The organism is Microcoleus vaginatus FACHB-2002 (genome assembly GCF_040004035.1).
In the GTDB taxonomy this organism is placed as follows: domain Bacteria; phylum Cyanobacteriota; class Cyanobacteriia; order Cyanobacteriales; family Microcoleaceae; genus Microcoleus; species Microcoleus vaginatus_C.
Map to the genome: position 1 here is coordinate 56864 of NZ_JAMPLN010000014.1, position 55637 is coordinate 112500.

Below are 55637 nucleotides of genomic sequence, written 5' to 3' on the forward strand. Positions count from 1 at the left end.
GTCATCTTCACCGGATAAGCCCACATCTTGGACGCGAACAATATCAATATCTGGTTTGCGACGCATCAAACCTCTAACAATTGTATTGTCAAAGTTTTCATCCGCTAGGAATTTCATGCCGATCGCTCTTGTTTGCGGGCCATTAATCTGTCGCGCAATCCCTGCGGGTCAAACTTTGCTTCATTCGTCTTGCGAATCTCTTGTGCCTGTTGCTGTCGAAGCTGCAAATATGTTTCGACTTCCTGCTGGTGATTGAGGTAAAAACCTATGGTGGCATACACATCAGCCAACCGGAGTGACGGATAACGATAAACTATTTCCTCTGCTGTACTTCCCTGCTTAAAGACTGCAATGACGGTATCTAAAGTCACGCGAGTTTTACCCACTCGCACCACACCGTCAGCATTAGTTTCTAGGGGTGCAGGTTCAGCTACAACTACTAATGTCATGGCAACCTCAACGTTCGCTGTCTTGATTGTATCGGAAGGTCGATCAAACTTGACGGGCGATCGCACGATTCCCAAACATCAGGTTTATGAAATGCGATCGCCCTACTCGTCAGTAGCCTCAATTCTTCTGCAACCATTTTGTCAGCACGCGCATCCACTGGCCCGTATTCGGTGCACGCTGCAAGTCGCTCCAGTCTGCCATTTGGGCAAAACCTAGTCGCACCAGCCAATTTACTACGGCGGTTATGCCTTGGCGGGAGCCAACAACCATGATACGCACGGGTTCCCGGTTTTCTCGATCGTCCGTGGGAGTTGGGTCTTGTTGGATTTGGAGGTCGTTGGGCGGTTCGATTGGAAAGTCTTTAGCCATTGGGAAGTCCTCATCTTCAAAATCTACCAATAACTACATATGTGTAGTTACCTCTATCATACTGCAATAACTACATATGTGTAGTCATTTACGGTTGGGGCATCCCTTGGCATCATGGGGTGCATGGGAAAAGCTGGTCAAGTTCTGAGAGATGTGCTGAACACCTATGGCATTAGCCAAAACAAATTGGCGATCGCAATGGGTGTGCGAAGTTCTGTTGTCTATCGTTGGTTTAATGAGTTGATAGATCCAACTGGAGACACGCTTGTGAAGATGGTTGTGGCGTTAAAGTTGCTCGATATAGATGCAGCGCGGGAGTTTGTGCAGCGCTATTTGGGTGAGATTTTGGAGGATGAGGGTGAGGGTGAGGTCGATCGATCTACAAACACAGAATAGAGTTAATGATAAAATTATGGCAGAGTGGCAATGACACCGAATTCAAAGCGATGACAGCAGCACTTCCCATTTCTCTCACTCTCGAAGCTTTCCTCAAACTACCAGAAACTCAACCTGCGAGTGAATTTATTAACGGACGCATTCACCAAAAGAGTATGCCTCAAGGCAAACATTCTCGTTTGCAACTCAAGTTTTGCAACGCTGTTAATCTAGTTGCGGAAGCAGAACGAATTGCTCTTGCTTTTCCCGAATTGCGCTGTACTTTTGGCGGGCGTTCTATTGTACCTGATGCTACAGTATTTGCTTGGGATAGAATCACTTTTGAAGCGGATGGCGAAGTTCCGAATTCCTTTGAAATTCATCCCGACTGGACAGTAGAAATTTTATCCCCAGACCAGAAAGCAACTAAGGTGATTAGTAATATTTTACACTGTTTGAAATACGGGACTCAGCTCGGATGGTTAATCGATCCAGAGGAACGGTTTATTTTAGCATTTATTCCCGGACGAGAACCAGTTGAGTTAACGGGACAAGATCGGTTGCCCGTGCCAAGTTTTTTAACATTAGATTTGACAGTAGAGCAGGTTTTTGGGTGGCTGAAAGCAGGTGGATAACTTGGCTCTAATTTCGAGCAGATCGCAAATTCCGCACATCCTCAATAGTGAGTCCGGTTGTTTGACTGATAGTTGCATCATTCAGGCGATCGAGCAATTGCCGCGCGATCGCAACTAAGATGCGATCGCGCGGCGGTATGATATTCCTAATGTTGAAACTATTTGGTAGTTGCGGGCGATCGCACTTGGGTTTTCTGGTTAGGGCGATCGATCTTAAGCCTAATACTTAGAACTTAAAGTATTATATCAGCAGCGATTTCCTGACGTACTATCTCAGCTAGACTATCCCACTGAGCGTCTGTTGTAGCTTCAAATTGAGCCTGCCACGCCCGTTCATCACTGATATCCTCTTCCGCCATTAGAATGCGGATTAACTCTCGTTTCTCGATCGCAGACAGTTGTCTAATGGTAGGGAGTAATTCTGTTAGTGTCATCGCTTGTTTTCCTACGATGCGTCTATGTTAACGGTAGCAGGTCAACGCAGTAATTGCAACTTCCAGGGGATTTGGACAAAAAATGCCAAAAAATTCCTATAATAAAGACTCTTAAAAACTTAACACTAAAGGCTGAGGTTAACGTCGTGACAATAACTTCACAAGAAACGGATGTAGAGATTCAACAATTCCCTATTGTTCTGGGACAGGGAGGGGAAATTACTATTCCCCAGTTATTACAAGATGCTCTCAAAGTCGATCGGGGAGATATGCTGGTGCTACTGCAAATAGGCAATCTGATTGTGCTTGCTCCCAAACAACCTCAAGTTTCCCAACTAATCGATCGGATTGCAACGATTATGGAAAATGAAAATGTGGGTTTGACTGATTTATTGTCGGGTTTAGAGGCCGAGAGTGAGGCGATTTGGCGGGAGAAAAAGTCTTGATGAGCGACGAATAAGAAAGGAGAGCGTGCTTTTGAGTAATTCACTCTAGCCTACCGAATCTCCTTGCTTCCTCTTGCTTCCTTTTTTCTTCTTCGGCTTTCTTAATTGGTTCAAGTCTTAACCTCAAAGACTCCATATGATTGAGCCAAGAACCTACGCGAAAGCAATCGATAATATAACGATTCTGTCCCCAAACATATATTACGGAGAAAACTCGGGTGTGAAGAGGTACTAGGTTAATTTCGGTTGAACTTAATTCCCGCCCATCATCGTACAATTTATACTTGTAAGAAATTTGAACAATATCATCCTGGTAATTATACGTAGTTAAATCTAATTCATCTGTCTCCTTTTCATGTTTTTCCCCAAAATGGACAGTAAAAGGAATACAGATACTATAAACTTCCCTCGCCAGGGATTTTTGCCATTCAACTTTTTCATCAAATGTGTCAATTTTTTGCCAATCATAGTCATTTATTGACATTTGATATTTCTCCATTAGATATGTATTTTTAGTATAAAAATATTTAGAACTAAAGATCGCTGTCAAGCTTATATTTGCAACAAAAAGTAGCCATCTATTTCATCAAGAGATCAGGCAGTTTTTGCCCTATATCCTGGATCACATAATCAGAAAAACTCGAAGCAAAATGCCTACCTCCACTCTTCATTTGGTAGCCAGATTGCCGTGATTGGTTATCATACCAATAATGAACATGGTTGTCATCTGGATCAGACTCACTGGTAGGTGCTACCAGGAAACCTATTACAAGACCTGATGATGTATCAACGTTAAATTTAACTTGATACCCAGGCAATTCAGAGTAGGTATTCCAAGTTCTTGGCCAAACTCGATCTTTTCCCATAAAACACCTCGTGATTTTTTGTTCATACTAGACCGATCGCACTAACCCTGTAAAGGAAAAAAAGTTGGAAAAAGTTGGAACTTCCTAAAAATCCGACGCGAAGCCAAAAAAAGTGGGAAAAAGTGGGAAAAAGTTTGGTATAGTAACCATACCTATCTCACCATCCCACCTATGGATAGTCCTCAGATATTGCAATTTGTCGATGAAGCTGTCTATACCAACACAGGTAAACGTCTAAATAACTTGCAGCGGAGGATTATCGCAGGCATACTGAAGCGTCAAAGATATGCTGATGTTGCAGAAAGTTATGGTTATAGTTTCCAGCACGTTAAAAAGGCTAGTCACGAACTTTTACAAATGTTATCTGAAGTGTTTGGCGAATCTGTTAAAAAAAGTAATCTTGAATCCGTTATAGAAAGACAGATAAATCAGAATATAACTCTTGGTAAAAATAATAATTTTCAAAATAACAGAATTAGCTACGTCAATAATTGTCCTACTCCGTCTACTCCTACCCCAGATAAAAGTCAGCCGGAAACTGGCGACTTGCAGGAGGAAACCCAAATAAAAACTAAGATTGAAACAATTGATAAATTACGGCAGTTTGGCTTGAGCGACGAGCAAATTGCAGAAGCGCTAGATATACCTTTAGAGCTGGTTAAGCAGGTGGACTTCGAGGAGTAAATCTGTGCTATCTCCGAATTTTACTGGATCGGGCGATTCCCTACGGGATAGCTTCGCTTCACGCTCTTAGTTGTTTTGTTATAATCATCGAATGTTGCCTTGTTGAAGTAAAATAAAATATCCCCAGATATTTTCAGCTATGAACACAAAACTAATTGAATCCTTAGTACAAATCATCCAGACACTCTCAGAAAAGGAGCAATTGCTAATAAAAGTCAAACAATTTAATAACATCCCCTATCCTTCTACTGTGGAAATAATCCAGTTAGCCCAAAGCGGAGGAGCATTTCCATTCCTGCACGACGAACCTGATATTTACACCCTTGAAGATGGAGAGCCAATTTAGTGAAGCTAAAAAAGGAGATATTGTTTTATCCCACATTCCGCAGGTCTTTAAACAGAATTGATGGTTATAAATTTGAAAAATTTAAGCCTGAAGTGATTGCTGACCAATAACTTCAGGCTTTTTGAGTTAAAATGAACTCATCGCGGGTCAAAGAGGAAAAAACCATGAATGAGCCCAAAGAACCCAAAAAAGTCCTAAATTTAGACCTTCTAGGAATAGTAGCAGGCATAATAGACAAGAGGGAATTAGTAGAAGAAGTCAACTTTCATAGTAAGAATAACAACCCAAGAAATTCTCAGCCCAGGACAAGTCATGAAAGCAATGATTTTAAATGGACTAGGATTTTTAAGCGCCATTATACATATTCGAGCAATTTTTTGTAAAAAAATCAAGATCACATCTAATAGGAATCTAATAGGAAAGGGAATACTACCTGAACATCTAGACGACTATAGATTCGGAAGAGCACTCGACCAATATTATCAAGTAGGAACCCCAAAACTCTTCACAAAAATCGCCATCAAAGCCACAAGCGATCGCCCTTAAGAACGATCGCCCGCCATCCCATCCGCGTCCATCCGCGTCCATCCGCCTACATCTGCGGTCAAAAAAAGAACCATCGCCTCAAAAAAATAAGGTGGGCCGCAGCCCACCCTACTCAAATTATTTCGCAGTCACCAACTGTGCCGGCAGCCGCTTAAACGCCAACCTTTCATTCTCGATATCCACAAAAATGGTATCGCCGTCAGCAAAATCTCCCCGCAAAATACCCTTCGCTATTTGCGTTTCCAACTCGCGTTGAATTCCCCGCTTCAATGGCCGCGCACCGTAAACCGGATCGTAACCAATTTCTGCTAAGAAATCGATCGCCGATTCCGACAATTTCAGAGACATTTTGCGATCCGCTAACCGTTTTTCCAAGCGCTTAACTTGCAACAGCACAATCTGCCGCAGTTCTGCCTTACTCAAACCGTGGAAGATAATCATCTCATCAATCCGGTTCAGGAATTCCGGGCGGAAAGTTCCCCGCATCGCTTCCATCACCCGACTCCGCATTTGTTCGTTATCTCCCGCCACATCTAAGATGTATTGAGAGCCGACATTCGATGTCATAATAATCACAGAATTCTTAAAGTCTACCGTGTGACCTTGAGCATCCGTGACGCGGCCGTCATCCAGAATTTGCAGCATGATGTTGAATACATCCGGGTGCGCTTTCTCAATTTCATCGAATAGAATCACGGAGTAAGGACGGCGGCGCACAGCCTCAGTTAATTGTCCGCCTTCATCGTAGCCAACATATCCCGGAGGCGCACCAATTAACCGCGAAACCGCGTGTTTCTCCATGTATTCCGACATATCTATTCGCACGATCGCTTCTTCCGTGTCGAACAGATAAGCCGCTAATGCTTTGGCTAATTCAGTTTTACCAACACCCGTGGGGCCGAGGAAGATAAAACTGGCAACCGGACGATTGGGATCGGCTAAACCGGCGCGCGATCGCTGAATTGCATCTGCAACCGCAGTCACCGCTTCATCCTGTCCAATTACCCGCTTGTGCAGTTCATCTTCCAAGTGCAGAAGTTTCTGCATTTCCGATTCAACCAACTTGCTGATCGGAATTCCCGTCCACTTGGAAATAATCTCCGCAATGTCACCTTCTGTAACTTCTTCCCGCAGCAGAGTTTGACCTGTGGTTTGAGTTGCTGTCAGTTGAGTTTCCGCTTCTTGCAGTTGTTTTTGCAACTGAGTTAACGTGCCGTATTTCAACTCAGCAGCGCGGTTTAGGTCATATTTTAACTCAGCTTGCTGAATTTCAATATTGACCTTATCAATCTGTTCTTTAATCTTTTGAATGCTGCCGATGACACCTTTTTCCGATTGCCATTGAGCATTCAAACCGTTTTGCTGTTCCTTGAGGTTGGCTAAGTCTTTTTCCAGTCTTTCCAAACGTTCTATCGAAGCAGAGTTACTTTCTTTTTGCAGCGACAGTCTTTCCATTTCTAGCTGCAAAATCCTGCGGTCGATTTCGTCTAGTTCTTCCGGCTTGGAGGTAATCTCCATTTTGAGTTTAGCCGCTGCTTCGTCCACTAAGTCAATGGCTTTGTCTGGAAGGAAGCGATCGCTAATATATCGAGTAGACAAAGTAGCCGCCGCCACTAGGGCGCTGTCAGAAATTTTAACGCCGTGGTGAACTTCGTACCGTTCTTTCAAGCCCCGCAAAATCGAGACAGTATCTTCAACTGTCGGTTGGTCAACATAAACTTGTTGAAAACGGCGTTCTAGTGCCGCATCTTTTTCGAGGTACTTGCGGTATTCGTCGAGAGTTGTAGCGCCGATACAGCGCAATTCTCCCCTCGCTAACATGGGTTTAAGTAAGTTACCGGCATCCATCGAGCCTTGAGTTGCACCCGCACCGACAACGGTATGAATTTCATCGATAAATAAGATGACTTTGCCGTTGCTGTCGGTAACTTCTTTGAGCACCGCTTTCAAGCGTTCTTCAAATTCTCCCCGGAATTTTGCACCTGCAATTAACGCGCCCATATCTAGGCTAATTAATTGTCTGTCTTTGAGAGATTGTGGCACATCTCCGGTGATAATTCGCTGGGCGAGTCCTTCGGCGATCGCAGTTTTGCCGACTCCCGGTTCCCCAATCAATACCGGATTATTTTTGGTGCGACGGCTCAAAATTTGTATCGTGCGGCGGATTTCGTCATCCCGTCCGATTACCGGATCGAGTTTGCCTTGACGCGCGGCTTCAGTCAAATCTCGGCCGTATTTTTCCAGCGCTTCGTATTTGCCTTCTGGATTTTGATCGGTCACTTTGTTCTTCCCCCGGACTTGGGTAATGATATCTTTGAGCTTGGCTTCATCTAGTTTAAATTCTTGTAGTAGATTTTTGCCAAAACGATCGTCCTTAACGTAACCTAGTATCAAATGCTCGATCGAAATAAATTCATCGCCGTAGTCTTTGCGATAAGTTTCGGCGCGATCGAGCAAAGTGTCGAGAGAACGACCGAGATAAACGTTGCCGCCGCTTCCAGTAATTTTCGGCTGACGACTGATAAACTCATCAGTGCGATCGCGCAATTTTGCTACAGAAACTCCCGCTTTGTTAAATAAGCTGCTAGCGAGCCCAGATTCTTGTTCCAGCAAAGCTTTCATCAAGTGTTCGCTTTCTAGCTGCTGCTGCTGACCTGCTTTGACGATTTCGGGGGTGCGCGCGAGGGCTTCCCAGGCTTTTTCTGTAAATTGGTTTGGATTATTCGGTTGCATAAATTTTAATTCCCTGAATAGAAAATGATGACTGCTGTAGAGGCAATTGCTCGATCGCCCGTACAATTGTCATTGTAGGGAGTTGCGGAGGGCGATCGGATCGGTGTTCCCCTATCTGTAGATAGGTATTTCCGTCCTTTGTCGCAGTCTCTGGCAGCCAAAAGCAAACTGTCGCCCCTAAAAGTTGCACTCTTGGATAAAAGCAACTCTCACATTAAAAATGCTTTCTAGTGCCACTTAAAAAAACTGCACATTCTTAAACAGTCTCGTGCGGAAAATTGAGAAACACTCATGTAAATAGGAGAGAGGACTTGATAAGCGTCACAGTCCTATAGCTAAACCCAAAGCGTTATTGTTTTACGCATCAATAACAGCAGCTATAACTCTCACACCTAGAAAATATAGCTATGAAAATTTTACCTTTAATTTCGTTAGGTATTATAGCAAGTGCCGCGATCGCACTAGCCCCTGAAGCTTTGGCAAGTACCTGGCGTGCCGCACACCGGATGTCTGGTTTTTCCGCCGACAGCAATTACTACTTGTATCTAGAAAGTTCCAGAGATACAGGAGCGGGAATTCCCAAAGCAAAATTGCAAATTGTCCAAGTTGCTGCAAATTCCTGCATCAAAAATGGGTGTATCCAAACTAAATATGGCGAGCCAGACTCCAATAAAAGCACTAAAATGGCAGAAGATGACTTGCTTAAAAAAAGTTGGAATAACAGGCAAACTTTGAAGTTAACTCCTCCTCAAGCTGGAACTAAACTGAACATTATTTCTCGTACTCCCGGAGCCAATGGAAGCGAGACAGTCGCCGTCAAAGTCAATACCGCAAAGCCTTTACAAATTCGCCTGGAACAGCGGCAAAAAACTACTCCTCCTGGCAAAGAAAGCGCGGCAATGCGTCTTGTAATTAATCATAACGGTCGGCAGCGTGTCCTCGGATCGCTGAACAATTTTCAAGATTGGGTGTTCTCTTATTCAATCCGAGAAGTTCGTTTGTCTCCGAACGGGCGCAATGTCGTTGTCCTGGTGGACAAGACAGAACGCACTTTTGAAGGAGTCTTGAAAACTACTGTTGTACAAGGCTTTGTTCTGTAGGCTTGCTATATTCCCAGGTTTTGACCTGGGAATTATCAAAACTTACGCAGAACCCCTATATGTAAGATGTGCAGCGTTCACCTACAAATAGAGTCTGTGCGTCAGTCCGGGTTGTTAATTATTCTTTATTTTGATAATTGATATATCAATACATTTTAAAATTTCCCTCTTCCTTCCTCGGTGTTTCTTTTTCCTTGAACATCTGCCTCCTGACTATTGAGGAATGCTCAATAATTAATCCGTGTATCCGTGTCAAAATCCATATTTTGCCTCACTTCATCCCTGCATTATCACCCGTTCCGGGAGACTGACAATAAAAGTTGAACCTTTACCGTCTTCGCTTTCGACGCTAATTTCGCCGCCGAGAATTTGACACAAACGCTGGCTAATTGTCAATCCCAAACCAGTGCCTCCGTACTTGCGAGTAGTCGAAGCATCAGCTTGGGTAAAAGGTTTAAATATCTGCTCTAATTGCTCGTTTGTCATGCCGATGCCGGTGTCGCTGACTCTAAACATTAAAACTTGAGAAGTATAGTTTGAACCCGATTGAAAATCATTATTTTTATTTGGTTTCACCGGTCTTGATTTTTCAATTTTCATTCTTTCGACGCCGATAGTAATGACGCCTTTTTCGGTAAACTTGGCAGCATTGCTGAGCAAATTGAGGAGAATTTGTCGCACTTTCGGTTGGTCGGCGTACATTGTGCCGAGTTCGCCTTTTGTTTTCAGTGCTAAAGCATTGCCTTTTTTTTCTACTAGCGGTTGAGCCGTAGTCATCACTTCTTCAATCATGGTTGCCACGTCGAAGTTTTCCAAATAAAGGGTGACGTGACCTGCTTCTATTTTGGAAATGTCGAGGATGTCGCTAATCATATCCAGCAGGTGTTTGCCTGCGGTTTGAATTTTTTCTAAGTCCGGGAGAAAGTCTTCTGAACCCGAATCTTGAGCATCTTCTTGCAGCATTTCGCTGTAGTTGATGATGGCATTGAGGGGGGTGCGGAGTTCGTGGCTCATGTTGGCGAGAAATGCACTTTTGGAGCGGTTGGCAGCTTCGGCTGCTACTTTTGCTTCGTGCAAGTCTTCTGTATATTCTGCTACGCGCTGAATGAGTTCGTTGAGCGAAACTGCCAGCATTCCCACTTCGTCGGAAGTAGTGACGGGTACTTGCAAATCAAAGTTTGATTCTTCGGTAACTCGCTGGGCGATGAGGGTGGTGGCTTCTAAGGGGCGGGCGATCGCCCGGCTGGTGTATGCTGCAAGTACGGCTGCCAGACCAGCGGATACTGCTAGAGAGCCAACCAGAATCAGAGTTCCAAGTTTTTCGGCTTCCTCGTAGGTTCTAAATGCCTCATCTGCTTTATCGCGAAAGTTGCCGGCCAGTTGGGCTGAATCTTCGGAAAACTGTTTGAGTTTAAAAGCAGTTTCGCCTGCCACAAAATTGTTCAAGTTCTGCCCCAAAGCCTGCTGCTGCTTCGGATTCAAAGCAGATAATTTCGCAGCAGCCAACAATTTTTGTACTTGTTGAAAGTATGATTCTACGGTTTTGCCGTTGACTTGAGCGAACTGTTGAAGCTGTTGGTAGTCTTTGGCAATCTCGGGATTCTTTGTCTGCGACGGGGTTTGCAGTTGTTCGAGGATGCCGCTCATCTGAGCAACGCGAGTCAGGAATTCCGAGCGTTGGCGATCGAAAATTTGCGGTTTGGCCGTCAGACTCGCGAGCTCTTGCTGCTGAATTCTGACTTCCTGCACCGTGTTGTTGAGGTTTGTCAGGATTTCCGCTTTATCTCGGTCGATCGCTAGTTTTTCTCTAACTTGCTGTTTATGATAGGATTCTACTCCCCGTCCCGCCACAGCACCCAAAACGGCAATACTAATGACCAAGGCGTATCCGCAGCCGATTTTCTGCCTGATACCCAAGCGGCCCAACAGACTTTTCAACCCTATTTGAGGACGGTTCTGCAGTTGATTTTTCAAAGCTAAGGTTAAAGACATGGGCAATGTACTCGTCACCTTTGAGAGGCACCATCTATATTCTAATTGATGCCTGCCGGAGGGTAAATAAAGTTCTGGCTTCAAGCCAGCTTTCGGCAGTTATTGGGCCTTTGCAGGGTTCCACAGCTCGATCGGCTTGACAGTTTGGAGCAGTTATGCGTCAGAAATTATAGCAGAAGGAATAAGGCTCTTCGGCTGCCTTCGGCTAGCTTCCCTTCGGCGATACGAGGGGGCAAGTCGCTCAGAGTAAAAAAAAGCCAGAAGGAAGAACCAGTCAAAGGCATGGTTTCAGTAATTAAGAACGTCCTCACCGTTTTGGTGGTTGCGATATAAGTCGCGAGTTATAAGTTGCAAGTTATGAGTTAGATTTCTGATTGAAAACTCTACTCTACTCGCAACCCACAACTCTATCGCTGTTCTCCTACTGGCAAAGTCGAAATTGTGCTATCTCCGCAGGAATTCTTGAAGCATTAGGTACGCTAGCAGAGGCAGGGACGAAGATTCCCAGGCCGTAACTGCAACCCTCTGCCGTCGTGCATTCCCCAGGCTTAGCAGTGATTTGATATTGACCTTGGGATGGGGGAGTAAAAGAGATTGACGCCAGTTCGCCTGTTTTTTGACTCGCAGCGATTTCCTTACCGCTTTCATCCTTGAGAGATAAGTTTAAATCCTGACAATTTCCGTCGCAAGTGCCAACAAAAACATACTCCACATTAGGATGCAGCGTTGCTCTAAAAGGAGATGAAACTTGCTTGCGAACTTGGCCCAGCAACGGCACAAATACTAATTTTTGACCGTTGCCTTTCCGCTGGTCAACTTCTGTTTTCAAGCGACAAATAACCGTTTTTTGGTTTTCGGTCAGTTCTTGAGCAATCGCATTTCCTACAATTGCAGTACCGAGGATCAGCGCAAGGCCGGAAATAACCAGATGTTTGAAATTCATTGATGTCCCTTAAAGTTAATTTTGGGTGAGTGCAATAGACCGCTTTTGTCAGCAGTCTATTAGTTTATCTGGAGCCTATCACATTTGTTGACTTTTCCGAAAAAACAGCTCGGAGAAAAGTGCGATCGAACTCATGTCTGGTTTTAGATGAATCTGGCGTCAGCTATCGCCGAAACTCCACAGATTGCACACCGTAGGAGCAGAACCTCGTCCTGATTGTATTCTACTAAATTAGGACGATCGGCATCGGTATCTAGAAACCCGCTTGCTGGGCCGATGCGGAGCAGCTAAACCTAAGATTTATAGTATAGACGGGGTTTAACAAAACCGGAGTGAGTCCAAGACTGTAAATGTCTGATACAGGTTCCCAGATTCCACCCCAACAACATAATCTGGTCCCTGTCAATATACAAATCGGTTGAAACTTGTGGCTATACGAGACTAACAAAACTCCGAAGGCAAGAGTTAGCTCGTACTCCTACCATTTTCCTTATTTTTACCCGATCGCGAAGTCGAAGTTCCTTCTTCCCATCATTTATCACTGTTCCGAAATTTCCACGCGGGAACAAACTTAGAATCTCCCCAAACGCCGCGGCGATTTTTCTTAGCTTCGGCTTCCGCTTGTTCCAGAATACTTGCACTCGGACAGTTTTTCAAATAAGGACGGTAAACCATTGCTAATCCTTCGCGGATCAAAACTTCTTGGGCAAATGTACCATTTGGCAACCGAACTTCGCTAACTTTGCGGCCATAGCGGTCAGTATCGGTGACGGTCAAAACAACGCGACCGCCCCCTTGTTTGACTAGCTGCTGCATTCTTTGGTGCGCTAGATTTCCCCACTTAAATTGATTTTTTTTGGCTGCTGCTTTGCTATTTTTCTCAGCATTGGTGTGCGCGACTTCCGGTGCATCTACACAGGCAAAACGCACTTTTATATCTTTCCCGGCGGCATCGCTAGCGACAAGGGTGTCGCCGTCGCTGACTCGCTTGACAGCATAGTTGTTGGGCGCTAACTTTTGGGGACACCCGAATAGTAGCAATAGCAGAGCAACAGCACTTAAGGTTTTTATTTTTGGGAAAATGGCGATTTTTGTTTTGCTCATATTTCTCTGTTTTATTTTGTTTCCATCCAATTTTGCCCAGCGTGGATGTCAACTATCAGCGGTACGCTAAGTGGCAGAGCATTTTCCATCGCAGTTCTAATTTTCGGCTGCAATTCTTCCCATTCATCGGGAGGTACTTCAAAGATTAATTCGTCGTGAACTTGCAGCAGCAGCCGCGCCTGATAGTTTTGCAAAATTTTGTGTACTTCAATCATGGCAAGTTTAATGATATCAGCACTAGAGCCTTGAATGGGAGCGTTGGCTGCGGCCCGCAAAGATTGGGCGTCATCTCTGCTGACAGATTTAAGTCTATCGGAGTGAATGTCTTGGGGATTGCGGCCTTTTAAGTCTAGGAGGCTTTCGCTCTCGAATTTTAAATAGCGGCGGCGACCTAGAATTGTGGTAACGTATCCGAGGGCGATCGCCTCTTTTTTTACTTTCTCCAAATATTCAAAAACTTTACTGTAACGCTGGTTAAATCGTTCAATAAACTTTTTACCGTCTGCGGAAGTTTTGCCCATCGAACGACCAAACTTGATCGCCCCCATACCGTAAATTACCCCAAAATTAATCGTTTTGCCAAACCGTCTTTCGTCCGGCGTTACTTCCTCTTTTTCAAACAGCAGTTGAGCCGTCACGGTATGCACATCTCGGTTATTTTGGTAAGCTTCTATTAACACAGGTTCTTGACTCAAATGAGCTAAAATTCGCAGTTCAATTTGAGAATAGTCAGCCGACACCATCAGCCAACCTTCCTCCGGTAAAAAAGCCTTGCGAATTTGCCGCGAAAACTCGGTACGAATGGGAATATTTTGTAAGTTTGGATTAGAAGAAGAAAGCCTTCCCGTACCCGTTGCAGTTTGGTTGAAATCTGTATGCACTCGCCCGGTATCCGCACGCACTAACTGCGGCAAAGCATCGACATAAGTTGATTTCAACTTGGATAATGTTCGGTGTTCTAATAAATCGTCTACAATCGGGTGGTCTCCTTGCAATTTATCCAATACAGCGGCGTCTGTAGAGTATCCTGTCTTAGTTTTGCGAGACTTTTTCTGAAACTCATCCGGGATTTTTTCTAACAATATTTCGCTGAGTTGTTTCGGGGAACCTAAATTAAACTTTCTCCCCGCTGCTTGATAAGTTTTTTCTTCTATTTCCTTTAAGCTCTTTTCTAGCTGTTGCGATAGTTCTTGCAGATATGCTGAATCAATGCGAATTCCGCAATATTCCATTTCTGCTAAAACGGGTTCTAGGGGCTGTTCTACTTCCAGCAGCAACCGATGCAGAGACTTTCCGGGAAAGTTAGCTTCATCAGCTTCATCCAATTTTGCTCTAAGTTTACCTACTAACTGAAATGTAGTGTAAACATCCATGCCGCAGTAGTCGGCTACTTTTACAATACTGATGTCAGCAATTGTTTTGTTTTTCGGCACTAATTCATTGTATGTTTTGGCAACAATGCCTAAGTATTCCCTTGACAGTTCGCTGAGACTGTGATTTTTTTCGGGATTGAGTACGTAACTGGCTAGCATGGTGTCGAAAACGACTCCTGCTAGTTTAATTCCTTGACACCGCAGGATCGATCGATCAAACTTAGCATTTTGCAGCGCCTTGGGATAATTCTCGCTTTCCAAAATCGGACGCAAAGCATTTAAAACTGTGGCTTTGTCCAAGTTTGTGCCCGTTTTGTGTCCCGTGGGAATGTAAGCGAGATCCTCTTCACCGATTCCCCAACAGCAGCCAATTCCGACTAATTCGGCGTCTCGCGCTTCGATGGCGGTGGTTTCGGTATCCCACGCCACGGGTGAGGCTTTGTCGGTGAAAGTTTGCAGCAGTTCGACTAATTCGTTTAACTGTTCGGTTGTTTGAATTATTCGGGGTTTAATTGGCAGTTTGTTTTCCTGCTGGGCGGCTAGGGTTTCTGCGGGACTAAAAAACCACAATGCGTCGTCTTCTGAACTTTCAGAAGTTGCAGGTGACTTATCTATTGTGGGGTGGGCATCTTGCCCGCCCTTTGCAACAGGCAAGATGCCTGTTCCACTGTCGGCAACAGGCAAGATGCATGTTCCACTGTCCATTGAATTGATTGTGGGGTGGGCATCAGGTTCGCCCTTTGCCAATGGTTCTTCTACACCACCAAAACGCTTTTGAATTTGCTTTACTTTGCTTAAAAAAGTTTTAAATTCCAATTTTTCCAGCATGGGAATCAAGGCTGATTCGTCAAAACCTATAAGCTGGCAATCTTCTAAGTTTATTTCTAATGGCACGTCTTGGACAATTGTCGCCATGCGTTGAGAATGGTAAGCAGCTTCTTTGCCTTCTTCTAGCTTTTTCTTAGTTGCTCCTTTAATCTCGTCGATGGCTGCATAAATTCCATCAAGGGAATTGTAAGCTTCCAGCAATTGCAGGGCGGTTTTGTCGCCGATGCCTTTAACTCCGGGAATATTATCGGATTTGTCGCCGCACAAAGCTTTGTAATCTATTACTTGTTGGGGCAAAATACCGAGTTTGGCTTTGACTTCTTCCGGGCCGTATTCTTGGGATTTGCCTTTGCCCGATCGCCTGAGTTCATCGGTACTCAAATATAATACGCTGATTTGTTTTTCGGTTGCTACTAATTGAAACAAATCTCGATCGCCCGTCAGGATTTTGACCTGATAACCCGCCGCGCTGGCTTTGTTTGCCAAAGTTCCCAAAACATCGTCCGCCTCGTAGCCGGGAGCAGTTATTGCAAGTAAATTCAAATAGGTGAGCAATTCTTGCAGGTTTTTGATATCCGGCTTAAAATCCTCCGGTGTTTCAGCTCGACCGGCTTTGTAGGTGTCGTCTGCTTCGTGGCGAAAAGTGGGTGTGGCGAGGTCAAAGGCGATCGCCATGTACTGGGGGTCGTGGGCCGCCATTACTTCCAGCAGCGACTTCAGAAAGCCAAAACAGACGCTGGTGGGAATGCCTGTTGTCGTTCGCAAGCCTCCGTCTCGACTTTTGGCAAAGGCGAAGTAGGAGCGAAAGGCCAGGGAGTGACCGTCAACTAGGATGAAGATGGGAGCTTGATTTGCCGACACAGACACAAATACCGATCGCACGAAAGGATTTTCTCATTGTACTCAGTTGTCCCCCTGCATTGATCGACCGGAAGGATGGCCCGCAGACTTGAGGACGCTTGACACTTGAGCGGGGAGCGGCTTACTGTGCAGCTTGGCTGAGAATAGTAGAAGATGTTAAGTATGATTCCCTACGGGATAGCTTCGCTTCACGCGAATTTACAAAAACCTGCCCGAAGCCTATGGCTGACATTAATCGATGCTACGAAATCCTCGAAATTGAGCCTGGAACTTCCTTAGAAGAAATTAAGCGCGCTTACAGGGATTTAGCGTTTGTGTGGCATCCCGATCGGTTTGCCAACAACGACCGCCTGCAACAAAAAGCTCAACAACGATTAACAGAAATTAATGAAGCTTACCAGCAGTTGCTGTCGTTTCTGAGTCAGCCTGAATCGAGGTCGATCGAAAAACAGTTTCAGCAGCCACCGCCCCCTGCGCCGGAAAAGCCGCTGAGAAGGCGTTCTGGAAAATCAGCCGCCAGGCGTGGTTCCCAGCGCCGTCAAACCCGCCCAAAAGCCGCCTCCCAAAAATTTCTCACTCAAAAAAACGCATCAAGCAAGAAACGATTTACCACTAACAATCGTCAAGCGTCGCGGGGCAGAAAGCAACCAGGGCGAAGCGTTGCGAGGGAAGCACGGCCATCTCAAAACTATCGAAAGCTTACCTCGAGAAGGAAAACAGAATTTTCAACTCAATACTCAAAACCGCCAAGCCCGCCGAGGGAAGTGCGGCCATCTCAACACTATTCAAGCTTCCCTTGGTGGCCCCTGGCAATCGCCGTGGCGAGTTACGCTTTGACCGGTTGGATTTTGACGGTATCAGCCGCCCCGCTGTGGATGTGGGCTTTAATCTGCGGTGCAGATTGGCTGTGGGCCGCGATTTTGCTGGCGGAGGGTTCAGCAACGCCTAAAGTGTGGCTGGCGGCCTTAGTTTTGGCTGGGGCGGTGGGGGGGTCGATCGCCGGTTTTCAGGCGGGAGGAATGAGAACAGGGGCTGCTTGGGGCGCCGTTGGGGCTGGTTTGGGGGCGATCGCCAGTTCCGAGGCCGAGTCGCGGGCTGTGGCTGCTGTTTTGGCTGTCGCGGGAGTGCTGACAGTGGTGGGATTGATGGCTGGAACTGGTTCTGGGAATTGGGTCAAGGTGTTGGTGGCGGCCGTCTGTTGGGCGGTTGTTGGCTTGATGTGCGGGCTGGCGGCGGAAGTAGGTGGGCATTCGGGCGGCCCCGTCGGGATCGGAGGTGCGATCGGGCTGGGGATTGGGGCGTGGGCTGGGGCTTTGGCTGGGGCGGGATTGGAGGCGATCGTCCAAGCCTTTGCTATCGCCGGGTCTAAGACTGTTTATGGGGCTTGGGCTGCGATCGGGATTATTGCAGGAGTTGTGGCGCGGATGGTAGCCGCAGAAAGGTTGATCCACGCTAGCAGCGGGCTTTACACGGTTATCCTGTTGGTGGCTACTTCGGGTTTCGGGCTGTGGCTGGGAAGTTGGTTGGGCGATCGATCGTATTTTTTTAAATTAGTCATAAGTCATTAGTCTTTCGGCAAAATTACCAATTACCAATTACCAACTACCACTTCCCCATTATTCTCTTGTCTAGCAACAACTAAGACAATGAGGATGTTATTAATTAGCTGACACCCTTCCCTCTTCCTTCTTCCTGACATCCGTTACATCCGTCGAGCGAATCCGTTGCCGAACTTCCTTCTTCCTTCTTCCTTCTTCCTTCTTCCTTCTTCCCTTACCGAATCCGTTGCCGAACTTCCTTCTTCCTCCAGGATAAATCCCAGCACTTATCGCTTTTCAGCAGCGCTTCAAACTCAGCCCTTGGCAAAGCCTGACTGAAAAGATAGCCTTGAATTTCGTCACATTCGTGTTCGCACAAAAAATCAAGTTCCTGCTGATTTTCTACCCCCTCAGCCACCACCGTCATGTTCATGCAGTGTGCCATTTGAATAATCGCTATTGTTATCGCTGCATTTTGGCGATCGTCTGCAATGTCGCGAATAAAACTCTTGTCTATTTTGATCGCATCAAACGGAAAGCGTTTTGGATAACTCAAAGAAGAATATCCCGTTCCAAAATCATCAATTGCTATCCTAATTCCCTGATCTTTCCACACCCTAAAAGCTTTAGCTGCTGCAATTTCGTCTTGCAAAACCAGACTTTCCGTCAGTTCTAATTCCAAACTCTTGGGATCGAGATCTGTTTCTGTCAATATCTGCCTGACTCTTTCCGTGAAATTTTTGCGCTCGAATTGACGGGCTGACACGTTAACTGCCACTCGCAGGAGTGGCAAACCTGCTCTTTGCCATGTTTTAGTTTGCCTGCAAACAGTCTCTAATACCCATTCGCCCAACGGTGCAATCAAGCCCATTTCTTCAGCCATTGGAATAAATTCCCCAGGGGAAACTCGCCCCCGTTCTGGATGATTCCAGCGCACCAAAGCTTCAGCACCAATCATTTTACCTGTTTTAATTTCTATTTGAGGCTGATAGTATACTTCAAATTGGGAGCTTTTTAAAGCATGGCGCAAGCAAGTTTCTTGAAGAAGTGTATTGATAAAAAAATTAGCATTTTTCGCAGTATAAAAATGATAAGTATTGCCGCCTTTTTGCTGAGATTGATACATTGCTATATAAGCATTTTTCAGCATTTCATCTCCGTCGGTGCCGTCTCCGGGATACAAGCAGATCCCCATACTAGCAGTGACAGAGACTTCGCAATCTTTGACAATCATACCTTGGGATACAATATCTAAAATGTTTTGAGCAATCTTAGCCACATCCTGTTTTTCTGCAACTGGTTTGAGAATCAGCGCGAATTCTGCCGCTTCCAAACGAGCAACAATATTAATGTTGTCCATGCAGTTAGTTAGCCGCTGGGCGATGCTGCAAAGCACTGAGTCGCCGATATCGTGTCCCCAGGTACTGTTAATGCGGTTGATTTTATCTAAGCTAAGCGTGACAACTGGAATGACTCCTGACAATTCTTTTTGACCATCTAATACTCGACTTAACTTTTCTCGCAAAAATGAACGATTCGGCAGGTTGGTCAAGCTGTCATACTGATGTCGGTAGAGTGCCAGTTGAATAGTTGTGTGCAAGTTTTTTTCTTCAAATGGCTTGACAATATAGCCGAACGGTTTTGTACTATTGACTCGTCGCAAAGTAGTTTCATCGGCATAAGCTGTCAGATAAACTACTGGAATTTGAAAGCGCAAGCGAATTTCTTCGGCTGCTGTAATGCCGTCGATTTCGCCTTGCAGGTTAACATCCATTAAAACTAAATCCGGGCGCAAATTGGCTGCCGATTCAATCGCTTCTTCTCCCGAATAGACCATGCCAGTTATTCTATATCCTAGAGATATCAAACTGTCGGAAATGTCTTCCGCAATGATGCTCTCGTCTTCAACTATCAGAATTTTTTTGTTGGACACTATTTTTTCTCCTCAGAGTGCAATTTGGGTTGACAAAAGGTTATTCTAAAAGTCGTGCCCGCAGTTTCTAAAAGTTCTATTTCCCCCCGGATTTGCTTGACTAAAGACACGACCAGTCGCAAACCCAATGTTCGGGCTTTGCGATAATCTAAGTCTTGAGGAAAACCAATTCCGCTGTCGCTCACGGTTAGCACGCAAACTCTGTTATTATCTAACGTGAAATCTATGTTAATTTTACCTTTAACTTGTCCTTTAAAGGCATATTTGAGGGCATTTGTCACAAGCTCGTTGATAATTAAGCCGCAAGGAACTGCCGTATCAATATTGAGAGAACACGGCGCAATATTTGTTTGCAAGTTGACGCCTTCTGCATGATTTTCATAAGCTTGGAATAAATTGTGGGCGAGATTTTGGATGTATTCAGCAAAGTCAATGTTTGACAAGTCTTTGGATTGATACAATTGTTCGTGAACCAGGGCCATTGATCTGACTCGGTTTTGACTTTCTTTTAACATTTCACTAACGTGGCTGTCTTGGATGTAGCGGGACTGAAGTTTGAGCAAACTGGAAATAACTTGGAGGTTGTTTTTGACGCGGTGGTGAATTTCTTTGAGGAGAACTTCTTTTTCTGCAAGGGATGCTTTGATGCCATCTTCGTCGCGCTTGCGATCTGTAATATCCCGCACTACTGCTTGAATTACTTTTCGTCCGTTAATTTCCATTGCATTTAACAGCACTTCAGCGGGGAATTCTGAACCGTCGAGTCGTTTGTGTACCCAGTCAAAACGACAGCTACCTGTTTGCATTGCTGTCGATATTCTCTGTATTGCTAGACTGGATGAGTCTTGTCCGCTAGGCTGAAATTGTGGGGAAAAGTCGCTCAGTTTCTTGCCGTAAAATTGTTTTGTGTTGCTACAGCAAAATATTTTTAAGGTGGCGGGGTTGCAGTCAAAAAACTCCTTTTCGTCAAGCAACATTACTGCGTCGCTGGTGGCTTCATAAAGGCTACGAAATTTGTGTTCTGATTCTTGCAGCGAGCCGATCAATTGGTTTTTTAGAGCTTCTGCACGCTTGCGGTCGGTAATGTCTATTCCTACAGAAACTGCTGCGGTTCCCTGATGATATTTCTGAGCTACTATCAAATAGTTGCGGACGAAACCGTTAATTTCTATTTCTATTTCTTGGCAGGTTTGCTGAGATGAACTGTCAAAAAAAATTCGGATCAGTTCTCCGAAAGTCGAGCCTTTGTCGAGAAAGTTGATTTCTTGACCGACAAAGCTTTCAGGAGATAAGTTGAATGAGGTTGCTAAGTGCTGGTTGACTCCAATATACCGCAAATCTGAACTAATCCAAGAAATCAGTCCGGGTACGGCATCCAAAACGGCGCGAAGTTGGTCTGTAGCTTCTTGGAGTGCTTTTTCCGATCGCTTGTGATCACTAATATCTGTCGCCGTTCCGCACAAGCCTAAAATAGCGCCGTTTTCAGCTTGGTTGACGATGCTGTTGACGCGCAGGTGGACGGGAGTACCGTCTTTACGAATGTGTACTGTTTCGTAAGGAGAATTAGCGGTTTGTGGGTGAATTTTGGTTCTCGCTAAAAGTTGGGCAAATATTTCTCTTGGTCTACTTTCTTGCTCAGGAACTAAAAAATCGGTGAAGCGGCGTCCGATCATTTCTGGCGGTTCGTAACCATAGATGCGTTTGGCGGCAGAATTGACAAAAGTCAAGAGGCCTTCAATATCGATCGACCAAATCAATTCTTGGGAGGTTTCTACGAGGTTGCGGTACTTTTTTTCGCTTTCGGCAAGTGCTGCATTGAAGAATGCAGTCTGCTGCTGCAGTCTCTGTTCTAATTCTTGATTTGCCGTTTCCAGAGTTGCGATCAACTGCTCGCGCTCGGTAATTTCAGTAGAAACAGCCACTGCCCCGACAACTTCGCCATTTCCATCTCGCAGCGCTGTCGATCGAATTTCGTGAATAAAATGCCTCTCTCGGATGTTCCAAGTGCGATCGTTTCCTGCTAATACCTCGGCAATATTTTCTAAGATATCTGGCTGGCTGCTGTAAACTTCACAAATCGATCGCCCGACAGTTGCACTTGGTTTGAGTCCCAAATTTTCTAATCCTTTCCCTGCTGCAAGGGTTAACTTGCCTTCTCTGTCTGTTGCCCACAGGAAAATTGGGGCACAACTGACAGCGGCGTGAAAGGTTTCGTTGGCTTGTTTGAGCCGATCGATTTCTGCGTGAAGCAGATCCTGGGTGGTGTTTAATTCTACCGTTAGTCGATCGGCTTTTTGCTGCCAACTGGCAGCACTATCGCACATTTCTGCGAGATTGCGGGAACGACAGATGGATTGGTTGCAGTGTGACATGGTTACTCTAGGGCGCACTGTATATTTAACCCCAGCCTATCTTTTAAGCATAAACTTTTTAAGTCAAATATTACAATTAGCAGGAATACTCATCCGACCCAGATGCGATATATTAAAGCTACTTTAAAGGATTCAGAAATTGCGGCTCGCTCAGGCTTGCGGGCGACAGTTTACAAATTGATAATAAGCTGAATAATGCCTGCTAATCGGTATTTTTACGGTAACTATTTGTAGTAGGGCAAAAAGAAGTTCCGCAATCCTAGGCTTGCACAAGAACTGGGATTGTAAATTTATTATATTTGTTTGCGTAGATTCACGCACCGAGGAAGAGGGAATCGGGACAATTGAAATATAGGCAGCGGCTGAATGGTTAGGAGGTACTTAATTTGGGAAAATCATGAGGTCGATTCCCTCTTCTTTCTGCCTTCTGCCTTCTTCCCTATTCCCTATGCCCTATTCCCTATGCCCTATTCCCTATGCCCTATTCCCTATGCCCTATTCTCTATTTCTTCCATCCGCTACATCCGTTACAGAATCCGTTGCCGAACTTCCTTCTTCCTTCAATTAACTCCCCAAATTTTGACAGTTTTATCTAAACTGCCGCTGATAATAGTTGCACCATCGCTGCTAAAAGTAAGACAAGTAACAGAGTTTTGATGTCCGCTGAGAGTGTGAATATGTTCGCCGGTACTGGCATTCCAAAATTTGATATTACCATCCGCACTAGCACTGACAACAGTGCGTCCGTCGGGACTAAAGGCGATCGCATTTATCGAGTTAAAATGCCCTGCTAAAGTGATTGAAGTATCTGGATTCGATAGCTGCCGCAGTTGAATATTTCTGTCCCAGCCGCCAGTAGCCAAAGTCTGCCCGTCTGGACTGAAAGCCAGACAATTCGCATAACCCTTAATTGTTTGGGAGCATTCTCTGCTGCGGAGGTTCCACAGTTTAATTGTACCATCAGAACTGCTGCTAGCGAGAGTTTGTGCGATCGGGCTAAAAGCAAGACTAACAATTCCTGCTTTATGAGCTCCCCAAGTTAAAAGATTGCCAAAAGTACAGATTAACTTTCCCGTCTCTAAATTCCAAATTTTGATAGTAGTATCTGCCGAACCGCTGGCGATAACTTGACTGTCGGGACTGACGACAATTGCGCTAATTTCCGCTTCATGTCCGAGGGAAGTATGCTGCAATTCTCCTCCCTGCCAAATTTCGATGGCGCGGTGTTTCGGAGTATTTCTACTCCTCACAAACACTTCACTTTCTTGGCAAAGCACAAAAGTTTCTTGAGCGCGGGGATACTTGTCAACAGTATAGAGTATTTCTCCTGTCTCTACATCGCAAATTCTAATTATTTTCCCGTGCAAACTCGCCGTGCGATCACCTCCGGGACTAATCGCCAGATTTGTGCCAGTTTTGACAGTGCGGATGCAGTCAAAAAGCTTGTAAGGCAAGAATTCTTTTAAAGCTTGGCGCACTAGAGGGTCTGTCCTCGATCGCAAAATTAAATAAGCAACTCGCTGCACTTCTGCTGCGGGGTCAAGCAGCGCCTCAATTGCTAAATTTAAACCAGCGCCTCCGTATTTAGGAGCATCTTTAACAGCGGCAATCCGCGACTCGATACTAGGACTGTTGAAGCGCTGCTTGACCCCGGCGATGCCTCCCAAAACTGCGCCGGCGATCGGGATTTGACTTTGGCCGCCGAGGACGGCATCATATTCTCTGGGTTGGTTAGAATTGTCGGCGATCATAGGATTTTAGATTTTAGATTTTAAATTGAATAATGGGAGGATTGAGAAAAGCGAACTCACGGATAAATGGGGGGTAATTGTAATCGGATACTATGTTGTTAATTTCTGCACAGATGAATCCGGGGGCTTGTACCCTGGCTGCTTTCGGTGACGCTCAAACCTCTTTTAAGAGCGCAACTTCTAACTTATTGACTGGTGCAGTTTATAGTATTATAATCAAATTAGCGTTTCACACAAAAATCCGAAAGTGATATGTCACACTTCACAACGATCAAGGTTCAGATCAAAAACGGCGAACTGCTACATCAAGTGTTGGAAGAGTTGGGTTATCAAGTAGAGTGCAATGTGCAGGTACGGGGTTATCGGGGCGACAAAACTAATGCCGAGTACGTGATTCGGCAATCCAATGGTTACGATTTGGGTTTTCGTCGCAGCGGAGAGGATTATGAATTGGTGGCGGATTTTTGGGGCGCTCGAATTAACCAGCAGGATTTTGTCAATTCAATTAGTCAGAAATACGCGCGCAAAAGTTTGATGGCGGCGGTGCAGTCAGAGGGTTTTCATGTTGAAGAAGAGGAAACTTTGGCAGATGGAACGCTCAGAGTTGTAGTGGGTCGATGGGTTTAAGACTCGCATTTGATTAACTTGTTTTTAGGTATCCAGAGGAATCACCATGTGGCGATCGCCGATCGTACTAATCATCCTCGCGCTGGTAGTTGGCATTGTTGGGGCGATCGCCCTTGGAACATACCGCTGGCATCTCGGTACCCAGGAACTGCGAGCAAATCTGGAATCTGCGCGATCGCCGATTAAACCTCTCACATTTGATGCGCGGGAAATCGCCGATTTACCCCAGCCAGTGCAGCGCTACTTTCGTGCGGTGCTGAAGGAGGGACAACCGCTAATTGCAACAGCGCGGGTTTCCCACCAAGGCACGTTTAACATGAGCGAATCCGCAGAAAAATGGAGCGCATTCAACTCAACTCAACTGGTAATTACTCAACGCCCTGGCTTTGATTGGGACGGGCGAATTGCCATGATCCCCGGTATCAATGCGTTTGTTCACGATGCCTACATTTCTGGCGAAGGCATCCTCCATGCGGCGCTGCTGGGCCTGGTGACTCTGGCGGATATCCGCGGCACTCCAGAAGCGGCACAAGGGGAACTGATGCGCTTTTTCGCGGAGGCGGCTTGGTATCCCACGAGACTGCTGCCGAGTCAGGGTGTTCGCTGGGAGGCGATCGACAATTCTTCCGCCAGAGCAACGCTACAGGATGGCGACACCGCTGTTTCCCTGGATTTCCGCTTTGATGAAGCAGGGCTAATCGCCACTATCCGCGCCGAGGTCCGCGCCCGTACAGTTAACGGGGGACTGGTGTTTGCGCCCTGGCAAGGTCGCTTCTGGGACTACGAATTGCGAGACGGTATGCGGATTCCGCTCTCCGGTGAGGTGGCGTGGCAACTGCCTGATGGCTCGCTATTGCCCTACTGGCGCGGCCGCATCACAAATATTGCCTATGAGTTTGCACGATGATTCTAGTTTGTGTTGTAGAGTGGGTCTGAGTCTGAGATTTTCTCCCCTATTTCATGGGAACAATCTGATAATTAGAGTACACAGGTAAACGGCTATTAGCGAAAAAGTTAATTACCCATCAACATTACAGAGTTCAAGACAGCAGTAAGGGAACTTCGGCGTTGCATAATTAGAGTATGAATAGAAGGAATCACCATGCAATGTCCTGAGTGCAAATCAACCCATCTCCGTAAAAACGGTAAGAAAAAAGGAAAACAGAACCACATTTGTGTCAAATGTCGCCGTCAATTTATCGATGATTATGAGTGCCACGCCTGGTTACAGTGAAACTATGAAACCCGAATGCCTAAAAATGTACGTCATAAAATAAATGAAACAGATACGGTGAAGTTTTTGGATGTCCTCAACCAGACTCTTGATGACAATCTCCAGCGCATTGAATCCGATCGAAACATGATGTTAGCCATCTTAGACTATGCTGGAGGCGTCTTGAGATTAAGCGGACAACACGAGGAAACGATCGTGCGTGGTGCGCGCTGATGGGACGCTGGAGTGTATAGATAGGATGGATTTAGGCTTTCCTATTGGCTTAGTAGACGATATCGGCGACTTTATTAACCAAACAGAAGTGCAGTTAAATCCTGGGGATGTAGTGGTGCTTTATACTGATGGAATTTCGGAAGCTTTCGATATTAATAAAAAGCAGTACGGATTAAAAAGACTGCGGGAAGCGTTCGTGAAAAATCGCCATCTATCTGCCTTAAAAATTCTGGAAGCTGCAATCGAGGATGTGCGGCGGTATATTGGCACTCAGAGGCTTTTGGATGATATTACTTTGGTGGTTTTGAAACAGAAATAATATGCTAGCGGTTTTCATTTACCTTTTGATTTTAGTGGCGAAATTCACCGAGCACTTCCATCACCAACAGGTGATCAACTGTAATTATTTTGCTGCTGTTTTGACTAATTCAATAGGGGCGATCGCTCTTTTTTAGTAAGGGCGATCGTCTCGCTGTATTATTAACTAATTCACTTCCGCACCATCACGGACTTAATTAGAGCATTGGTTTGATACTTATTAGTCTGATAAAACCCTCCTTGACCAGCGCCATAAACCCCTGCAAATTGCTTCCCATCAACCTTGGGAACAAACATAATTTTTCTAGTAGGTTGCTTGGCAAATACAACCCCTTCTCTCATTTCATTATCTACGTTATAAGATAAAGTAGCCTTACCGTAAATTGCCTCTGCTTGTTTCAAAGTCATTCCCGGCCCGACGCCCTGAACTGTTTTATAATTAGCATTTTCAGTCATCAAAAGTTCAATGACATCGGTATCTTTTAGCTTTGTACCCGCAGCGTAGATAATCCGATATTGCACTTTTCCCGACTGGCTGACAGCCACAGCATCAAAGTCTACCATAAAAGGAGACTGTACCTTAAACTGTGCTGTGGAACCGAGAGCCTTTTTCAATTGTCCTAAAGTCATCCCCACCTTCGCCGCTCCAATTGTGCGATCGGAAATTGTTAAATTTGCAGAAGGTGTTTTTTGAGCAGCATTTGCCACTTCTCCCAGCACATTTGTAGCCCCAGGCGCAACAGTGGAACCGGGAGTGGAAATTAAGGTGAGATAACTGCAGATCGCCAATAAAACAGCTATCATTGATCCAGACAAAACTTTAACATTTAACATGACTAATTCTCCTAGATTTCAAATGCGACTATCTACCCGCATCTTTTTGACTATCCTGGGCCTCACCCTCCTAGTTTGGATTCTCAGAGGTGTTGGCCTTTTGACATTCATTCCCGGTGGTGTCATTTGGATACTGATTTTGCTGTCTTTTGTTGCGGGAATCCTCAGCACTTTACTCCGTAGGTAAGCCAGCATCCGGCAAATAACAATTAACAATTCAAAATTAACAAATTATTTTAATTTTGGTTGTTTCATAGCCTTTCCCACGGTCACATTCAACTGAGCGCCGATCAGCATCACCAAAGAAGAAATATCCAGCCACAGCAGCAACACAATAAAACTTCCGATTGTGCCGTAAGTCCAAGTGTAATTGCCCAAATGCAAAACATAAAACCGAAATAAAGCTGAAAATAGCGCCCACAAAATAGCAGCAAAAACAGCTCCCGACACAATAGGAATATCTGGTTGACGGCGGCTAGGCCCGTAGCGGTAAACAAAAGCAAAAGCCAGTGATACAATTCCCAAAGAAATCGGCCACCGCCACAGCCTCCAAGCACCTAACAGTTGCGACTCCAAAGGGCAATTGCCGGCGAGGAGCAAGCAATTTTGGACATCTTTTAAATCGCAATTGGCGACGGACTCCAGCAGGCAACTCTGGCGGGCAATAGCTTGGACAATTAAGTCGCTGACAAATACTACTCCCGATGCCAAAATCAATAGTATAATTGTACCGATACTCAGCGCCAGAGAAATAAGTTTGGCTTTCCAAAATGGTCTAGTTCGCTCGCTCGGGATTTCATGGATGCGATCGAGTGCAGCCATCGCCGCGCTCATTACTCCCGAAAATGCCCAAATCGCCCCAAGAAAGCTCACCGAAAACAGCCCTTTACTGCGAGTTAACAGAATTTCTTTGATTAAGCCACCAATCAAATTCCGCACGTCATCGGGTATAATTTCGCCCAAAAGACGGGCGATTTGATAAAGTGTTGACTGCAAAGGTTCAAAGAGAGCGATCGCAGATAAGATAGCCAACAGCCCCGGAAACAGCGCCAGCATTGAATTGTAGGCCATTTCCGCAGACAGCCCCGGCAAGCGCTGCTCTCCCGCCTTCCCCCCGACTTCCTTGAGCGTGCCCCAAGTCAAACACCGACAAAACAGCCAAAAACCACCCCATTTCCGTTTGAGAGCTCGAAACAGCCTTAAAAGCGCCTTAAACAAAGCTAAAATCAGGTAGCGCAACCAGTAATAAATGTTCATAGCGCACAGGAAACGGGGCGAAAGAAGAGGTAACACAACTCGTTAATTAATTAAGCCATTATCCACTCGCAATTGCCAATTCCCAATTCCCCAATCTAAAATCTAAAATCTAAAATCAATATTATGGATCAGGATGTCAGACAGTGGTTAGATGAAATCAAGCGGCTGCAACAGCAGTTAACAGAAGTTTCGCGCGATCGCGATGAGGCCGGTGAAAGTGCTGCTCAGTGGCGCCAACTCTACAATACCGAAGCCGAACAGCGGCGGAATGATGCCAAATTAGCTCAGCAAAGCATCGCTTCTCTGGAAGCACAAATAGAACAATTACAAAATTTTTCCCCCATTATGCCCGAAGGCGCCGATGCTGGAGTTGCTCGCCAGCAGGAAGTCGAACAACTGCAAACAGTAGGCGAACTTAAAGCTAAGTTAGCAGAAGTTCTCGAAGAGCGCGATCGGGCGATCGAACAAGTTAAACAACTCACTCAAGCCCTCAAACAAGAAGAAGCCCGTCATGCCGAAACTAGCAAAAATTTAACTAGCGCCCTCGGAGATGCCGTTGACTTGCTCACCAAAGCCCAAAATCCTGCCCCTGCAAAAACCGAGACAGTATATTCTTTAGAAATAGTACCTACTCGCACTGCAAATCCTGGCGAAACTGCTCTGGAAATCCGCCAAACTTCCGCCCCAGGCAAAAATCCCGCCCAGCTTCCACCTTCTAAAAATCAGTTACTCGATTTACCGCCCTTTGGGAATTAGGAGCTAAAAATTCAGGAATTTTCGGCATGGCGAGTCCCCTTAGCAGGTGGGATTTAGTCAGCGATGCGTTGTTTTTGCTATTCCTGCAATTAGAAGGCATTAATTCATCCGCTTCTTTATTATTGCCCATCTACAGAGGGTTTACTAATCGATGTAACTGTACTATATCCCAACCTATAATCCGCATTCAAAATTTTGAAAACTGCCAAAAAATCTGCCTCGCGTCGTACCAACCTACAGTCTTTAGATAGAACTTAATCGAGCTAAATTTTACTACTATCGACAACGACTGATGCGCGAGGAAACTTCATGAAGGCAGAGATATCCATAGTCTGGAAAAAGATTCAGAGCATGATCGACAGCTTTATGATCATGCTGCCTAATATTGTGCTGGCCTTAATTGTCTTTGCAATTTTTTACTTTGTGGGGAGGCAAATTAAGAGAGTGGTCAGGCGACTTACCCGCCACCACCACCAAGCTCGAAATTTGGGGCTGGTGTTAGGACGGTTAGCCCAGAGTGCGATCGTTCTAGTTGGTCTATTTATTTCTCTTTCGATTGTAATTCCTACATTAAAAGCTGGCGATTTGGTGCAACTGCTGGGAATTAGCGGGGTGGCGATTGGTTTTGCATTTCGTGATATCTTGCAAAACTTCTTAGCCGGTATCCTAATTCTGTTGACGGAACCGTTCCGAATCGATGACCAGATTGTGTTTAAAAACTTTGAGGGAACGGTAGAAAATATTGAGACTCGCGCTACAACAATCCAAACTTATGATGGTCGGCGGATTGTCATTCCAAATGCCGAATTGTTTACGAATTCGGTGACAGTGAATACTGCTTTCGATAAACGCCGCATGGAATACGATATTAGTATTGGTTACGGCGACGATATTGACCAGGCAAAGCAGTTAATCCTGGAAGCACTGTACAGCCTGAAGGAGGTTTTGAAAGCTCCTGCACCCGATGTACTGGCGATGGATCTAGGAGAAAGTACGGTCAATATCCGCGTTCGGTGGTGGATTGCTCCGCCGCGCCGAATTGACGATCTGCGATCGCGCGACAAGGTAATTTGTGCTATTAAAAAAAAGCTATATGTGGAAAACGGCCTCGATTTGCCTTATCCAACCCGGAACATCTTGTTGCACGATCAAACCGAAGAAACCGATGGCCATCGCTCCCAGCAGCGTGAAGGATGGCCCGCAGACAAACGTAAAGTTCCGAAACCTCGTCGTATTAGTGGCTCTGTGCGAAAAGTGGGCCAAGGGCGATCGCAACAAGACGGCAACGGAAAATCTTAACCGCATCACCAGTCATGCAAAATGTCAAGCTGAGCAAACTTTGGGATTCGCTGCACTTGGCTCGTGCAACCGGAATTGATATCACTCGCCGAGTGATTAAAGGAGTAACAAACCAGGATTGATATGATGCCTAATTTTCAAGCAAAAACCACAGTCCGATTGCCATAAACTAAAACACGATTTTGTAAATGATATCGCACCGCCCTTGCTAAAACCACTCTTTCTAAATCTTTACCTTTGCGAACCAAATCAGACACTTCATCGCGGTGACTCACGCGCACAACATCTTGTTCGATAATCGGGCCCGCATCTAAATCTGGTGTAACATAGTGGGCTGTTGCACCGATAATTTTTACCCCTCTTTCATAAGCTCTTTCGTAAGGATTTGCACCCACAAACGCGGGTAAAAATGAATGGTGAATATTAATCACATTGGGAAATTTTCTGATAAAGTCTTGACTCAAGATTTGCATATATTTAGCCAAAACTACTAAATCGATATTATATTTTTTAATAAGTTCTAACTGTTGTGCTTCTTGAATAGCTTTATTGTCTTTAGTAATGGGAATATACTCAAAGTCGATACCGTATTGTTCGGCAAGAGGCTTTAAATTTTGATGGTTGCTGATTATCAGCGGAATTTCACCTCTGATTTCTTGCGCTCGCTGTCGCCAAATCAAGTCTAATAAACAGTGATCTTGACGGCTTACCCAGATCGCGATCCGTCGAATTTTTTGGGAGAAATGCAATTGCCAATTGGCTTCTAAGTCCTTGGCTATTTCACTAAAAGCAGGTGTTATTTGTTCGGTGGTTAAGTCAAAACCGTCTAATTGCCATTCTAGCCTGCTTAGAAATAATCCGGCGGTAAAATCTGTATGGTGATCCGCGTGAATGATATTGCCATTGTGGGATGCGATAAAATTGGCAAGTAAGGCGACGAGCCCTTTGCGATCGGGACAGGCAATTAACAGGGTTGCAGTAGGGGTAGTCATAATATAATGACAAAAGTGTCTCGCTGAGTCGAGCAAGAACAAGTTATCTCACAGGGGTTTATTGATACGTTTAGGGGCGCGCAAGATGCCCACCTCACAAGAGATTTTAACTAAGAGTGGAACAGGCATCTTGCCTGTTTCGATGGGCTTACGGGCGGGCAAGATGCCCACCCCACAAGAGATTTTAACTAAGAGTGGAACAGGCATCTTGCCTGTTTCGATCTTCCTTCTTCCTTCTTTTAAAACCCCATCGCCCCAGCTACTGCATCCAAAGTCGGAGCAATGCCACTTTTAAATTGATTGTTGCTGTGATTAATTGCGGTATCCGGGTCTTTCAAACCGTTACCAGTTAGCACGCAAACTACCGTCGCCCCAGTCGGAACTTGGTCTTTTACCTTCAGCAAGCCGGCCACAGAAGCTGCACTCGCCGGTTCGCAGAAAATCCCTTCTTGCGATGCTAACAAACGGTAAGCGTCGAGAATTTCGGCGTCGGTGACTGCGGCAAAACCGCCGCGGCTGGCTTCGGAAGCTGCGATCGCCTGTTTCCAGCTAGCCGGATTCCCAATCCGAATTGCCGTCGCCAGGGTGTCCGGGTGCGCCACCGGTTCTCCCGTCACCAACGGTGCAGCCCCGGCGGCTTGAAATCCCATCATCTGCGGCAAGCGCGAACATTTTTTGGCTTGGTGGTATTGACAAAAACCCATCCAGTATGCTGTGATGTTTCCCGCATTTCCTACGGGAATGCACAGCCAGTCTGGGGCGTCGCCCAAGGCGTCAACGACTTCAAAAGCTCCGGTTTTCTGACCTTCCAAGCGGTAAGGATTCACCGAATTTACCAAGGTCACAGGGTAGTTAACAGCCATTTCGCGGACAATTTCTAGGGCTCGATCGAAATTGCCCCCAATCGAAATGACTTCCGCACCGTAAAGCAAAGCTTGCGCCAACTTGCCCAAAGCCACGTAACCTTCGGGAATCAACACGAAAGCTCGCATCCCCCCGCGTCGGGCGTAGGCGGCGGCGGCGGCCGAAGTATTGCCGGTACTGGCGCAAATTACTGCTTTGGCACCAGCTTCCTTTGCCTTGGAAATCGCCATTGTCATCCCCCGGTCTTTGAAACTACCAGTGGGGTTGAGTCCGTCGTATTTCACCAGGACGCGCACGTCTCTACCGATGAGAGAGGCGATCGCAGGTGCTGGAATCAGGGGAGTATTGCCTTCTTGGAGCGTCACTACCGGCGTGGTTTCCGTCACCGGCAGGTAGGGGCGATAAGCTTCGATCAAGCCTGGCCAGCCGTAGCGTTTCGGCTCGGCGGCGCGGGCAGCAGAGTTAGCAGCAGAGTCAGTAGCAGGTAGAATCAGGGTCACGATGTCAATGGTTTTAGGCAATGGCCGAAGAATTTACACTAATTTTAGCTCGATCGGTTAATTTGATGTTTAATACGATCGGTTCACGTTAAAGTAACTTAATGGTGTGAATGTGTAGATATGTCTACTCAATTACTAATGTCAAATAATTCATCCACTCTTTCCCGGCCTCAAGTCACCGCGAGCAATCCCGAAATGGCTAGTTCTTCTAGCCTATCGACCACTTTTGCCCGCAAAGTAGATTTGGTGAAGTGCCCCTACCAAGCCGATCAGCAAGTTAAGTTCCTGCACTTGCAAGCAGAAATCGAATCCTTGCTGCTGGAAGTGCAAAGCCTCAAACAGCAACGGTCGCTCGCTGGCTTGCCGGCTCTCGACCCGATTTCTGGCAGCAAGAGCAATTAGCAGACAACAGCGCTTAATGCTAATTGTCCTGGCCCTGTGTTATAAAAACGAATGTTTTGCTACCCGCAGTGTTTTTTGCCAAAAGTGCTAGAAATTCCTAACTGCGGATAGCGATCGCTAGCATTTGCTAAAACGCGCTTGCCTACAGCTCAACTCGTCTGCTGCTTGCTGGCAACGAGCTGACCTTTTACTGCGCTTTTTTATGCGCTAATTTTGTTAAGCCATCGTCATGGCATACGGAGAATCGAAATCAATTTATGACAGCATCGATCGAAAAACCACTAAATTTGACATCCGCAAGTGACACCTCCAACCTGCGCCTCAAAGATATTCTCAAAACCCTGCCGCGGGAAGTATTCGTCAAAAACCCCCGCAAAGCTTGGACAAAAGTAATCGTCAACGTTCTTTTAGTTGCGGTCGGTTACTGGGGCATAGCAGTCTCTCCTTGGTTTCTACTACCCCTAATGTGGATTTTCACAGGAACCGGATTAACCGGTTTTTTTGTGATCGGTCACGACTGCGGTCATCGGTCATTTGCTAACCGCCGCTGGGTAAACGATTTAGTCGGACATATCGCATTTCTGCCGTTAATTTATCCGTTTCACGCATGGCGGCACGGACACAATTATCACCACAAACACACCAACAAACTTGGCGAGGATAATGCTTGGCACCCGATGACAGCAGCAGACTACGCTGCTGCGCCCAAGGCTTTACAAATAGCTTATAGTTTAATATTTGGTCCAATGTGGTGGATCGGCTCGATCGCCCACTGGGCAAAAGTGCACTTTATGTGGTGGCGCTTCAAAGGCCAACAGAAACAAGAGCAAGTGCGGTTTTCAGTTTTTGTCGTTTTAATCGGTGCTGCGATCGGATTCCCGATTTTAATTGCAACCACAGGCATTTGGGGATTTGTCAAATTTTGGTTGATGCCCTGGCTGGTTTACCATTTCTGGATGAGCACTTTTACGATCGTTCACCACACAGCACCAGACATTTCATTTCAAGAACCCGAAGAATGGAACGAAGCCCAAGCGCAACTATCGGGAACAGTTCACTGCGATTATCCCCGCTGGGTAGAGTTTCTGTGCCACGACATTAACGTCCACGTTCCCCACCACCTTTCAACTGCTATTCCCTGGTACAATTTGCGCCTCGCCCACAGCAGCTTAAAGGAAAATTGGCAAGATCATCTCTACGAAACAGAATTTTCTTGGTCTTTAATGAAGCGGATTGCCGACAACTGTCACTTGTACAATCCCGCTGGCGGCTATCAAACATTGCAGGAATTTAACGCTAAAACAAAGTAAGTTTTAAACGCGATAAATGCCAGAAAAACCCGGTTTGTAAAACACAACCGGGTTTTTCGATATTACAATCCGTAGCCTTTGTAAGGGGCGGAATGCGCGCCCTAATCTGTTGCGGGATTTAAATTGCCTGTCAAAAAAAATTAAAGTCTTGTGGGGAGTAGGGGTTGGGCGTCCCGCCCGCCCTGAATATACAACTTAAATGCGCGCCCTACTCTCAAGATCACAATCCGTACCATGATTAAATCAGTCATTACCAATCTAAAATCTAAAATCTAAAATCTAAAATCGAATGACTTTCAATCCCAATAACTGTCGCAACGAAAGCGAAGTAGAAAGCAAACTGATTGTCAGCTATCTGCTACCAAAGTTAGGCTATACGCCCGACAGTTGGCACCAAGAAATCGCATTTGGGAATATTCGTCTAGACTTCCTCTCATTTGCAACCCAAGTTATCCCCATAGTTGTCGATGCAGACTCGCCGATGAGTGTAGTTATGGAGGCTAAACATCCGAAAGAAAATTTAGACCGCCACCTGCGAAAACTCACTCGCTATTTAACAAGTTTGAGCATCCGCTACGGACTCATAACTAACGGTAAAGAAATTAGAATTTACGAAAGAATTGCCGATGATATTCAGCTAGTCTTTAAGTGTGCTGGACAAGACCTTGAAAATAGAATTGATGAAATTATCGCTTTAATTGGCAGAGATCGTTTAAAATTTATAAAAAATCCCGATAATCTCAAACTGGAAGAGAGTAAAATTAATTTGGTTAGTCCTGAGTTAGTTAGCGAAGTCCCAGTACAGCCCCACAATCCCGCCACCGCAGAACCTGAGCCAAGTCAAATCTCTGAACCGGAACAAATACCTGAAAATAATCCCGTTAAGCCTCAAGTTAAATCCGATGTAACCGTTCCCCAAAAAAGGCAAAATACTATGAAAATCATTGCAGTTTACCACAATAAAGGCGGCGTTGGCAAAACTACAACCGTAGTCAATTTAGCCGCAGCGCTGAGCAAGAAAGGTAAGAGAGTCTTGGTGATAGACTTAGACAGTCAGGCTAATACAACCTTTGCGACAGGTTTAGTAAAATTTGAGGATGAAGAACAAGATGATTTGAAAGATAATAATATTCTTCAAGTTTTGCAATCAGAAGACTTTTTCTCGATTGCAGAAGTAGCTCGCAAGTCAAGTTTTTGCCATCCCGAAATTGATGTGATTCCTTCCCACATCAATTTGATGCACGAAGAAACCGAATTCAATCAACTAGATTACAGTCGCCTGATTTTAATTCAGAAACTAGCAGTAGCACAGGATAAATATGATATTGTACTGATCGATACGCCGCCCTCTTTGAATTTTTACGCCAGAGTTGCCCTGATTACGGCGGATTATTTAATTATTCCTTCTGACTTAAAACCTTTTGCCAATCAAGGATTGGTTAATGTCAAGGATTTTATCAAAAAAGTTAACGCATTCAGGAAAATAATCGGCAAACAACCGATCGCAATTTTAGGCGTCCTCCCTTGCAAAATCTCAACTAATACTAAATTTGTACAGTATAGTTTGCCCAAGCGGAGGGAGGCAATTCCCAAACGGTACGACCTTGAAATCATGGACAGCGTAATTTACGAAAGAGATGATTTGGCAAAGTGTGCAGAACAATTTCAAATCGTGGGAAATATGGAAATCGCCGATCCGATTTCAGTGCTAGACTTTAAGCCGGATTGCATCGCGTCCCAAGAATTTGAAATGCTAGCAATAGAAGTTTTGGAAAAAATAGGTAAGTAAAAACTTATGAAAAAATTATTTCCGTCACTGGTTGCAGTGAAAAGAATTACGTCCACAGTTCCCCGTTCCAATTTTGCCGAGCCTGAGTTGGAGAAATTAGCGAGACTAATTTTAGATTCAGGAGGATTGATTAATCCGATAATTGTCCGCCGAAACGGTATGGATGCCTACGAGATAGTAGACGGAGACTTTGAATACTACGCGGCGACGAGAGCCAAGGAAATAGAACCTCTCAAAGGCGAGACAATCGGAGCATTCATCCTGGAAGAAGAAAATGAAGAGCTTCTCCTCGAACAACTTGAAATCCTCAGAAAAACCCCAATCACTGAGAATTTAGTTGAGAACCCAGAAACCGGGTTTTTGTACGAAAATACTTCGTCGCAGCCTGCCGATTCAATAAAAAACCCGGTTTCTTTGGTCGAAGTCCCTAATTTATGTGAAAATGAAACTCCCCAAGATTCATCTAGTTTAGAACAGCGACTAACAAATATTGAAGCTCAGTTTGCCAGTCAAATTAATGAATTAAAAGCCGAGTACGCCCGCGACCAAAAAGTTTTATCCCAGAGTATACAAGAACTTGAAAACCGAATCTTACAACAAGTACCTCTGTTAGTTGAAGCTGGGTTAGCAAACAGAATTAATGAGTTGAAATCAGAGTCGCCACCCGCAAAACAAGTGGTGGTAGAGAGGATACCAGAAGTTGAAAACGTAGCTTCCGAATCAATGTCGGCGTTGGAAGCACTCAATACCCTAGATGAATTTAAAATGTTGGCGAATTTTCAAGATGCGGGCTTGAAGTCTCCAGTAATCAAAAGAATAATCAAAGAACGAGAGGTGCAGCCGTTTGTGTCATTTACAAGTGCGGTCAAACGTATTGATGGGTTAACCGACAAAACAATGATTAAAATAATTGACAAGTGGCAAAAACACTCATAACTCGCAACTCCTGCCGCAACTCGCAACGCCAGCCCGATCGCCCAGACGCCAAAATAAGTAAAGATGAGTAAAGCAGTGTATGCTTGGTGTCCCGTAGGCAGTTAAACTCTTCACAGTCGCTTTTTTTAGGAATTGCAGTAACTTTTGCCGTAGCTTGCGGGGCGGGACGCCATCGCCCGAGCTGTCACCGCACAGCCAGCCGCACAGGTACAGCAGCAACGCCATATCTCCCCCAGATAACCGAGTTCGATCGCAGACTTGGAAGACTCAGCCCAAGAAACCCTTTAACTTACCACGGTCTGGGTAAGGTGTTTGTCTCGCACCTTACAATTAGAGTTCTTGGGTTAGTCTTGCAGCACTTAAAACGCAGGCTGTAAAGTGCAAACATACATAAACACCTACACACCAGATTTTAATGACAAAAGGGGACTTGTAACAAGATGGATCGATCGTCCGATCAAAACCAAATAGTTGAATATTTGCGGATTAAGCCAATTAGTCACACTCAGATTTACACTTCCCAAATTGCCATACCAGAGCCTCATCGGGGCGAAATTCCTCGCGAACGCCGCGAAGCTCTCAGGAGAAGTCTGATCGAGCAAGGCAGCAACTTAATTCCTTTAATTGTACGCCCTACCGAAGCTTACAGCAACGAAGAAGAATATGAAGTGGTCTGCGGCTCAGATTGGTGTATTGTTGCTAAAGAACTCGGCATCGAGCAAATGTGGGCGTGGGTATTTGAAATGACCGACGAGGAGGTCGCTGTTGCTCAAGCAGAAATGGAACATTTAGCTCCGCAACCGACTCATAAAACAGCACAAATAGAGACTCTACTCGAACAATTTGAGCTATCATTTCAAAAAAAGGTAGATAGTCTAACAAAACAAATAGAACAATCTGTTAAAAAAAATGAAGATCTGCTAAAAAAGCACGTAAAAGCTCTAACTGAGCAGAACTTTGAGCGTAACCAAATAGAACAGATTAAGCATTTGCTCGAACAAGTGGAAAAAGCATTTCATGAAAAGGTAGATAAAATGGCTAAAAAAATTGAACAATCGAGCAGCAACCGTCCGCCAACATCGGCTGTTATTTCTGAGGTAAATATTGAAGGTGCTTTGAGACAGTTGGATGAACTGGAAAAACTGCTGTCAATAAAATTAGAACACACAGTCCAAACAATTAATCAGTTTGTTTCCGACACCATTGAAAAGGTAGAAAATGACCTAAAAAATCAAATTGAAACGCTCCGCCGCCAACTGGGAGCCTCAGCGACTCACTCAGAAAGACAGCCCGATGCACCGCCGAAGAAGCAGTCAAAAACGCAGCCGAAGAAGCAGTCGAAGGCACAGCAGAAACCTCAGTTACCGCAGTTGCAGTTAGAGTTGCCGTTTCCGTCCCCAGAAGATGACTACGAAAGTCTGTCGCTGAGACGGTTGAAGGCGATCGGCAAAGACAGGAAACTGCGGGGCTACGCGCGCATGAAACGACCGGAAATTCTGGAGGCTCTCAGAGAAGCTGACAGCAGATAAAAGGGTATTTGCTAATAGTTAACAACTAATTATTGGGTGTTCGATCGCGTTTTTGGGCAAAAAGCGCGATCGGGCTTTCAGAATAGTCCTCGGCAGAGATATGAAAAGCTTGCTAAAATAGACACACAACCTCTTACTCCTCACCAAGCAGCCATGTCCGCAACCGCAGAATTAGCTACTACCCAAGAGATACTAGAACAAGAGATACCGGAAAACTTTATCTTTCCTCCCGGCGATTTATACAGTGACGAACCTCCCGTGGAAACAGAACTGCATCTCCGACAAATAATCCTACTCCTCAACTGTCTAGAATGGCTGTGGCGAGATAGAAACAATTTTTATGCTGCTGGAAACCTCACCATTTATTACAGTCCCAAGCAACTCAAATCGAAAGACTTCCGAGGGCCAGACTTTTTTGTGGTACTCGGAACAGAACGAAAAACTCGTAAAAGCTGGGTAGTTTGGGAAGAAGAGGGAAAGTACCCCAATATTATCGTTGAAATCCTGTCTCCCAAAACAGCGGATATAGACAAAAACTTTAAAAGACAACTCTATCAAGATACTTTTCGCACTCACGACTACTTTTGGTTTGACCCAGAAACTTTAGAATTAGCTGGGTTTCATTTAGTTGACGGAGAATATGAAGCAATCGCACCGAACGAATTCGGGCATCTGCGGAGTCAGCAGCTCGATTTGAGTCTCGGAATTTGTGGCGGAAAATTGCGTTTCTTTACAGCAGAAGGAGAGCTTGTCCCTACTCCTGAAGAGGTTGCAGAAAGGGAGACTCAACGAGCCGACGAAGAGGCTCAACGAGCCGGACAAGAAGCTCAACGAGCCGATCGCCTGGCCGCGAAACTGCGAGAATTAAATATTGATCCCAATACAATTTAGCGATCGTCCTTTTTATTCTAAGTTTCTGTATTGTAAGCGCGTTTAGGCGATCGCATATCCCGTATGTTGCCGAACATGATACGGATGAAACCCTAAAACTATCTGGTCTTTAGGCACTCCTAATTCTACAAGTTCTGCGGTAATTCCCGTTTCTATACCATCTTGTTGAATCCAGATTTTGCCGTCGATAATTTCCACATGAACGATACAATCGTGAATTCTTTGAGGCCCTTGCCAGCCTTCGTGCATCAGTAAAAAATTGTTTTGTTCGCGGTCAACAATAACGCTGCTTTTAATTTCTCCGTATTGATAGGGAATCTGGGCATAACTATCTAAAATTTTCTGAATAAATCCGCGATATTCATCTAGTCTATCCATCTGACAACTGTCTCCTTTAATGAATCAAAAACTATTAATTTAAATCTCTTTTTTTCTAACAAAACCTGCCCGATAGGTTCCGAAAAAATTTGTGCATAAACTTCTGCACGGATTGCCAGATATATTATCCGTTCAGGTTCCGAGCGCTCTAGAATATCTTCATAGACAATATACTGTCCAACAGCTTCTTCTAAGTCATGAACGGGTGAAGCACTTACGAAACTTTTTACTTCTACAGCAATTTTGCGACCTTGCTTTTCGGCAGCAAATAGTTTTTCTGCACCCAAATCGACGTTGAGAGTACGTTTGCCAATTTTTAAGGGTAGCGGATCGTTTGTTATCGTCCACCCGTCTTTTTCTAGAGCTGTTCTGACAGTATTGTGGTAGATGTCTTTTGCTGGCATATTTTAAGCTGAACCATCAAATATCACCCTAATTATAGAATAACATAAGACTTTGGAAAACTGATAGCTCATCAATTCAAACTACTTACTGCCGCGTGTATCGGTGCTTCACCCCAATCGGAAAATACTCCGCATCGCCCATCGCAGTTAATGTCACCACAGGTAACTGATATTCTGGCGGAACGTAATTAGCAAATTCGCTGTTTAGCCGTCGCAATTGCGCGAGAATTGAAGATGCGATCGCCTCCTGCATCTCCGCGTCGCCCTCCACCCCCGCTGCTAATTCCACAACCACCGATAAAAACCGATTTTGATCAGCATTTTCCTTGACTTGCAGTACAAATTTTCCCGTCACCCATTCCCGAATGGTGGGAACTTCTAAACCTACGGTGACATTTTCCGGGTAAATGTTGGCACCGAAGTAGGAAACGGTAAAGTGCGATCGCCCAAATACATAGACAAATGGCAAGCAGCGAATTCCTCTGGGGAAATTAGAAACTTTCATAGCTGCTGCTTGCTGTAAACGTGCCACAGGGTTAAATCCCCATTCTGCCAAAAAATTGAGCATTGCTTCGTAACAAATTAAACCGCCGTTATCCGAGATGTGATAGCGTATTAGCGGGATGCCGTTGTCGCCAGAAAATAATAGCGTGCCGTCATTATTCACTTCAAAAAAGCGGCTTTTCGGATCGTACTGTACCAGCGTTGGCAACCGCGATTCCCCGAATAAATTGCGTGCTGCTTCGGGATTGTTTGCTAAAAAGCGACGGATGCAAATGCTCAGCGGTGTCTCGTTGCCCAAAACGCCCGCATCGGCAGTACCGTAAAGGCTCGCAGAGTTGTAATATAGATTGTCAGAATTAGTGCGATCGCTCACCAAACCCCGCCATTCTTCGCTAAACACTTCCCCCGCAAACACCATCTTAATTCGGTATTTTTGCCACTCCACACCCCCAGCAATTCCGCTATCAATCACATCTTTGATAAACGGCGGATATCCCAACAAAACTACTTGCTCGAAATGCTCCCCAAGTTCCTGCACAACTCGAAATATTTCAGTCTTATTATTCCCAGGCGTCACAACTGTAACCGGATAACCCTTACTCGCTAGATAGCGGCAGCAATTTGCCGTGTACATTCCGCCTACCCAAGTTCCCAACGCAAAGCAAATGACAGCTAAAGTTGAGCGATTGTCGGCGTAAAAACTGTCGTGAAATATTTGTTCAAAACGAGCGGCAATTTGCAACTCGTCGCTGATAAAACGCGGCCAAAATGTCGGGTTTCCTGTCGAACCAGATGAAACAGCAATGAAATCGCAAGTTTCTAATTTCCCCTGGTGACACAACTGAGGTAGCGGGTGACAGCGTAAATAATTCTCTTTGGTAATTAGCGGCAATTTTTGGAAGTCTTCAAAGGTTTGAATTGAGGCGGGATTGATGTTAAGTGCAGCTAGGAAAGTCTGGTAAGCTGGTACTGTGGCCGCGACTTTTTGAAAAAGCGCGATCGCCCCGGATTCGGCAACTCGACTCTGCTGGTGTTGCAATCGTTCCTCCAGTGGCGCCCTCAAAAACTCTTCAAACGCCCCAATTGCTCGCTGACGCTGTTCTGGCTGCATGATTGGCTCCTTAAAATGGGGATTTTGCACCTCGATCGCTCAAGATTCAATTAGTACCGCTAACGCCCGATCGCACATTGGGCTGGACACTAAAAATTTGAACACACTTTGAGGTCGATCGAAAATATGGCGCAGTAGATAAACTTCAATAGCACGAAACCGCTGTTTTCACAATAACCACAGGGGATAGCCAAGCAGCCGATCGACTAATAAACACTGACACACTATGGCAAGATTAATTCAGCGATCGCCCAAAACTCCTAGTCTCAGTCAAGCGTGAAAATCCGACGCAGCAAGTTCCAATGAACAATCCCATCTACCCCGGCATAACTCTCAACAACCACTACCGCATCGTCCGCGAATTGGGACACGGAGGCTTCGGACGCACCTACCTAGCTGAAGACGCCCACCGATTTAACGAACCCTGCGTTTTAAAAGAATTTGCGCCCCAAGTACATGGAAGTTACGCTTTACAAAAATCCGAGGAACTGTTCGAGCGGGAAGCGGGAGTGCTCTACAAGCTGCAACACAATCAAATCCCGCGCTTTCGCGAACTCTTCCGCGTCAGTATCAGCGAGAGAGGCTACCTATTTCTCGTCCAAGACTACGTGCCCGGTCAAACTTACCGCTTTCTGCTCGACGCCCGCAAGCGTCAGGGCTTGCGGTTTATAGAAGCAGAAATCAATCAATTGCTGCTGCAGATTTTGCCCCTGCTCGAATACATTCACTCTTTGGGAGTGATTCACCGCGACATCTCCCCGGACAACCTGATTCTGCGGAGTTCTGACGGAATGCCGGTGCTCATCGACTTCGGCGGAGTAAAACAAGTCGCCGCCACCGTAGAGTCTCTTTTCGCTGAGGCTAACGGAACTCTCGCCCCCGCGACTCGCATCGGCAAGCTCGGCTATGCTCCCGTCGAACAGATGCAGATGGGTATCGTCTCTCCCCACAGCGATTTGTACGCTTTGGCGGCCACGGTTTTGGTGTTGCTGACTGGGAAGGAACCGCATCAGTTGCTCGACAGCCAAACGCTGAATTGGAACTGGCGGGCGGAATGTTCTCTGTCTCCGAATTTGTCCCTGGTGCTGGATAAAATGCTTGCTCAACAGCCGAGCCAGCGTTACTCCTCGGCTCGCGAGGTAATGCTCGCTCTCTCCGGCAATCCGCCTTTACAGCCGCCTTTGCCACCAGCCCCGGATTTTGGGATCACGCAGCCGCCGGATCTCTCGCCTATACCCGTGCCCGCCCCCGCGCCAAAACTGCCGGGAACTCCGGTGCGAGTTGCTGCTATTGGCAATCAGCAAAAAATGCCTGCTTGGAAAATGGTTTTGTTTGTGGTGGCGGTGCTATCAACTATGGGGGGAGTTGGCTGGTTTGCGGGCAATTCTTTGTTAAATCTGCAATCAAAAGTACAGAAAGTTCCCCAGCCTCCAAACCCGAAGCAGCAGCAAGAAGATGCTTTGCAAGATCGCTTTGTAAAGCTCAAAATTGACGATCGATTCTATAGCGGTTACGTCAACCTTGTGGACGAGACTTTTTATGCCAAATACCCGGAATTGGGGGGACGATTGTTAAAAGAAGGCGAGGAAGATCGCCAGTGGCGCGAAAGGTGGCAAAAAATCGGCGACGAGTTGCTCGACAAGCTGGAAAATCTCAGCAGCGACGCTAGAGCGCGGTTGGGCAGTTACGACACCACAGATATCGATCGCTGGAAAACTGAGGTTAACAAGCTGAATTTGAGCAGTCGGGCTTTGTACGATTTGGCTGATGCGAGGTTCTTTTATTGGTTTCCAGAACAGCCGCGCGATCGCAATCTCATTGGTTTGCCGATCGGACAAATTTGGCAAGCAATTACCGCCGACGAACTCGAAGCCTTACAAGCTGGAGCAACTCTTGAAAGCGTTGAATTTGACCGCCTATCGAAGAGCAAACGCCTCACAGGCAATCTCAAACCCGGAGAAGGGAAAGCTTACATTGCCAGGTTCGCTCAAAATCAAACTTTGCGCGTGAATTTGCAAGCACCGCGCAAATCTACTCTACTGTCAATTTATACTCCGGGGCGGACAAAGGGCGCGCGAGCTTTGCTGGAAGATGCAGAGGGGCTTAGTTGGTCTGGATTGCTGGATGATGCTGGTTATTATGAATTTGTGGTAGTTTCTCAAGCATCTGAGCCGATTGCTTACGAGTTGAACCTGACGGCGGAATAACTGCTATTGACGCTCTCTATCCACCCAGGCAATAATAAGGTAATACCAATCAGACAAGTTGTCGGGTTCAAACAAAGAATATGCTGAGATTCGCGATCGTAGCTTTAGTGACTTTTGGATTAGTATTAGTGACTGCACTAGGTTTACATCCGGCCAATGCGACAGTCAGCACTCCCGAATTTTATGCTTGGAACTTTGCCTCTGTAGGCAGTAGCGAGCTGGTTTGTAAAAAGACCGTGGTAGTTCCGCAAGACCTGATAATTCCGTCATCATCCATGCACGCTGTCAGTATCAATTCTGCAATTGTAGATGAAAAGTTTTGCGCGAATTCCACTAAGCCTGTGAATTAAGGTCGCGGATAATATGATTTCCGGTTAGAGAACCATAATTAAGTTCTCCGTTAGTCGATTTGAGAGTTGAGATTTTAGATTCACTTCACAGATGAATCTGGCAGGTTGAACCTTAATCTAAAATTTTTATCTCTCTACGACTGTTCTCTGAAATCAAGTATCCTTTTTTGGATGAATCAGGACACTGCGTCCTGATTCATCCATTGAGAGAATACTCTACTTGTCAGTACAAACACGGACTAATTATGAACAATTAACCGGAAATCATATAAGTGATTGTCTGAGGAATTTCGGCCATCGGCGCACTGAAACTGTTGGCTAATTTTTTTTTATGATAAATATCGGGTATTTTGTAATAAAAATTTATCAAACAAGTCGGGCGCAGCAGTTTTCTGCTCTTGAAAGAGATCGAAATCTTCCCAATTTGGGCAGTTCTTTGATTGTGACTTAAGAACCGAGGGGAAATATTCAGCCATTTGGCTAATCATTTATTGGCTAATTAGCTGAATTATTAATTTGCTAGTTTGAGTATGCTAGAGTTAGTCAGGTTCAGATATATAGTGCCATCTATTATCTAAGTATCATGCTCAAAATTTTGGTGATTGAAGACGACGAATTAATCCGGGAAACTCTTCTGCAACTCCTGGAATCTCACAGCTACCGGGTCATTGCGGCGGAAAACGGTCGAGCTGGGGTGCAGATGGCACTTTCGGAGATACCGGATTTAATTTTGTGCGACGTGCAGATGCCGGAACTCGACGGTTATGACGTGTTGCGGACTCTGCGGCAAAACTCGCTGGCTGCAACAATTCCATTTATTTTCCTCACGGCTCAAAGTGACAAAACCGATTTTCGTCGGGGGATGGAATTGGGGGCAGACGATTACTTGACAAAGCCGTTTACCAAGGCTGAATTGCTAGGGGCCATTGCTTCTCGCGTCTTGAAACGGCAAACTATTACTCAACCGCTAACAGTCGCACTTCACCAAGCAGAAGCCAGACTCAAAGATTTAGTTAACGACTCCACCAAGGTTACAACCCTCTCTCCTGAAAAGTTTGCTCTCGAAGCTTTGTTGCGCCACGCTTTGGCACAAGGTGAGTTTCAGGTATACTATCAGCCACAAGTGAATATTGCTACCGGTCAAGTTATCGGCGCCGAAGCTTTAGTCCGCTGGCAAAATCCCGATCGAGGAATAATTTCTCCCTGCGAATTTATTCCCTTAGCAGAAGAAACAGGTTTAATTATTCAGATTGGCGAGTGGGTACTGCTTTCAGCTTGCGCTCAAGCCGCTAGTTGGCTGGCGGCGGGGTTTTCGCCATTTACAATATCAGTAAACTTGTCGGCCCGGCAGTTGTCTGACCCGGAACTCAAGGCGCGAATCGTCCAAATATTGGAAACTACAGGTTTAGAGCCTGCTAATTTAGAATTAGAAATGACCGAAAGCGCTTTGGTGGAAAATGCGACAGTAGCAGGCGCTACTTTAAACCAACTAAAAGCTCTAGGAATTCGGATTGCTATTGACGACTTCGGTACCGGTTACGCTACTTTAGGATATCTTAAGCAATTTGCTTTTGACAGTTTAAAGATCGATCGAATTTTCGTCCGTAATGCCAACGAAGATACTCAAAATGCTGCTATTACTACAGCAGTAATTTTACTGGGTCACAGTTTGAATATGACTGTAATTGCTGAGGGAGTGGAAACAGAAGCAGAACTAGATTTTTTGAAACAACATCAGTGCGATATCATGCAGGGGTATCTGTTCAGTCGCCCCGAACCAGCAGCAATAATTGAAAGTATGTTGGTTGCCGACCCGAGTTTGTTCGCGCCGCCCCCAGCAGCAGCACCTGGTCGCGTTGTCCCTTTTGTACCTGTGTCCGAACCCGAAAAATCTAAAAACCTTTCAATGTCGGGTCTAGGAATAGTGTAAGTGTCACTAAGATTTCTGTTTTATAGGGTAAAATTATTTCTTTTACCTTCTATTTTCTGCATAAAAGTTGGCGCTTCCTCGTAAAAAGTTGTAGCTTTTGATGATAGGCGAATCCAAGAAGGAGATTGTTCCTCATATTGCTCTACTGCTTCCCCTTTTATGCGCTCGGCGCCCCTAATTGGACTATTTGAGAAAGTGTGGCGTGTTGAAATTGCGAGCCTTTATCAAGTTGCAGGAGGTAAACTCAATTAAGTTCCTACTTTGGGACTGGCAGTTTCAAGAACTGTCCAACTGGAATTGGTGCAAGCCTGTCATGGAAAGAATATTAGTGGTTGACGACGAAGCAGACTGTCAAACAGTCTTAGCAATGTACCTGGAAAGTCAAGGATATCGGGTGGAATGCGCTAATTCAGGGGTTGAGGCGCTCTCGATTTTTGAAAATGCCCCCCCAGATTTGGTAATTTCAGATGTCATGATGCCGGAAATGGACGGGTTTGAGTTTTGTCGCCGTTTGCGAACTACCCGTTTGGGACAGTTAGTTCCCTTTATATTTTTGTCGGGTCAAGGCGAGTTGGAGTCAAAAGTTGAAGGTCATTCGATCGGCGCTGACGATTATCTGGTAAAACCTTTTCAGTCTGAAGAAATCTTAGCTAAGGTAAAGGCGCAGTTAGAGCGCTCTCACCGCATTCACGCCGAGATTGTCCGACTGCTTCAAACTTCTAGCGGTAGGGCGGTGGAACCACAATTGGTGGCAGTATTGCCAGCACCTGCACCTTTGCCTTTAACACCAGCCGAGGAAAGAGTTTTTTGGGAGGTTATCCAGGGTTATACTAACAAACAAATTAGCGATCGGCTGTTTATTAGCCCCCGGACTGTGCAAGCTCATTTAGGCAGCATTTTCAGTAAATTACAGTTAGAAAATCGTGCCCAGCTTGTGAGATTTGCCCTAGAAAGAGGATACAAACCACCTCAAACTTAGCTCGGATATCAACTTAGGGTGCGCCAGCCAGCCAGTCAGTCGATTTTAGATTTTAGATTTTAGATTTTAGATTTATTCCACAGATTCATCTGGGAGCTAGAACTTTAGTCTAAAATTTTGATCTTTCCACAACTTCAGTGGGAAACTTGTATCCGTTTTTGGGCGGGAGCAAAAACTCCCGTAGCTGCCCAAAAAAGGAGGCTGACGCACTCAGCAAGCAGATTATTCCACATTCAAAACACAATAAGGAAAATTATTTATAACGCAAACCCCTGGCCCCAAATTCGTACCTCGCAAGTTGGCACGTTCCAAATCAGCCTGCCGCACGTTATTGGCCGCATCAATATTTGTCCCGGTCAATTGAGCCCCAGGAAGCCTAGTATTTGACAAAATAGCATTCTGCAAATTAGTATCGCGCACATCCGCGAAAGACATATCGGCTCCGCTTAAGTTTGCACGATGCAAATTAACTCTAAACAACAGCGAACGTCTCAAATCGGCATTCGACAAATTAGCTTGCAGCAGATAAGCTTCCCCCAGATTCGCATTAAAAAGTTTAGCACCGCGCAAATCCGCACTCGTCAGATTCGCTCGCCCCAAAAAAGCATTAGACAAATCCGCATTTCGCAGATTAGCACCATTCAATTCAGCACCGTACATCTCGGCATTAACTAAGTTAGCATTTGCCAAATTAGCATCACTTAAATTCGCTTCTAGCAAATTAGCTTCATAGAGATTTGCTCCGCTTAAATCGGCTCCTCTTAAATTAGCTCTGTACAAGCTAGCCTTGAACAAATCAGCATTTCTCAAGTCACAACCTTCGCACTCTTTAGTTTCCAGCAATTGCCTAACATGATCGGGATTTTGAGCCTTAACGGGAGCTGCCAGCCCAAACAAAGCTAAACTTGCCGTTACAGTTGCCAAGATTTTAAGTTTCACAAACAAACCTCACTGCTACTTCAAACAAATTATACTAGCAAACTGTAGACTTTAAACCCATATCCTTCTCTCTTTTCTCTTCCTCTGCGTTCTCTGCGCCCTCTGCGGTAAATCCCCAAAAAACCTATTCGCAGCCAAGGATTTAGACCAGATTCCAGCAAGGCGGGCAAAGCCCGCCCTACTTAACTTAATTAAGCTTCATCTAAAGCAGCAACACCAGGCAATTCCTTACCTTCTAGCAGCTCCAAACTAGCACCGCCACCAGTGGAAATGTGGCTCATTTGTTCACCTAAATTCAACTGTTCCACAGCCGCCACCGAGTCACCACCACCGATAATTGTGGTAGTACCAGTTTTAGTAAGTCCAGCCAAAGAATGAGCGATACCTTCAGTTCCTACAGCAAACTTCTCCATCTCAAACACGCCCATAGGCCCGTTCCAGATCACCGTTTTGCAATCGGCCAAAGCATCTTGGAAAGTTTTTACTGAATCCGGCCCGATATCCAAACCCATCCAACCGTCGGGGATGCTTTCAACAGAGACAGTTTGAGTGTTAGCATCAGCAGCAAACTTGTCAGCAACTACCACATCAGTAGGTAACAGAAAAGCAACTCCCCGTTCTTTCGCCTTAGCTTCCAAAGACTTAGCCAGATCCAGCTTGTCATCTTCCACCAAAGACTTGCCAACGTTCAAGCCGCGAGCTTTGTAGAAGGTGAAAACCATGCCACCGCCCAACAGCAGTTTGTCGCACTTTTCGAGCAGTTTTTCGATGACTCCAATCTTGCTGGAAACCTTAGAACCGCCGATTATAGCAGCTAAAGGACGCTGAGGATTGTCGATCGCACTGCCGAGATATTGCAGTTCCTTCTCCATCAAAAACCCAGCCACAGAAGGACTCAGATACTTAGTAACGCCCTCAGTAGAAGCGTGAGCCCGGTGAGCCGTACCAAAAGCATCATTGACATACAAATCGGCCACAGAAGCTAACTTCTTAGCAAATTCCGGGTCGTTGGCCTCCTCCTCTGGGTAGAAGCGGACATTTTCCAGCAACAGCACATCGCCATCTTGCATCCCGGCGACTGTAGCAGCGACTTCATCACCGATGCAGTCGTCAGTCTTTTTGACCTCTTTGCCCAACAATTCCGACAGGCGTTTCGCAACCGGCGTCAAGCGCAACTTCTCCGTCACACCCTTGGGACGGCCGAAGTGGCTGCACAAAATCACCTTAGCGCCCTTGGACGCTAAATCTTGAATTGTCGGCAGAGCCGCCCGGATGCGAGTATCATCGGTGATATTGCCGTTGTCGAGCGGCACGTTAAAGTCCGCCCGCACCAATACCCGTTTGCCCGATAAGTCCGATGCCGATAAATTTGCTACAGTTTTTTTTGTCACAGGATTAACCTCCTAATATGTGTGTTTTTGTCGAATTCCGTTGAAATGGCGGCACTGGTCACTTGCACTTGGGCCTCGGACGCATTCAACCGCGTCCGTACAAAAAACGGAAGATGAAACAAACGGCACTGATTGGCTCAACGTAAACATTTTATCGGAGTCCGCGTCCCGGAGATGCGCAGTATGTTCAAGACTGTCTTATTTCCTGTAGATCAAAGCCGAGAAGCCCGCGAAGCTGCCGAAAAGGTGGTCAATATCGTGAAAACCTACGCCTCTCGCTTAGTTATTCTCTCGGTAGTCGAGCCCCCAGCCGAGGAGGCCGACGCCCCCGCGCGAGAGGTGATGACTTCCCCCGAAGCAGTCGCCAAACTTCTTTCTGAGGCCCAATCGATGTTTTCCCAGCAGGGAATTGAAGCTGAAATCATCGAACGGGAAGGCAAACCTGCTTTCACGATTTGCGATGTGGCTGACGAAATTGGGGCCGATTTGATTGTGATGGGCTGTCGGGGGATGGGTTTAACCGATGATGGGGCGTCTGACAGCGTTACCAATCGGGTGATCAATCTGTCTCCTTGTGCAGTTTTGATTGTGCCTTAGTCAGTTGTCAGTTGACAGTTGACTGTTGGCAGTTGACTGTTGGCAGTTGACGGTTGTCATTCAAGAACTAACAACTAACAACTAACCAATAACAACAGTCAACAGTCAACTAACCAATAACAACTAACCAATAACAATAACAATAGTCAACAGTTAACAGTCAACAGTCAACTAACTAATGAAAATTCAATGGTACCCCGGTCACATTGCCAAAGCTGAACGGGCATTAAAAGAACAGCTAAAGCGGGTAGATGTGGTGCTCGAAGTCCGAGATGCCCGCATTCCATTGGCTACTTTTCACCCCCAAATGCCGAGCTGGGTGGGCGGCAAGGCGCGAGTCTTGGTCATCAACCGCATGGATATGATTACGCCTCGATCGCGCGAGGCGTGGGAAACATGGTTTGAGGCCCAGGGGGAAACTGCGTATTTTACTAATGCCGAGCACGGTCAAGGAGTAGACGCTGTGGCTGATGCCGTGCAGAATGCTGGGGTGCAGCTAAATAAAAGAAGGTTCGATCGAGGTATGCTGCCCCGTCCAGTCCGTGCAGTGGTGATGGGCTTTCCCAATGTGGGAAAATCTGCTCTAATTAATCGGCTGTTAGGGCGGAGAGTGGTGGACAGTGCCCGCAGAGCTGGAGTAACTAAATCGCTCCGATGGATTCGCATTTCTGATGAAATTGAATTATTAGACGCGCCTGGAGTGATCCCAACCCGAATTAACAATCAAGAAAATGCCATAAAATTAGCTATTTGCGAAGATATTGGCGAAGCAGCTTACGACAATCAGGTAGTAGCAGCAGCGATGGTAGATTTGCTCCGAGGGCTGCAAGCGGCTGATGACACGTTGATATCACTATCGGGTTTCAAATCCAGGTATAAATTAGATCCAGCCTCTAGTAATGGTGAAGATTATTTGCACGAGGTCGCAAAAGACAAGTATAAAGGAGATGTCGAACGAACGGCGCGGCAGATGTTAAACGATTTTAGAACTGGTGTTTTGGGTCAACTTTCTTTGGAGTTGCCGCCGACTTGATCAGACTCGTAACCTACAACTAATCAGAAATGGTATTCAATAGAGAGTTGCTGACGCTGAGAATGTGAACTTCGTCTCCTATGTGTAATATTTTTTCGGCTGCTTGAGGTGCGAGTCGCGTGTTAACTATCAGCCGACTAAAGTGATTTAAATGCCCTTTTTTTACCAAGTCAGGCATGATTTCCTTCTGCTTGGCTGTTAGTATATTTTTAAAATTGGGTTCGCCTGCTTTCGCCCCATACTTTCGCGTAGATAGGATACAGGGCTGACCGGGATGAATAGCTTCAAATATTACTGTTCCTATTTTAAACCTCACAATTTCATCGGATTGTGAGAAAAGTTGGTCTTCCCAAAAAGCCGGGACATCTCCTATTTCAATATTAGCTCGCAAGCGATGGCGCATCTCGTTAACGCAAACTCTCGGAAACCAAGATGCAACTTCGGCAATTGTTTCGGTACTGATAATGCTTGGCCCTGGTGCAGCGGTATTGTGGGGAAAACCTGTCAGCAAGTTTTCAATTAACTTGACGGGGAAACCGAAGTAGTTGCTCAACCAAGATTCTATTCCCGGGCGTTCTCTATCTACATGAAAAAATATTTCTTGTTCGGTGCCTTGAATTTTCAGACCGGCAATTCTCTTTTTGATATCAAAGGATAAGCGTAGAAAACGGACTCCGCTGTTGTGCTTAGTGTTAACCAATTCTCCTGCTGCATCGCAGATTGCAAAAGAGCGATCGCCTTCTAGAGCTCCGCTGGCTAGAATAGTTGCTTGACTGACTGCTATGCCGTCAAGGGACTTGACCGGATAGATATGAATGCTGGCGACGTAGGACATTTCGAGCCATTGATAAATAATTGTCGTTTTAGATACATTCTAGCATCCCCTGCCTGCAGAAGGATGACCGCAGTTGGCTTTACTAAATAAAATATGAATGAAATAAAAATGGGTCGCTTTTTTGAAGTTTACATTGTGCCGGAGTACCTTGTAAAGAAAAATCAAAGAAGTCTGACTTAGCTTGTGGTATATATTATGCTATAAAATAGAAAAACTTCAACAATGGAACCGAGTTATAAGCAATGACTGAAAGCGGAAAAAAAGGCATGATTTCGAGACGTAATTTAATGTTGAAGGCTGGTGCAGGGATGCTGGCGGCAAGCTTTGCACCTGCGTTTTTACAAGCCGAAGCAGCAAAGGCGGAGGCAATCTCTGAGCTTACTCCTAGCAGTGCTCTTAAGAAATTAATGGAGGGGAATCAACGCTACATGGAGCAAAAACGGACATTTCCCGACCAAGCTCGATCGCGAATTGTAGAAGTAGCAAAGGGTCAACATCCGTTTGCAACCATCCTGGCTTGTTCTGATTCGCGCGTTGCTCCCGAAATTATTTTCGACCAAGGATTGGGGGATTTATTTGATATCCGAATAGCTGGCAATTTTCTCGACGATGTGGTTCTCGGAAATATAGAATATGCGACCTTAGAATTAGGCGTACCACTATTAGTAATTCTGGGTCACGAACGCTGCGGTGCTGTCAAAGCAGCTTTAGATGGCAAAGCTGTGCCGGGTCACATTAGCACTTTGGTGGCGGCGATTAAACCGGCAGTTGATTCGACCAAAGGTCAAACAGGCGATGCCTGGGATAACGCAGTCAGAGCTAATGTGAAAATGAATGTAAATAAGTTACAATCCTCGTCGCCTATTTTAGCTGAAGCAGTCAAAGCGGGCAAGCTTAAAGTTGTTGGGGGCCGCTACGATTTGGATAGCGGCAAAGTAGAGATAATTGCTTGATTTTGCTGGTAATTTTCATAATTTGTAGGGTAGTGCCTTTCTTTGCCTACCCCTTGGGGAGCGAGGGGAAACCATCGGGGATTGCCCCTAAGAATTATTGGGTAACGATAAAGTAGATATGCAAGTTTAAAGTAAACCCATTTCTTGTAGTCCCCGGCGCAGGCGTTCTGCTTCAAAAGGGCGGCGCTGTTCGTGAAGGGCGATCGCTCTTTTAAATTCTGCTAAACTTTCTGGCATTTTGCCAATTTTCAGCAAGGCTACTGCCAAGTTTTGATGAGCTTCCGCGTGTTCGGGATCGATTTTTATCGCTTGTCGGTAATAGGCGATCGCATCTGCTAAATTTCCGGCTGCTTTCAGCGTCAGCCCTAAATTATAGTGACCTACTGCAAAATTGGGGTCAATTTTTAAAGCTGCTTTGTAAGCTTTTTCAGCAGATTTCAAATCACCTTCATCTTTAAACAAATTGCCCAAATTATTGTAAGCACCCAACTTGAGCGGCGGGAACACATTGGTATTAATTGCCGCTTGATAGTGTTCTTTTGCTTTGGCAAACTGCTGCTGCTGGCGATAAGCAATTCCCAAATGATAGTTCAGCTCGTAAACAATAGAATCATCAATGCCCTCGGCAGTCAAGCCTTTGGTTAATAAATTAATTCCCCGCCCAATTTGCCCGCTTTCTACATACAGCGCACCTAATTTGCTACAAGCATAAGCATCGTGGGGATAATAAGCTATATAGCGTTCCATTGCTGCTTGAGCTTTTTGGAATTTACTTTTTGCGGCGATCGCATCTTTTTGATAACCAGAGTGCCAAATCGCCACATCGGGGAGAGAAGCTATTTTCCATTGTGGTTCCCTCTGCAAAATCTCAGCCACGCTGTCGTCTACCATTGCGTGGTAAGGGCGAGAAAAGCGGATATCGAGGCGATTGCGAAACAAGCGCGACACTAGGGAATAGGGAGATTGAGAGGCACCGATTTCTTGGCGGATGAGATTGATTAGCAGCAGCCGATCGCTCGCAATTGCCTGCTTAATCTGAGGTAGAATCTCCGGTACCAAAACCTCATCGGCATCTAATACCAAAATCCAGTCGCCCTGGGCGTGCTTCAGACACTCGTTGCGCGCCGCTGCGAAGTCGTCGCACCATTCAAAGTCATAAACCCTCGCCCCGGATTCTCGGGCAATTTCACGGGTGCGATCGCCCGATCCCGTATCCACCACCACTATTTCGTCAACAACACCCTTAACGCTGTCCAAAGTCCGCGACAGTGTTGCCTCTTCATTCTTCACAATCATGCACAGAGTGAGATCCATCGGGCGCAAACTTTCCTCGTTTCACAAAATTATTGTAATTTTTTTACCAGTAAAACACAAACAGTCCCAGAAAAAATTCTCCTATTTCCTTGTGGTTTGAGCATAAGTACCTTTGTTCCCTAGAAAAAGCGGGTTAACTCTTTTGAGATATTAAAAAGCCTCAAACTCGGACGATTCATGAGAAATCCTACCACTTTCGGTTCATCCCTGCGGTAGAGGTAAGAGCGGGATAGGGGTTGTTATTCTTAGAACATAAGACAAGGCACAAGAAAAGTTTAAGTATTCAGGAGAAAAAGAAATGGGAATTATTGCTTGGATCGTTTTAGGACTGATTGCCGGTGCGCTAGCCAAAGCCATTTATCCGGGAACTCAAGGCGGTGGCTTTCTGGCAACAACAGGTTTAGGAATTTTGGGCGCCCTAGTGGGAGGTTATTTAGGTCAAGTCTTACTGGGGACGAGCGGGGGAGCATCCTTCGGAGCATTGACTCTACCCAGCATAGCTTTTGCAGTTGTAGGTGCGATCGTTCTACTTTTCATCTGGGGATTGTTAACTCAGCGTGCTGCATAACAAATATTGCCAATTTCCAGTCGATCGACTTTTAGGGTATTCATAAACCCGGTTTCTTCTAGAAACCGGGTTTTTCAGTTGTTTGTAGGATGCGTCAGCCTACTTTTACCAAATCCGGGTTAAAAACCCCTATCAGACTCAGCGCTTGCAACGGTTCAAGAGCAAAACTTTCGTCCGCACAGAGGGGGACTGAAGAATAAAGGGGTAAACATCCCGGACTTGATATTAATTAATCAATCCGCAAATTGAAAGGCAAGCGAACATAAACCCCCTGCGGGTCATTCATCGACTTGATCACAGCCAATTCATCTTGCATTTTCTTAAATTCGGCCGTTAGCGGGTCGAGTTTGGTGGCTGGTTTCAAAACGTGAACGCCGGAAATTTTTTCCAAAATTCGCTCCTCCAAAGTGCGGCGTTTTGGATATTCTTCCAACTTCCAATCGTCGCCGAGTTTAGCTTGTTTCGCCGCCTCTCTGACAGCATCTTCAAGCCCGCCAATTTCATCGACCAAACCCAACTGTTTCGCGGCCGTACCTGACCACACTCTGCCTTGAGCAATTTCTTGTACCTTGTTTTTCGGCAGTTTGCGGGAGTTGGCGACTTTAGTAATAAATCGATCGTAAATGCGATCGACTATCCTCTGAATATTCGCCAATTCTTGAGGATTTTTTGGACGGGAAACCGTGTTAGTATCCGCAAAGCGGGCGGTTTTCA

General features: G+C 45.6%; 58 protein-coding genes and 2 pseudogenes (2 of these 60 running past the window's edge). 29 read left to right on the top strand and 31 right to left on the bottom strand.

Annotation, left to right across the window (positions count from 1 at the left end):
• The 4 genes in view from NDI35_RS14105 to NDI35_RS14120 are tightly spaced (each overlapping or abutting the next) and all read right to left on the bottom strand, a layout consistent with a single transcriptional unit that may run on beyond the window.
• Window positions 1–117 carry the 5' end (the start) of a DUF5615 family PIN-like protein gene (locus NDI35_RS14105; RefSeq protein WP_445313281.1) on the bottom strand. Its footprint begins 231 nt before the window's first position, so 117 of the gene's 348 nt are visible here — the first part of the coding sequence; the start codon lies at window positions 115–117; its stop codon lies off the left edge, out of view.
• Window positions 114–449 carry a DUF433 domain-containing protein gene (locus tag NDI35_RS14110; RefSeq protein ID WP_445313282.1) on the bottom strand — a complete coding sequence of 112 codons (336 nt, stop codon included), beginning with the start codon at window positions 447–449 and terminating at the stop codon, window positions 114–116. Before NDI35_RS14110 ends, NDI35_RS14105 begins: the two co-directional genes overlap by 4 nt.
• A complete protein-coding gene (locus tag NDI35_RS14115) occupies window positions 446–586 on the bottom strand; it encodes a hypothetical protein (protein WP_445313283.1) in 141 nt (46 codons plus the stop codon). The genes NDI35_RS14110 and NDI35_RS14115 overlap by 4 nt, the downstream gene beginning before the upstream one ends.
• Window positions 568–819: a hypothetical protein gene (locus NDI35_RS14120; protein ID WP_445313284.1), complete on the bottom strand. Its 252-nt coding sequence runs from the start codon at window positions 817–819 to the stop codon at window positions 568–570. Before NDI35_RS14120 ends, NDI35_RS14115 begins: the two co-directional genes overlap by 19 nt.
• A gap of 123 nt (window positions 820–942) precedes the next feature.
• Between NDI35_RS14120 and NDI35_RS14125 the strand changes: the two genes are divergently transcribed.
• Window positions 943–1215 carry a helix-turn-helix domain-containing protein gene (locus NDI35_RS14125; protein ID WP_333243632.1) on the top strand — a complete coding sequence of 91 codons (273 nt, stop codon included), beginning with the start codon at window positions 943–945 and terminating at the stop codon, window positions 1213–1215.
• A 50-nt stretch (window positions 1216–1265) separates the two neighbouring features.
• Complete coding sequence (locus NDI35_RS14130; protein WP_445313367.1) at window positions 1266–1829, top strand: Uma2 family endonuclease; 564 nt, start codon at window positions 1266–1268, stop codon at window positions 1827–1829.
• Window positions 1830–1836: 7 nt separating this feature from the next.
• On the opposite strand, the pseudogene NDI35_RS14135 reads toward NDI35_RS14130, so the two are convergent.
• Together NDI35_RS14135 and NDI35_RS14140 are read right to left on the bottom strand one after the other, a co-directional pair.
• Window positions 1837–1944, bottom strand: a pseudogene (locus tag NDI35_RS14135) (Rpn family recombination-promoting nuclease/putative transposase); the annotation flags it as partial.
• A gap of 118 nt (window positions 1945–2062) precedes the next feature.
• Entirely contained in the window at window positions 2063–2263 is a 201-nt protein-coding gene (locus tag NDI35_RS14140; RefSeq protein WP_445313285.1) for a hypothetical protein, read from the bottom strand.
• 146 nt (window positions 2264–2409) lie between these two features.
• Here NDI35_RS14140 and NDI35_RS14145 point away from each other — a divergent pair, with 146 nt between their 5' ends.
• The gene (locus NDI35_RS14145; RefSeq protein WP_445313286.1) at window positions 2410–2709 is read left to right on the top strand and encodes a hypothetical protein; all 300 of its coding nucleotides are present in this window, start codon (window positions 2410–2412) and stop codon (window positions 2707–2709) included.
• A gap of 40 nt (window positions 2710–2749) precedes the next feature.
• Here the strand turns inward: NDI35_RS14145 and NDI35_RS14150 are convergent, their stop codons facing one another.
• Together NDI35_RS14150 and NDI35_RS14155 are read right to left on the bottom strand one after the other, a co-directional pair.
• The gene (locus NDI35_RS14150; RefSeq protein WP_445313287.1) at window positions 2750–3193 is read right to left on the bottom strand and encodes a hypothetical protein; all 444 of its coding nucleotides are present in this window, start codon (window positions 3191–3193) and stop codon (window positions 2750–2752) included.
• 94 nt (window positions 3194–3287) lie between these two features.
• Window positions 3288–3575 (bottom strand): hypothetical protein, encoded by a 288-nt coding sequence (locus NDI35_RS14155; RefSeq protein ID WP_445313288.1) that lies wholly within the window; start codon window positions 3573–3575, stop codon window positions 3288–3290.
• 171 nt (window positions 3576–3746) lie between these two features.
• Here NDI35_RS14155 and NDI35_RS14160 point away from each other — a divergent pair, with 171 nt between their 5' ends.
• The 3 genes from NDI35_RS14160 to NDI35_RS14170 all read left to right on the top strand — a co-directional run bounded on the left by NDI35_RS14160 (window position 3747) and on the right by NDI35_RS14170 (window position 5151).
• On the top strand, window positions 3747–4259 hold the full coding sequence (locus NDI35_RS14160) for a helix-turn-helix domain-containing protein (protein WP_445313289.1): 513 nt from the start codon (window positions 3747–3749) through the stop codon (window positions 4257–4259).
• Window positions 4260–4398: 139 nt separating this feature from the next.
• Window positions 4399–4605 (top strand): hypothetical protein, encoded by a 207-nt coding sequence (locus NDI35_RS14165; protein ID WP_445313290.1) that lies wholly within the window; start codon window positions 4399–4401, stop codon window positions 4603–4605.
• A 321-nt stretch (window positions 4606–4926) separates the two neighbouring features.
• Entirely contained in the window at window positions 4927–5151 is a 225-nt protein-coding gene (locus NDI35_RS14170) for a DUF4277 domain-containing protein (protein WP_445313368.1), read from the top strand.
• Window positions 5152–5268: 117 nt separating this feature from the next.
• Here the strand turns inward: NDI35_RS14170 and clpB are convergent, their stop codons facing one another.
• Both clpB and NDI35_RS14180 read right to left on the bottom strand, forming a co-directional pair.
• Window positions 5269–7884, bottom strand: coding sequence for an ATP-dependent chaperone ClpB (gene clpB / locus NDI35_RS14175; RefSeq protein ID WP_445313291.1), 2616 nt, complete (start codon window positions 7882–7884; stop codon window positions 5269–5271).
• Window positions 7871–8074: a hypothetical protein gene (locus NDI35_RS14180; protein ID WP_445313292.1), complete on the bottom strand. Its 204-nt coding sequence runs from the start codon at window positions 8072–8074 to the stop codon at window positions 7871–7873. The genes clpB and NDI35_RS14180 overlap by 14 nt, the downstream gene beginning before the upstream one ends.
• Before the next feature lie 217 nt (window positions 8075–8291).
• Here NDI35_RS14180 and NDI35_RS14185 point away from each other — a divergent pair, with 217 nt between their 5' ends.
• Window positions 8292–8984, top strand: coding sequence for a DUF2259 domain-containing protein (locus tag NDI35_RS14185; RefSeq protein ID WP_445313293.1), 693 nt, complete (start codon window positions 8292–8294; stop codon window positions 8982–8984).
• Window positions 8985–9260: 276 nt separating this feature from the next.
• On the opposite strand, the gene NDI35_RS14190 is transcribed toward NDI35_RS14185, so the two are convergent.
• The 4 genes from NDI35_RS14190 to polA form a co-directional block, all read right to left on the bottom strand.
• Entirely contained in the window at window positions 9261–10976 is a 1716-nt protein-coding gene (locus NDI35_RS14190; RefSeq protein ID WP_445313294.1) for a sensor histidine kinase, read from the bottom strand.
• Window positions 10977–11397: 421 nt separating this feature from the next.
• Window positions 11398–11919: a hypothetical protein gene (locus tag NDI35_RS14195; RefSeq protein ID WP_445313295.1), complete on the bottom strand. Its 522-nt coding sequence runs from the start codon at window positions 11917–11919 to the stop codon at window positions 11398–11400.
• Window positions 11920–12450: 531 nt separating this feature from the next.
• Window positions 12451–13023, bottom strand: coding sequence for a thermonuclease family protein (locus NDI35_RS14200; protein ID WP_445313296.1), 573 nt, complete (start codon window positions 13021–13023; stop codon window positions 12451–12453).
• 11 nt (window positions 13024–13034) lie between these two features.
• Window positions 13035–16106: a DNA polymerase I gene (gene polA, locus NDI35_RS14205; RefSeq protein ID WP_445313297.1), complete on the bottom strand. Its 3072-nt coding sequence runs from the start codon at window positions 16104–16106 to the stop codon at window positions 13035–13037.
• A 200-nt stretch (window positions 16107–16306) separates the two neighbouring features.
• On the opposite strand from polA, the gene NDI35_RS14210 reads away from it, so the two are divergent.
• Complete coding sequence (locus NDI35_RS14210) at window positions 16307–17653, top strand: J domain-containing protein (RefSeq protein ID WP_445313298.1); 1347 nt, start codon at window positions 16307–16309, stop codon at window positions 17651–17653.
• A gap of 134 nt (window positions 17654–17787) precedes the next feature.
• Here NDI35_RS14210 and NDI35_RS14215 read toward each other — a convergent pair whose 3' ends face one another.
• From NDI35_RS14215 to NDI35_RS14230, 4 genes are all read right to left on the bottom strand, one after another.
• Window positions 17788–17910, bottom strand: a complete 123-nt coding sequence (locus NDI35_RS14215; protein ID WP_445313299.1) for a hypothetical protein — start codon at window positions 17908–17910, stop codon at window positions 17788–17790.
• Entirely contained in the window at window positions 17859–19556 is a 1698-nt protein-coding gene (locus NDI35_RS14220; protein ID WP_445313300.1) for a putative bifunctional diguanylate cyclase/phosphodiesterase, read from the bottom strand. The genes NDI35_RS14215 and NDI35_RS14220 overlap by 52 nt, the downstream gene beginning before the upstream one ends.
• Entirely contained in the window at window positions 19556–21928 is a 2373-nt protein-coding gene (locus tag NDI35_RS14225) for a PAS domain-containing sensor histidine kinase (protein ID WP_445313301.1), read from the bottom strand. Before NDI35_RS14225 ends, NDI35_RS14220 begins: the two co-directional genes overlap by 1 nt.
• A gap of 560 nt (window positions 21929–22488) precedes the next feature.
• Window positions 22489–23679: a WD40 repeat domain-containing protein gene (locus NDI35_RS14230; protein WP_445313302.1), complete on the bottom strand. Its 1191-nt coding sequence runs from the start codon at window positions 23677–23679 to the stop codon at window positions 22489–22491.
• A 252-nt stretch (window positions 23680–23931) separates the two neighbouring features.
• Between NDI35_RS14230 and NDI35_RS14235 the strand changes: the two genes are divergently transcribed.
• From NDI35_RS14235 to NDI35_RS14255, 5 genes and pseudogenes are all read left to right on the top strand, one after another.
• On the top strand, window positions 23932–24306 hold the full coding sequence (locus NDI35_RS14235) for a DUF1257 domain-containing protein (RefSeq protein WP_333372998.1): 375 nt from the start codon (window positions 23932–23934) through the stop codon (window positions 24304–24306).
• Window positions 24307–24352: 46 nt separating this feature from the next.
• Entirely contained in the window at window positions 24353–25213 is an 861-nt protein-coding gene (locus tag NDI35_RS14240) for a DUF6920 family protein (RefSeq protein WP_445313303.1), read from the top strand.
• 195 nt (window positions 25214–25408) lie between these two features.
• Window positions 25409–25574, top strand: a pseudogene (locus NDI35_RS14245) (IS1/IS1595 family N-terminal zinc-binding domain-containing protein); the annotation flags it as partial.
• A complete protein-coding gene (locus NDI35_RS14250; RefSeq protein WP_445313304.1) occupies window positions 25556–25753 on the top strand; it encodes a hypothetical protein in 198 nt (65 codons plus the stop codon). The pseudogene NDI35_RS14245 and the gene NDI35_RS14250, both read left to right, overlap by 19 nt.
• A complete protein-coding gene (locus NDI35_RS14255) occupies window positions 25740–26072 on the top strand; it encodes a PP2C family protein-serine/threonine phosphatase (RefSeq protein ID WP_445313305.1) in 333 nt (110 codons plus the stop codon). Before NDI35_RS14250 ends, NDI35_RS14255 begins: the two co-directional genes overlap by 14 nt.
• 170 nt (window positions 26073–26242) lie before the next feature.
• On the opposite strand, the gene NDI35_RS14260 is transcribed toward NDI35_RS14255, so the two are convergent.
• Window positions 26243–26905: a hypothetical protein gene (locus NDI35_RS14260; protein WP_445313306.1), complete on the bottom strand. Its 663-nt coding sequence runs from the start codon at window positions 26903–26905 to the stop codon at window positions 26243–26245.
• Between the two features lie 231 nt (window positions 26906–27136).
• Entirely contained in the window at window positions 27137–28162 is a 1026-nt protein-coding gene (locus tag NDI35_RS14265; RefSeq protein WP_445313307.1) for a YihY/virulence factor BrkB family protein, read from the bottom strand.
• Between the two features lie 123 nt (window positions 28163–28285).
• Between NDI35_RS14265 and NDI35_RS14270 the strand changes: the two genes are divergently transcribed.
• A complete protein-coding gene (locus NDI35_RS14270; protein WP_445313308.1) occupies window positions 28286–28918 on the top strand; it encodes a hypothetical protein in 633 nt (210 codons plus the stop codon).
• 309 nt (window positions 28919–29227) lie between these two features.
• Complete coding sequence (locus tag NDI35_RS14275; protein WP_445313309.1) at window positions 29228–30217, top strand: mechanosensitive ion channel family protein; 990 nt, start codon at window positions 29228–29230, stop codon at window positions 30215–30217.
• 137 nt (window positions 30218–30354) lie between these two features.
• Here NDI35_RS14275 and purU read toward each other — a convergent pair whose 3' ends face one another.
• Window positions 30355–31209: a formyltetrahydrofolate deformylase gene (gene purU / locus NDI35_RS14280; protein ID WP_445313310.1), complete on the bottom strand. Its 855-nt coding sequence runs from the start codon at window positions 31207–31209 to the stop codon at window positions 30355–30357.
• A 239-nt stretch (window positions 31210–31448) separates the two neighbouring features.
• Window positions 31449–32573: a threonine synthase gene (thrC, locus tag NDI35_RS14285; protein WP_445313311.1), complete on the bottom strand. Its 1125-nt coding sequence runs from the start codon at window positions 32571–32573 to the stop codon at window positions 31449–31451.
• A 120-nt stretch (window positions 32574–32693) separates the two neighbouring features.
• Between thrC and NDI35_RS14290 the strand changes: the two genes are divergently transcribed.
• The 4 genes from NDI35_RS14290 (at window position 32694) to NDI35_RS14305 (ending at window position 37010) form a co-directional block, all read left to right on the top strand.
• On the top strand, window positions 32694–32975 hold the full coding sequence (locus NDI35_RS14290) for a hypothetical protein (protein WP_445313312.1): 282 nt from the start codon (window positions 32694–32696) through the stop codon (window positions 32973–32975).
• 257 nt (window positions 32976–33232) lie between these two features.
• Window positions 33233–34285, top strand: a complete 1053-nt coding sequence (locus NDI35_RS14295) for a fatty acid desaturase (RefSeq protein WP_445313313.1) — start codon at window positions 33233–33235, stop codon at window positions 34283–34285.
• 289 nt (window positions 34286–34574) lie between these two features.
• Window positions 34575–36074 carry an AAA family ATPase gene (locus NDI35_RS14300; RefSeq protein WP_445313314.1) on the top strand — a complete coding sequence of 500 codons (1500 nt, stop codon included), beginning with the start codon at window positions 34575–34577 and terminating at the stop codon, window positions 36072–36074.
• Between the two features lie 6 nt (window positions 36075–36080).
• Window positions 36081–37010, top strand: a complete 930-nt coding sequence (locus tag NDI35_RS14305) for a ParB N-terminal domain-containing protein (RefSeq protein ID WP_445313315.1) — start codon at window positions 36081–36083, stop codon at window positions 37008–37010.
• On the opposite strand, the gene NDI35_RS14310 is transcribed toward NDI35_RS14305, so the two are convergent.
• Window positions 37005–37235, bottom strand: a complete 231-nt coding sequence (locus NDI35_RS14310; protein WP_445313316.1) for a hypothetical protein — start codon at window positions 37233–37235, stop codon at window positions 37005–37007. The two genes, NDI35_RS14305 and NDI35_RS14310, sit on opposite strands and share 6 nt — an antisense overlap.
• 215 nt (window positions 37236–37450) lie before the next feature.
• Between NDI35_RS14310 and NDI35_RS14315 the strand changes: the two genes are divergently transcribed.
• On the top strand, window positions 37451–38539 hold the full coding sequence (locus NDI35_RS14315; RefSeq protein ID WP_445313317.1) for a ParB N-terminal domain-containing protein: 1089 nt from the start codon (window positions 37451–37453) through the stop codon (window positions 38537–38539).
• A gap of 153 nt (window positions 38540–38692) precedes the next feature.
• Entirely contained in the window at window positions 38693–39430 is a 738-nt protein-coding gene (locus NDI35_RS14320; protein WP_445313369.1) for a Uma2 family endonuclease, read from the top strand.
• 42 nt (window positions 39431–39472) lie between these two features.
• Here NDI35_RS14320 and NDI35_RS14325 read toward each other — a convergent pair whose 3' ends face one another.
• The 3 genes from NDI35_RS14325 to NDI35_RS14335 form a co-directional block, all read right to left on the bottom strand.
• The gene (locus NDI35_RS14325; protein ID WP_445313318.1) at window positions 39473–39808 is read right to left on the bottom strand and encodes a XisI protein; all 336 of its coding nucleotides are present in this window, start codon (window positions 39806–39808) and stop codon (window positions 39473–39475) included.
• Window positions 39796–40212: an element excision factor XisH family protein gene (locus NDI35_RS14330; RefSeq protein ID WP_333402148.1), complete on the bottom strand. Its 417-nt coding sequence runs from the start codon at window positions 40210–40212 to the stop codon at window positions 39796–39798. Before NDI35_RS14330 ends, NDI35_RS14325 begins: the two co-directional genes overlap by 13 nt.
• 85 nt (window positions 40213–40297) lie before the next feature.
• Window positions 40298–41827 carry a phenylacetate--CoA ligase family protein gene (locus NDI35_RS14335; RefSeq protein WP_445313319.1) on the bottom strand — a complete coding sequence of 510 codons (1530 nt, stop codon included), beginning with the start codon at window positions 41825–41827 and terminating at the stop codon, window positions 40298–40300.
• Between the two features lie 302 nt (window positions 41828–42129).
• Between NDI35_RS14335 and NDI35_RS14340 the strand changes: the two genes are divergently transcribed.
• From NDI35_RS14340 to NDI35_RS14355, 4 genes are all read left to right on the top strand, one after another.
• On the top strand, window positions 42130–44034 hold the full coding sequence (locus NDI35_RS14340; protein ID WP_445313320.1) for a protein kinase domain-containing protein: 1905 nt from the start codon (window positions 42130–42132) through the stop codon (window positions 44032–44034).
• Window positions 44035–44114: 80 nt separating this feature from the next.
• Window positions 44115–44384: a hypothetical protein gene (locus NDI35_RS14345; RefSeq protein WP_445313321.1), complete on the top strand. Its 270-nt coding sequence runs from the start codon at window positions 44115–44117 to the stop codon at window positions 44382–44384.
• Window positions 44385–44967: 583 nt separating this feature from the next.
• A complete protein-coding gene (locus NDI35_RS14350; RefSeq protein ID WP_445313322.1) occupies window positions 44968–46314 on the top strand; it encodes an EAL domain-containing response regulator in 1347 nt (448 codons plus the stop codon).
• Between the two features lie 202 nt (window positions 46315–46516).
• Window positions 46517–47293 carry a response regulator gene (locus NDI35_RS14355; protein WP_445313323.1) on the top strand — a complete coding sequence of 259 codons (777 nt, stop codon included), beginning with the start codon at window positions 46517–46519 and terminating at the stop codon, window positions 47291–47293.
• A gap of 222 nt (window positions 47294–47515) precedes the next feature.
• Here the strand turns inward: NDI35_RS14355 and NDI35_RS14360 are convergent, their stop codons facing one another.
• Window positions 47516–48232, bottom strand: a complete 717-nt coding sequence (locus NDI35_RS14360) for a pentapeptide repeat-containing protein (protein ID WP_445313324.1) — start codon at window positions 48230–48232, stop codon at window positions 47516–47518.
• Window positions 48233–48423: 191 nt separating this feature from the next.
• Complete coding sequence (locus NDI35_RS14365; protein WP_445313325.1) at window positions 48424–49623, bottom strand: phosphoglycerate kinase; 1200 nt, start codon at window positions 49621–49623, stop codon at window positions 48424–48426.
• 183 nt (window positions 49624–49806) lie between these two features.
• Here NDI35_RS14365 and NDI35_RS14370 point away from each other — a divergent pair, with 183 nt between their 5' ends.
• Together NDI35_RS14370 and ylqF are read left to right on the top strand one after the other, a co-directional pair.
• Window positions 49807–50220 (top strand): universal stress protein, encoded by a 414-nt coding sequence (locus NDI35_RS14370; protein WP_333045478.1) that lies wholly within the window; start codon window positions 49807–49809, stop codon window positions 50218–50220.
• Between the two features lie 178 nt (window positions 50221–50398).
• Entirely contained in the window at window positions 50399–51253 is an 855-nt protein-coding gene (ylqF, locus tag NDI35_RS14375; protein ID WP_445313326.1) for a ribosome biogenesis GTPase YlqF, read from the top strand.
• Between the two features lie 19 nt (window positions 51254–51272).
• Here the strand turns inward: ylqF and NDI35_RS14380 are convergent, their stop codons facing one another.
• Window positions 51273–52088 carry an MOSC domain-containing protein gene (locus NDI35_RS14380; RefSeq protein WP_445313327.1) on the bottom strand — a complete coding sequence of 272 codons (816 nt, stop codon included), beginning with the start codon at window positions 52086–52088 and terminating at the stop codon, window positions 51273–51275.
• Between the two features lie 242 nt (window positions 52089–52330).
• Between NDI35_RS14380 and NDI35_RS14385 the strand changes: the two genes are divergently transcribed.
• A complete protein-coding gene (locus tag NDI35_RS14385; RefSeq protein WP_445313328.1) occupies window positions 52331–53041 on the top strand; it encodes a carbonic anhydrase in 711 nt (236 codons plus the stop codon).
• A gap of 126 nt (window positions 53042–53167) precedes the next feature.
• Here the strand turns inward: NDI35_RS14385 and NDI35_RS14390 are convergent, their stop codons facing one another.
• Complete coding sequence (locus NDI35_RS14390; protein ID WP_445313329.1) at window positions 53168–54355, bottom strand: glycosyltransferase family 2 protein; 1188 nt, start codon at window positions 54353–54355, stop codon at window positions 53168–53170.
• A 298-nt stretch (window positions 54356–54653) separates the two neighbouring features.
• Here NDI35_RS14390 and NDI35_RS14395 point away from each other — a divergent pair, with 298 nt between their 5' ends.
• On the top strand, window positions 54654–54923 hold the full coding sequence (locus NDI35_RS14395) for a GlsB/YeaQ/YmgE family stress response membrane protein (RefSeq protein ID WP_333254469.1): 270 nt from the start codon (window positions 54654–54656) through the stop codon (window positions 54921–54923).
• 229 nt (window positions 54924–55152) lie between these two features.
• On the opposite strand, the gene sppA is transcribed toward NDI35_RS14395, so the two are convergent.
• Window positions 55153–55637, bottom strand: the 3' portion of a protein-coding gene (gene sppA, locus NDI35_RS14400) for a signal peptide peptidase SppA (RefSeq protein ID WP_445313330.1). Its footprint extends 1336 nt past the window's final position; 485 of the gene's 1821 nt are visible here — the last part of the coding sequence; its start codon lies off the right edge, out of view — the gene reads right to left on this strand; its stop codon occupies window positions 55153–55155.

What these genes read in the sequence shown, in the direction of transcription:
- NDI35_RS14165 (WP_445313290.1), top strand. Translation starts at nt 4,399, where the DNA reads ATGAACACAAAACTAATTGAATCCTTAGTACAAATCATCCAGACACTC.
- NDI35_RS14150 (WP_445313287.1), bottom strand. Translation starts at nt 3,193, where the DNA reads ATGTCAATAAATGACTATGATTGGCAAAAAATTGACACATTTGATGAA.
- NDI35_RS14185 (WP_445313293.1), top strand. Translation starts at nt 8,292, where the DNA reads ATGAAAATTTTACCTTTAATTTCGTTAGGTATTATAGCAAGTGCCGCG.
- NDI35_RS14295 (WP_445313313.1), top strand. Translation starts at nt 33,233, where the DNA reads ATGACAGCATCGATCGAAAAACCACTAAATTTGACATCCGCAAGTGAC.
- NDI35_RS14160 (WP_445313289.1), top strand. Translation starts at nt 3,747, where the DNA reads ATGGATAGTCCTCAGATATTGCAATTTGTCGATGAAGCTGTCTATACC.
- NDI35_RS14170 (WP_445313368.1), top strand. Translation starts at nt 4,927, where the DNA reads ATGATTTTAAATGGACTAGGATTTTTAAGCGCCATTATACATATTCGA.
- NDI35_RS14385 (WP_445313328.1), top strand. Translation starts at nt 52,331, where the DNA reads ATGACTGAAAGCGGAAAAAAAGGCATGATTTCGAGACGTAATTTAATG.
- NDI35_RS14370 (WP_333045478.1), top strand. Translation starts at nt 49,807, where the DNA reads ATGTTCAAGACTGTCTTATTTCCTGTAGATCAAAGCCGAGAAGCCCGC.
- NDI35_RS14125 (WP_333243632.1), top strand. Translation starts at nt 943, where the DNA reads ATGGGAAAAGCTGGTCAAGTTCTGAGAGATGTGCTGAACACCTATGGC.
- NDI35_RS14340 (WP_445313320.1), top strand. Translation starts at nt 42,130, where the DNA reads ATGAACAATCCCATCTACCCCGGCATAACTCTCAACAACCACTACCGC.
- NDI35_RS14140 (WP_445313285.1), bottom strand. Translation starts at nt 2,263, where the DNA reads ATGACACTAACAGAATTACTCCCTACCATTAGACAACTGTCTGCGATC.
- NDI35_RS14300 (WP_445313314.1), top strand. Translation starts at nt 34,575, where the DNA reads ATGACTTTCAATCCCAATAACTGTCGCAACGAAAGCGAAGTAGAAAGC.
- NDI35_RS14305 (WP_445313315.1), top strand. Translation starts at nt 36,081, where the DNA reads ATGAAAAAATTATTTCCGTCACTGGTTGCAGTGAAAAGAATTACGTCC.
- NDI35_RS14345 (WP_445313321.1), top strand. Translation starts at nt 44,115, where the DNA reads ATGCTGAGATTCGCGATCGTAGCTTTAGTGACTTTTGGATTAGTATTA.
- NDI35_RS14225 (WP_445313301.1), bottom strand. Translation starts at nt 21,928, where the DNA reads ATGTCACACTGCAACCAATCCATCTGTCGTTCCCGCAATCTCGCAGAA.
- purU (WP_445313310.1), bottom strand. Translation starts at nt 31,209, where the DNA reads ATGACTACCCCTACTGCAACCCTGTTAATTGCCTGTCCCGATCGCAAA.
- NDI35_RS14115 (WP_445313283.1), bottom strand. Translation starts at nt 586, where the DNA reads ATGGTTGCAGAAGAATTGAGGCTACTGACGAGTAGGGCGATCGCATTT.
- NDI35_RS14335 (WP_445313319.1), bottom strand. Translation starts at nt 41,827, where the DNA reads ATGCAGCCAGAACAGCGTCAGCGAGCAATTGGGGCGTTTGAAGAGTTT.
- NDI35_RS14325 (WP_445313318.1), bottom strand. Translation starts at nt 39,808, where the DNA reads ATGGATAGACTAGATGAATATCGCGGATTTATTCAGAAAATTTTAGAT.
- NDI35_RS14350 (WP_445313322.1), top strand. Translation starts at nt 44,968, where the DNA reads ATGCTCAAAATTTTGGTGATTGAAGACGACGAATTAATCCGGGAAACT.
- NDI35_RS14330 (WP_333402148.1), bottom strand. Translation starts at nt 40,212, where the DNA reads ATGCCAGCAAAAGACATCTACCACAATACTGTCAGAACAGCTCTAGAA.
- NDI35_RS14260 (WP_445313306.1), bottom strand. Translation starts at nt 26,905, where the DNA reads ATGTTAAATGTTAAAGTTTTGTCTGGATCAATGATAGCTGTTTTATTG.
- NDI35_RS14195 (WP_445313295.1), bottom strand. Translation starts at nt 11,919, where the DNA reads ATGAATTTCAAACATCTGGTTATTTCCGGCCTTGCGCTGATCCTCGGT.
- NDI35_RS14320 (WP_445313369.1), top strand. Translation starts at nt 38,693, where the DNA reads ATGTCCGCAACCGCAGAATTAGCTACTACCCAAGAGATACTAGAACAA.
- NDI35_RS14315 (WP_445313317.1), top strand. Translation starts at nt 37,451, where the DNA reads ATGGATCGATCGTCCGATCAAAACCAAATAGTTGAATATTTGCGGATT.
- NDI35_RS14250 (WP_445313304.1), top strand. Translation starts at nt 25,556, where the DNA reads ATGCCTAAAAATGTACGTCATAAAATAAATGAAACAGATACGGTGAAG.
- NDI35_RS14395 (WP_333254469.1), top strand. Translation starts at nt 54,654, where the DNA reads ATGGGAATTATTGCTTGGATCGTTTTAGGACTGATTGCCGGTGCGCTA.
- ylqF (WP_445313326.1), top strand. Translation starts at nt 50,399, where the DNA reads ATGAAAATTCAATGGTACCCCGGTCACATTGCCAAAGCTGAACGGGCA.
- NDI35_RS14210 (WP_445313298.1), top strand. Translation starts at nt 16,307, where the DNA reads ATGGCTGACATTAATCGATGCTACGAAATCCTCGAAATTGAGCCTGGA.
- clpB (WP_445313291.1), bottom strand. Translation starts at nt 7,884, where the DNA reads ATGCAACCGAATAATCCAAACCAATTTACAGAAAAAGCCTGGGAAGCC.
- NDI35_RS14240 (WP_445313303.1), top strand. Translation starts at nt 24,353, where the DNA reads ATGTGGCGATCGCCGATCGTACTAATCATCCTCGCGCTGGTAGTTGGC.
- NDI35_RS14190 (WP_445313294.1), bottom strand. Translation starts at nt 10,976, where the DNA reads ATGTCTTTAACCTTAGCTTTGAAAAATCAACTGCAGAACCGTCCTCAA.
- NDI35_RS14155 (WP_445313288.1), bottom strand. Translation starts at nt 3,575, where the DNA reads ATGGGAAAAGATCGAGTTTGGCCAAGAACTTGGAATACCTACTCTGAA.
- NDI35_RS14110 (WP_445313282.1), bottom strand. Translation starts at nt 449, where the DNA reads ATGACATTAGTAGTTGTAGCTGAACCTGCACCCCTAGAAACTAATGCT.
- NDI35_RS14390 (WP_445313329.1), bottom strand. Translation starts at nt 54,355, where the DNA reads ATGGATCTCACTCTGTGCATGATTGTGAAGAATGAAGAGGCAACACTG.
- NDI35_RS14235 (WP_333372998.1), top strand. Translation starts at nt 23,932, where the DNA reads ATGTCACACTTCACAACGATCAAGGTTCAGATCAAAAACGGCGAACTG.
- NDI35_RS14270 (WP_445313308.1), top strand. Translation starts at nt 28,286, where the DNA reads ATGGATCAGGATGTCAGACAGTGGTTAGATGAAATCAAGCGGCTGCAA.
- NDI35_RS14230 (WP_445313302.1), bottom strand. Translation starts at nt 23,679, where the DNA reads ATGATCGCCGACAATTCTAACCAACCCAGAGAATATGATGCCGTCCTC.
- NDI35_RS14130 (WP_445313367.1), top strand. Translation starts at nt 1,266, where the DNA reads ATGACAGCAGCACTTCCCATTTCTCTCACTCTCGAAGCTTTCCTCAAA.
- NDI35_RS14380 (WP_445313327.1), bottom strand. Translation starts at nt 52,088, where the DNA reads ATGTCCTACGTCGCCAGCATTCATATCTATCCGGTCAAGTCCCTTGAC.
- NDI35_RS14275 (WP_445313309.1), top strand. Translation starts at nt 29,228, where the DNA reads ATGAAGGCAGAGATATCCATAGTCTGGAAAAAGATTCAGAGCATGATC.
- NDI35_RS14120 (WP_445313284.1), bottom strand. Translation starts at nt 819, where the DNA reads ATGGCTAAAGACTTTCCAATCGAACCGCCCAACGACCTCCAAATCCAA.
- NDI35_RS14265 (WP_445313307.1), bottom strand. Translation starts at nt 28,162, where the DNA reads ATGAACATTTATTACTGGTTGCGCTACCTGATTTTAGCTTTGTTTAAG.
- NDI35_RS14310 (WP_445313316.1), bottom strand. Translation starts at nt 37,235, where the DNA reads ATGGCGTTGCTGCTGTACCTGTGCGGCTGGCTGTGCGGTGACAGCTCG.
- NDI35_RS14290 (WP_445313312.1), top strand. Translation starts at nt 32,694, where the DNA reads ATGTCTACTCAATTACTAATGTCAAATAATTCATCCACTCTTTCCCGG.
- NDI35_RS14200 (WP_445313296.1), bottom strand. Translation starts at nt 13,023, where the DNA reads ATGAGCAAAACAAAAATCGCCATTTTCCCAAAAATAAAAACCTTAAGT.